The sequence below is a fragment of the Yersinia frederiksenii ATCC 33641 genome, from assembly GCF_000754805.1.
In the GTDB taxonomy this organism is placed as follows: domain Bacteria; phylum Pseudomonadota; class Gammaproteobacteria; order Enterobacterales; family Enterobacteriaceae; genus Yersinia; species Yersinia frederiksenii.
Map to the genome: position 1 here is coordinate 344,078 of NZ_KN150731.1, position 57,671 is coordinate 401,748.

The following is a 57,671-nucleotide window of genomic DNA, read 5'->3' on the forward strand; positions in this document are numbered from 1 at the left end:
TTTGTGATTGATGGTTCTGACCTGGTTCTTGACCGCTCAATGACCGCAGGGTTGGCTCAGCACTTCCCAACCACAGATTTGGCTATGATTGGCGACGGCATTACTGATGGTATTGATACCCTCACAGCCGACTTCCCGCTGTCGCATTTTGATGCACTGCGTACCGATTTTTCACTGGCACGACTGAAACACTATACCGGCACCCCGGCAGAACATATTCAGCCCTATATTCTGTTTACCAATTACAGCCGCTATGTTGATGAGTTTGTCAGTTGGGCTTGTGAGCAAATTCTAGACCCAGCCAGCCCTTACAAAGCATTATCCTGCGCCGGAGGAAGCTACATAACGGCCGAGAATGCGGATCCTGAAAAAACCACTTCCGATCTGGCGTGGAAAAAGTATCAGATGCCGGCTTATCATTTAATGGCTGAAAGTGGGCATGGTATTACGCTGGTGAATATTGGTGTCGGCCCATCAAACGCCAAAACTATTTGTGACCATCTGGCTGTGATGCGGCCTCATGCCTGGTTGATGATTGGGCACTGTGGCGGTTTACGTGAGAGTCAGGCTATTGGCGATTATGTGCTGGCTCATGCTTATTTGCGTGATGACCATGTGCTGGACGCGGTATTGCCACCGGATATCCCGATCCCAAGTATTGCCGAAGTACAGCGCGCACTGTATGACGCCACGAAAGCGGTGAGTGGGATGCCGGGGGTTGAAGTCAAGCAGCGGCTACGTACCGGCACTGTGGTGACCTCGGATGATCGTAACTGGGAGCTGCGTTTTTCTGCTTCTGCACTGCGATTTAGTTTAAGCCGTGCGGTGGCCGTTGATATGGAAAGTGCCACGATTGCCGCGCAAGGTTATCGTTTCCGCGTGCCTTATGGCACCTTACTGTGTGTCTCCGACAAACCCCTGCATGGCGAAATCAAGCTGCCGGGTCAGGCCAATCACTTCTATGAAGGGGCTATTTCTGAGCACCTGCAAATTGGTATCCGGGCGATAGATTTGCTGCGTGCCGAAGGGGATCAACTGCATTCTCGCAAATTGCGCACCTTTAACGAGCCACCGTTCCGTTAATCTCATGGATTCATTGAAGAAACCATAGGCTCGCCGTATATAAAGGTAATCTCAGGCAGGGGCTTAAAATCCCTGCCTAGCGGCGAACCCCGGTACCAATACTGATGCTGGATATGCCACTCGAACCGCCACTCACCCCGACATGACCGGTATTCACACAAGCAATCAGTAACAATGTAATCATCACAATGGTTAATTTTTTCATTCGCTTTCCTGAGTTCACGAGCAGGCTATTGGTGCAGCGGCAGGTCAGAAAGCCGTCATACCCATAATGCTACTTACCTTAATTATATCAAACTATGATTAATGCTGATCGGGTGCCAAAAATGCTTTGAATTGTGGCGTCATCACCGCAGTGAATCCTTGGTCGGTTTTGGTAATGAGATACACCGCTAATCCTTTTTTCTCAGCCAGCTTCAACGCTTTTTCTGTTCCCAGCACCATCAGCCCGGTATCCCAGCCATCAGCTTCCAATGCAGTCGTCGCAATCACGGTGGCGGAGACCAGTTTATGATTGATGGGGCGGCCTGTCGCCGGGTCCAACACATGAGAATAACGCAGGCCTCCTTGCTCAAAATAGTTGCGGTAACTGCCAGCAGTACTGATGCTGTAGCCTTGCAGACCCACCAGTGCCTGTACGGCATTTTCCTGGTCGGTCGGTTTCTGAATAGCGACACGCCATGGCCGCCCTTGACCATTCACACCACGGGAAGAGACCGCGCCACCCACCGAGATTAAATAGTTGGTAATCCCTTTGCGCATCATCATGTTGACTAAGAGATCAACCCCATAGCCTTCTCCCATGGTCGAGAGGTCAACATATAAATCAGGCAAGTCTTTTTGTAGCCATTCACCACGGTTATCACTAATAAGCTTCAAATGCTGCAAGCCAACTTGCTGGCGTGCGCGCTCGATCTGATCTTGGGTCGGTATGTTAATCGGCTGCTTCTCTGGGCCAAATCCCCATAAATTCACCAGCGGGCCGACAGTGATATTCATCGCGCCATCAGTATCACGACCGATACGCTGAGCCTGCAAAATAATATCAGCCATACCTTGCGCAATCGGCTGTGGTTCAGTGCCGCGATACTGATTAAAGCGGGAAAGCACCGACGTTTTACGATAGGTAGAAATATCATCATTGGCTTGCTCCAACAGCGCATCTATTTCCTGTTGTAATTGATGTGGGTCGGGTGTGGTGGCGCCACTGACTTTGACACTGTAGAAAGTCCCCATAGTTTTACCTTCAATATCAATTTGTTGTCTGGTTTCAGCGTCATGACAGGCGGTCAGCAGGCTGAATAGTGCGCTCAATAATAATCCTTGGGCAAAACGGGGGGCCATGGGGCGTCCTTACAAGAAAAATAGCGGGTGTGGGATTATATGCTTTTCGTCTGACAGCTGAATAGGTCGTCTTAACGGTCAGATACAGCGCAAATGTAGAGTCACCATAGGCTGATTCAACCAGATTAGTGACAGTATCTGTTTAATAATCAGAGTTATCCTTTCGCCCATCAATCAAGAGAACCCCTATGCACTTTACTCAAGCCATTGCCAGACTCCCTGCTGACACCTGTGGCAGCGGCCAGACCACCTCAAAATTGGGTGCGCCAGATATTGCTGCAACGGGTAACCAGTTCTTGGCTTATGTGGCTACTTTGCTTCGTCTTGGTCTGAAAGTGACGATTTTACCGGCGGCTCCGGCATTTCCTGATGCACACTTTGTGGAAGATACGGCAGTCGTGATGCCCGAACTGGCGGTAATAACACACCCCGGCGCGCCGAGTCGTCAGGGCGAGGTCGACACCATCGAGCCACTGTTTACTGACCGCCCGGTTTTTCGTATGAGTCAGCGCGGCCATCTTGATGGTGGTGATGTTTTGTTGGTGGATAAGCAGTTTTTCATCGGGTTAACGTCGCGTACCGATGAGGCAGGGATCAGCGAATTTTCGGCAGCGGTAGGGCGCTATGGTTATCAAGTCACCACCATCGAAGTGAGTGCTGGTCTGCACCTGAAATCGATTGTGAACTACGTGGGCCACAATACGTTATTACTGACCGAGGATTATCAGCACCATCCGGCATTTGCCAGCTTTAATAGTATAGTGATTCCCGAGGCAGAATCTTACGCGGGTAATACCTTATGGATCAATGATACGTTGATTACACCTCAAGGTTATCCTGATACGTTGGCACAAATTGAAAAGTTAGGGATGCCCATTATACAACTTGATACCAGCGAGTTTAAAAAGATGGATGGCGGCTTAACTTGCCTGTCACTGCGTTTCTAACCCTTTTTATCTCTGACTGTTCGCCATTTTTATGACTTGCCAACACTGGGATGTTAACGATGAAAAAGACATTAGCAGCATTATTGACTGGCCTGATACTTTCCGCCCCTGTTGCGGCCCAAACGATTGATACCATCAGTTTCGGGGTTGATGGGGGATATCCTCCTTTTGACGTGCTGGCGCCTAGCGGCGAGATAACCGGTTTTGATATCGATATCGCCAATGCCCTGTGTGACAATCTGCATGCCAAATGTGTGTTCGTCAAACAGCCATTTGAGAGCATGATTGCAGCCCTCAATGCCCGTAAGTTCGATGCCATTATTGCGTCCCTCAGTATTACTGAAGAGCGTAAAAAAGAAGTCGATTTTACCGATCGCTATTACCGCAGTGCCGCACAGTTAGTCGCGCGTAAGGGCAGCACCTTGTCACCTGATGTGGCCACGTTGAAAGGTAAAACTGTTGGGGTGCAAACCGGCTCTATCCATGAGGCCTTTGCGAAAAAACATTGGGCTGGGCAGGGCATAAAAATTGTTTCTTATGCTAACCAGGATAATGTGTATCTGGACCTGATGTCCGGGCGCATCAATGCTTCACTACAAGACAATATTCAGGCCGCCAGTAGCTTTATTGATACACCTCGCGGGCAGAAATTTGCCTTTGCCGGCCCGGTGATTCAAGACGAAACCATCTCCACAGATGTCGGTATCGCGGTGGGTAAAGATAACCCGGCACTGCGTGATGCGCTAAATGGCGCGATTAAGGCTATCCGCGCAGACGGTACCTATGACGCGATTGTGAAGAAGTATTTCAGTTTCGATATTTACGGGAACTGATTTTTTGCTCCGACCGGGCGGCTTGCTGAAACGTCCGGTTGCCGTTTTTCAGCATGGGGAGGCCGATAATGGTAACAGACTATTTGCCGTTACTGGCACAAGGGGCGGGGTTATCGCTGTGTGTGATGCTGCTTTCATTGGCGGTGGCGCTGATTCTTGGGCTGATTAATGCGGTTATCAAACTGTTTGGCCCGCGCTGGCTACGTTGGATATCAACCGGATACACCACGTTGGTGCGCGGCATCCCTGAGCTGGTCATTATGCTATTGCTGTTTTTTGGCGGCGAAATGTTGGTTAACGGCTTCCTGAGTTTATTGGGGTTGGGGCCCGTTCGCTTTAACACCTTTATTTCCGGAGTGCTGGCGATTGGCATCGTGTTTGGTGCTTATTATACCGAAACCTTCCGTGGTGCTTTTCAAACCGTTGATCGCGGCCAGCTAGAGGCTGCGGTGGCTTACGGTATGCGGCCCGGTCAAGTATTCCGCCGCATTATGTTGCCGCAAATGCTCAGCTTTGCTATTCCCGGTATTAATAATAACTGGTTGGGTTTGATGAAAGCCTCGGCATTAATCTCTATTTTGGGCTTAGAAGATATGGTGTGGCTGGCTGAACAGGCCGGGCGGGCGACCCAAAAACCTTTCTTGTTTTATTTCCTGGTGGCACTGATTTATATGGTGATTACCGCGCTTTCTAGCTGGGGCTTTAGCCTGCTGGCCCGGCGCTATGCACTATCGACCTCAACGGCGAGGGCGCGCTAATGAATCTGCAAACCGTGCTGGAAGCCATCCCTACATTTCTGTATAGCGACGGTTCAGACACCACCGGGCTGGCGATGACCGCCAAACTGTTTTTACTGTCGGTATTCCCCGGCCTGCTATTGGCGCTGTTAATGGCCATCGGGCAAGCATTTGGCCCGCGACCACTCGCCTGGCTCATCCGCAGCGTGACCTACTTCTTTCGCAGCACGCCGCTTTATCTGCAATTAATGCTGATTTACTACGGCCTGTCGCAGTTTGATATTGTGCAGTTGGGCTGGCAGGATGACCAACCATTTTGGTTGCTGTTCCGCGATGCCACCTTCTGCGCCGTGCTGGCCTTGGTGCTCAATACCAGTGCTTATGTTGCCGAACTATTGGCTGGCATGATGGTGACCTTTCCCCGTCAGGAGTGGGTGGCTGGCGAGGCGTTTGGTATGACGCAGTGGCAAATTATCCGTCGCTTGGTATTGCCGGCAACCTTACGCCGTGGTATTCCGGCGCTGAATAACGAAATGGTCTTCCTGCTGCATGCGACCTCTCTCGCCAGCACGGTCACCTTGCTGGATATCACCGGTGTCGCCCGTTCTTTCTATGCCGCCACTTACTCACCCTTTATCCCATTTTTGATGGCTGCAGCCCTGTATTTGCTCTGTACTTTTCTATTGATTTTCTTATTTTCGCGCGCGGAACGGCGCTGGTTGGCCTTTGCCCGCCACGACTGAGGTAGCAGGCCCGCCAAAAATTCAGGATCGCTTAATCGCTTGTAGTTCGGTGATAGTGACAATTTTATCGACACGGAATTTTTTACTGGTCAGCCAGGTATCAGCCAGTAATCGGTAGTGTTCCATGTTGCGACAGCCAATACGCAGCAGAAAATCGAAACTGCCGCCAACGAGCCAACAATCCAGCACTTCGGGGGTTTTACGGACCTCTTGTTCAAAGGCGGCTTGGGAATGACCGTGATCGGCCAGCGCAATTTGTGCCTGGATCACAAATGCGTGCTCCGGCTCCGGTAACTCAATAATCGCGCTGTAGCCACGAATAATACCGGCTCGCTCCAGTAACCGAACACGCTCCAGACAGGGGCGGGCGGTCAGATTGACCTGTTCAGACAGCTTCTGATAAGAGATACGACCATCCTGGCTCAGGATTTCAAGGATTTTTTTGTCAATTCGGTCAAGCCGGGCTTTCTTTTCCACAGATAGGACGTCCAATGAAAATCAATCACCATAAGTTACCTGAACATGCCCTGAGTGGGCAGCGTCAATTAACCAGTTTTCACTTTGGCCAGCCGGGATTGGGCGAGAAAATCTACCTTCAGGCTGGCCTGCATGCCGATGAACTGCCCGGTATGCTGGTATTACATTATCTTAAAAGATTACTGAGTCAGGCGGAACGGCGCGCCGAAATTCAGAGTGAAATAATTATTGTGCCAATCGCTAACCCGGCCGGTATGGCACAAGTGCTGCTAAACAGTGGAATCGGCCGTTTTGATTTAGTCAGCGGGCGTAACTTTAATCGCGACTTCCCTGATTTGGCCAGATTGGTGCAACAGCGCTTGTCTACATTCAGTCAAGAGAGCCATCAGGTACAGCACCAGATTCGCCGCGCAATGGTTGATGCCTTACAAAATTTACCGCTTCGCAGCGAAGTCGATGCTTTGCGTCAACATCTGCTGATGTTGGCTTGTGATGCTGATTTGGTGCTGGATCTGCATTGCGATGACAGTGCCATTTTGCATCTATATGCCGATCCCGCCTGGCGCGAGTCGGTCGATACGCTCGCGCGTTTTTTGCATATTGATACCGTGCTGCTGTCACAAGATAGCGGCGGAGGCTCCTTTGATGAAGCTTGCGGCCTGCCGTGGCACCGGCTGGCGGCGCAGCATCCAGACTTAAGTGCGCTGGCACCGGCTTGTATGGCGGTCACCGTGGAGCTGCGAGGGCAGCAAGATGTCAACCACGCGCTAGCCAGTGCGGATGCCGAACGTATTTACCACTATCTGCAATATCGAGGAGCCATTGCCGGAGACACGCCAAATATCCCACAGCGCGAGGTGGTGATGTTGCCATTTTCCGCCGGAGAAATTGTCACCGCACCTGCCAGTGGCCTGTTGCTGCTGTTGCGCCAACCGGGTGATTGGGTGGGTAAAGATGACGTAGTTGCTGAAATCATTGACCCGATCACCGATACGGTGCAAGCGGTACGAGCGAAAGCCGGGGGCATCATCTATGCCAGTCGGCGCGCACCTTTTGTTACCTTGGGGGCTGAAATCATGAAAATTGCCGGGAAAACATCCTATGCCGGAGGCGGGGGATTGGCGTCCTAGCCAATTGAGTGACCACGAAAGTTTGCTAGCCACTCTGGAGGATGTCCTTATCCTCCTTCGAGGCTATGTGCTACAGGCCTAGACGGTCAAAATCTGCGGCATCATGGCGCTCAGCTAACTGTTCTTCTGGCTCCCCCCAAGTGCGATTTACAATCCGGCCACGTTGGACCGCCGGTCGCTTCGCGAGAGTTTCCGTCCAGCGAATAAGATGGGTATAGGACTGCACATCGAGGAATTCCCCGGCTTCATATTGCAAGCCCAGCACCAAATTGCCATACCAAGGCCAGATGGCGATATCGGCAATTGAATATTCATCACCCGCAATATATTCGTGGGTTTTAAGCTGAGTATTAAGCAAATCAAGCTGTCGCTTGGCTTCCATGGTGAAACGGTCGATAGCGTATTCAATTTTCACTGGGGCATAATGATAGAAATGACCAAAACCACCGCCCAAATAAGGTGCTGCGCCTTGTAACCAAAACAGCCAATTCAGCGCTTCAGTTCGACCTGCGGGTGATTTAGGTAAGAAGTGGCCAAATTTATCCGCTAAATAAAGCAAAATGGCACCGGACTCAAATACCCTGACGGGTGGCGTCGTCGAGTGATCCATTAGGGCAGGGATCTTTGAATTCGGATTAACGGCAACAAAACCACTTGAGAACTGATCACCTTCACCGATACGAATCAAGTGGGCATCATATTCCGCCCCTTTTTCGCCCAATGCCAATAACTCTTCCAGCAGAATAGTAACCTTCTGACCATTCGGCGTACCCATGGAATAGAGTTGCAACGGGTGCTTGCCAATCGGTAACTCAGCTTCATACCGGGCACCCGCCGTTGGGCGATTGATTTTGGACCACACACCGCCGCTGGCATTGTTTTCCGTCCAGACTTTCGGTGGTTGGTATTCGTTATCTTTCATCATGCATGACCTTATTTGAGAATGAATACGAACGTAGCAATACTCAACGTGAGTATGCACCAATCATAAAGAATAACAGGGATAATAGTGGGGTGGAGGAATTATGATCTCGATTAAACGGGCATTATGAGGCTTCATACAGCACCGTTGATGCTTCTGCGACCTGGCGTTTCAGGATGTTGAGAGTCTTAGATAACAGATTTTCCTGTTCTTTAAACCAGCCATCTTTATCAGGCAGTGACGTGGCCAGCCGCCAGGACTCTTCTTTTTCCAACGCATCCAGCTCATGCAACATTGCGTCAATTTGATTGCTGACTTCATTGATTTTTCTGCGTAATCGCTCAAGATCATCGATAATATCGCTCGCCATTAGCGGCTCAAGACCCTGTTTTAAGCTCTCTAGCAGAGTATGAATGGCGGAAACATCACCTCGCTGGCGAGCTTGATTAAGCTGCACCATCAGCTGATGCGCTTTCTCTTTAAATTCATCCGCGACTAAATCTGGATGACACAACCGGCTGGCTTGTCGCCACAGTCGTTTTAATTGCTGGCGCTGGTCCGTAGAGAGCTTCCGCTCATTATCGTGCCGCTGTTCGGCATCATTTTGCTGCTCCTGATAGCTCTCGTACTTCTCTTTTGCTTCTTCACGAGCTTTACGGGTTGACTCGGTATTGCGGGTGTTAAACCCCTTTTCCAGTTGTTGGATTTCCGCCAGCAGTGCAGTGACCAACTCGGTTTGTTGCTGGATCTGATTTCGTATTTCAACGGTTTCATGGGAAAGGGAAGAGAGCCCTAGCCAGCGCTGTTTTAACAAAGTTAGCTCATCGATGGCTTGAGAAATATACTGCTGACAATGGCGATAATCACGCTCTCGACGGCGGGCTTCCGCTTCTGCTTTACGCAAGGTGCTTTCCGCTAACTGTTTGCGCAGATGGAGTATTTGCTTCGTTAAAGGGCCAAGACGCACCAGATAGAGATCATTGAAATCATCCAGTAACTGAATACGTTCATTACGCTTATCGATGAGCTCGCGTAACTGCTCCTCCAGCGCTTTCAACTCAAGTTTACAGGCGGCCAACTCAAGATCCTGCCACTGGGTTACCGACTGTTTATTGACCAACCACGCAGAAATAGCATCCAGTGCTGCGGTGAATTTTCCTTGTTCAATCGCCACGGCAATAAATGTCAGTTCCGGATCCTGAGCTTCACTTTTAAGGTAAGGAAGTTGGAGGCGGATCATTTCGTCATCTTCAAGCTCAATTGCGCTTTTAATGATCTCTAACCGTTTAATGAGTTTTTTCATAAATATCGGATTTGCTAATGGCGTAGGCAGAATACCTACATACTAAACAACGGTTTCCCATTGTTCCAGATGAATGAGGGATGATTTCATCAGGATAACAAGATAGTTATCCAGGCATGAGCGATAAATCACACTCGGCTCAAGGAGAGATTCGAAATATCAGACTGAGGATGTTGCCAAGGTTAATTTCCCCAAGTGTTCCCCAGCCCGACATCCCGACTCTCAGTCGATAATTTTAGACCTTAAATATACGCCATTCTCTGTATGTTCTCAGCTTGCTCCCCGCACTACGCTTTCTGACATGTTCTACTGTGTTACCCGCGTAAGATTGCCTTTGTATCGACCATAAGGATAAATAGTGATGGCATATAACATTAATAATTGTTCCGAACTGTCCCAGATAGCGAAATACTGTGCAACCGCCGCCAGCAATCAGGCTCTGGATAAAATGACCGGCCCTCAGGGTATTCGGGAGCATATTATTAATTTTTTTACTTTTGCTGCAATCCGTAAGGAGAATGCTAAGCCATATCATGAGTTCGCGAAAGCGATGACGGCGGCACTTCATCAGGCCTCCTTCGACACCCACTCCTGCACAATACCAGACAGGCTGGTCGTTAATTTTGCTGGGTATACCGTCATATTCACCCAACCGGAAATACATCATCACGCGGCTGACTTTGTGACTATTGAGATAAGTCAGGCTGCGGAAACAATCAGAGCAGAGGTTGACAGGGATAAGTTCTTGCTTATCAGCACCGCTCTGCAGTTGCGCCAGCTGGGGGGGCTACCTTCCAGCGCTGTTGTTTTAACCAAAGACAATTGCATGAAATTGCGGAAGGCTAACTTCTGCGACGCTGACCTGCGTCTGGTTGATCTGAGAAAAGCTGACCTGAGTGGGGCCAACCTACGCCAAGCCAACCTGAGCGGGGCCAACCTGAGCGGGGTCAGTCTGAATGGGGTCAATCTGGACTGGGTTAACTTGAGTGGGGCCAACCTGAGCGGGGCCAATCTACGCCAAGCCAACCTGAGCGGGCTCAACCTGAGCGGGGCCAACTTGAGCTGGGCCAACCTATGCTGGACTAACCTGAGCGAGGCCAATCTGAGTGAGGCCAACCTGAGCGGGGCAGACTTGGAAGGGGCCAATCTGTACAAAGCCAACCTGAGTGAGGTCAATTTGAGAGTGGTTAACCTAGGAGAGAACAACCTAGAGGTTGCCCGCCGGAGCAGGGTCAACCTGAGCGAAGCCAACCTGAGCGGGGCTAACTTGAGCGGGTTGGCCTTACTCGGGCTCAACCTGAGCGGGACTAACCTGAATGGGGCTAACTTAAGCAGAGCCAAACTGAACTGGACCGACCTGAGCGGGGCAAACTTAAGTGGGATCAATCTGAGTGGGGCCATCCTGAGTGGAGCCAATCTGAGTGGGGCCAACTTAAGTGGGAGCAAACTTGGCGGGGCCATCCTGAGTGGGATCAATCTGAGCGGGGCCAATCTAAGTGGGGTCAACCTAGGCGGGGCCAACCTGAATAAGGTCAAGTTGTGCGGGGCTAACTTAAGCCGAGCCGACTTGAGCTCAGCCAATCTGAGTGAGGCTAATCTGAGCGGGGCGAACCTGAGTGCGGCTAACTTGAACAGGACCATCCTGAACAAAGCCGACCTAAGCTCGGCCAACCTGAGCAAGGTCAACCTGATCGGGAGTTGGCTGAACGAGGCCAACTTGGACAATATCCTACAGAAAGGTGGTTTTATTATGATGCCCCAGGGACGACCGAAATGGGATAATCGCACGCTGGACTTGTACCTTAACCACATAAACAACACAGAAAGCGGTAGCCTGCTGACAATGATGGACAGCCTCGATGAGCAGTACGCCGCCGTTAAATTACACATGGCGCGTGAGCTAATGGCGACCCTACTTGAGGAACAAGTCAAGCTGTCCAACGTAGCCTTGCCCCTGATGGATATCCTGTCTAAACCGCCATACATCGATGATACTGATATCGCCGCCTGGATGAGTACAGTCTGCGAATCATACCTCAACGACAATGGCACGCGGGTCATGCCCCAGAATACAGGGCTGTTTAATTTGTCTGTCGATTTGTTCGCACGTCGGCCAGAACGGATGCTTTCCCTGAACGGTCCGTTTATTCAAATTGTGGCTCAGGGCATGGCTGAAAACAGCCTGCCGGAGATGAAGCAAAAGGCCGCTGATCTTTACGCGACTTATTTACGGGATGAACGAATAAAGGCCTATTCTGATTGGGAGGATTTTGGCAATGGGGAGGGGCAGCCGGACTGGGATGACAAACATGCCGTCAATTACATTCTTATGTCCGCACAACCTGCAACGGTCAGTGCCATGCTACTGTCACCGCACGATCTGGAGAGCATGCTGAGGCCTCAGCCTGAAACTCAGTGGGATAGATTTTATCTCTACAGCAGCCCCGACAATAGTTTAGCCATGAACGAATAGCTTTTTAATTTTCTGGGTGAGCTAGATCAGAAAACAAGAAAAGTGACGACTGAAATGCATCGCTGTAAAATATCTTACAAAATACAAGAAAGTGATAATAAATATATTCTTGATGCGTACTTTCAATTTGCATGCCCAAATGAAGCGTTGATATTTGAAACGGAAATAAATCATGATGTCTTTCTGTATCCAACTATAAATGGATATTATTGAGGTGACATTATGGTTAAAGATAAATTTATTACTCACAGTTTTCCAGATGTCCTATGTTGGATTGAAAAAAATATTCACCGGGGAATTAAATCCACGGATGTAGTTGCCATTACTGGATACTCGCGATCGTATTTTTTACGTGAATTTCAACTCTTCATTGGCGTGAGTCTCTCTCAATACATTCGAGAGAAAAGGCTAATAATTTCAGCCAGTAAGTTAACGTGGACTAATTTAAAAATCCGTGAAATCAGTGACGAAATGGGCTTCCCGAGTCAGAGTACATTTTGTCAGACTTTTAAAACTTACTTCAATATATCTCCAACTGAATATCGTTATAACTCAAAAAATCTATAAAAGTAAAATGCAGAGGGTGGGAACCACAGAATATATCTGAATACTATTCTTATGCCTTGGAATCTGGTTAATAAAATGAAAAGACAATTTAAAGAGAAAACAGTGTTATCGGCCTTTCCTGAAATAAGGGAATGGATATCAAATAAGATAGAAAATGGGAATAGGGTGGTAACATCAGACGTCGTCTCTATATCTGGTTATTCACGTTCTTATTTTTTAAGAGAGTTTGATTATCATCACCAAATATCGGTTTCAAAATATATTAAACGCGAACGACTTTATCATGCACTCAATAAGGTTCTGGAATTAAAAAACAGCAATACGACATTAAAAGAAATTAGTATAACGCTGGGCTTCCCAAGCCAAAGTTCATTCTCAAGAGCATTCAAATCTTACTTTGGCGTCTCACCATCAAAATATGTACTTATCAATGCACTTATGGATTATTGAATTAATGGTTAAGGAGAAAATAAACAATGAGCTCAATTTGCGTTGATTCAGAATTAAAACAAGATCATTGGTATCGAATTTCAGCAGAAATGTTAGGCCAGGCAGGAATTGCAATAAACGGAACAAAACCACAAGATATTAGAGTTAATAATACGAAGTTTTTTCAACGAGTTCTACAAGAGGGCTCTCTGGGGTTAGGTGAAAGTTATATGGATGGTTGGTGGGAGTGTGACCGGCTAGATATTTTTTTCCAGTGTATTTTAACCTCTGAACTTGATACTCAACGCCCTAAACGCTTTAGTGATGTTGCCCGAATTGCCTCCGCTCGTATCTTTAATTATCAAACACGTAAACGTGCCTGGATCGTAGGTAAAGAGCACTATGATTTAGGCAATGACTTATTTAGCCGTATGCTCGATTCTTATATGCAATATTCTTGTGCATATTGGAAAGAGGCCGAAACATTAGAACAGGCACAGCAGGCCAAATTGCGGATGATCTGCGAAAAATTACAGCTAAAATCTGGCATGAAGTTGCTGGATATTGGCTGTGGTTGGGGAGGGTTATCAGCATTTGCGGCTAAAGAGTATGGTGTGTCGGTAAAGGGAGTCACGATTTCAGTTGAACAACAAGTCATGGCACAGGAGCGCTGTAAAGGTTTAGACGTACAAATTCAGTTGCAAGATTACCGTGACCTCAATGAGCGATTTGATCGTATTGTCTCGGTTGGTATGTTCGAGCATGTCGGCCCAAAGAACTATCGTACGTATTTTGAGGTGGTCTCACGCAACCTTAAACCAGACGGCTTATTCTTGTTACATACGATTGGTTCTAACCAAACTGATCTTAATGTCGACCCGTGGATTAATAAATATATTTTCCCTAATGGATGCCTGCCGTCGGTGACACAAATTGCCTCCACCAGTGAAGATTTGTTTGTACTGGAAGATTGGCACAATTTTGGTTGTGACTATGACCGTACTCTGATGGCTTGGTTCGATGCCTTTCAGCAGAACTGGCCGCAGATTAAAGAGAATTACAACGACCGTTTTTATCGTATGTTTACTTATTATCTTAATGCTTGTGCCGGCGCTTTTCGCGCCAGAAATATCCAGCTTTGGCAGGTATTGTTGAGCCCTAAAGGTGTTGATGGTGGTATTCGAGTATATCGTTAATATGAGAGGAATCGAGAGTGGTATTCAGCTTGCATAAATGATGCGTTTTAGATGCGGCTACGTGAATTCTGGCGTACTAAGTTACTGCCAAAAATACAGAATTCACGTAGCACACGCAAAGTTGGATTCACGGATCGAAGAGGACGTTGAAATAAAACGCTGAAGTCTGACCGGTGATAATCCCATGGTGAGATGGAAACAGAGATAAATGGGGGAGGTCATGGATATCTTGCAGGCTGATGGGCGGATACTGTGTAGTGACTAGAGCAAGACTATCTCAATATCAATATTCAATTTAACATAATATACATTATGCGCACCAAGGTAAGGATAAGCGGGATCTGGCGTTTTGGGCTTTGCTCTGGGCATTCATTGATTTGAGTTTTGCTGCCTAACTAACCCTAAAAAATCCTTGCTGACCCTAACTCTATCCAGCTAATAACCCTCTCATTGGCGTGTAACCAGGCCAAATACATAAGGCTGACTGGATAAAACCGATTATAGGAACAATACTTAGTACGGTTCCATATGGTTCTTAGTATCTTTACGAGAGGAATATTATGAAATTCTTGAAAACAATAACAATGTTAGCTGTTCTCGGTGCATTCTCTTCCGGTGCAATATCCGCTGAGCTGTTAACTAAAGAAGATCTCAACAAAAATCCTGGTCAGTATGAGAAAGTCGGTAATATTGTTACTTCCAATGAAATGGCACCAATGGATGCTCGAGAAGAACTGTCAAAAAAAGCAGATGAACTGGGTGGCGATTATTATGTCGTTACGTCAGCAAATACTGATAATAAGATTCATGCCACTGCTGATGTGTATAAGAAAAAGTAGCCACTTTTTAGTGGATCTTATTGAATAACCTCGCTACAGGCCCCCGCGGTATCCTCATCGGGGGCCTGAAAGTATTTCGTGATTGTTCTGATTATTTGTGACAGCGTCACTCAATTAACCCCCTTTTTTATCTTATCCGAATCCGGTATGCTCAAAATATGTTATAGGATTACCTGGATTTGAAACGTGATTTCAGTGTTCGCTCTATTCTATTTATCTCCATTTAAATCAATTGATTACCATGATATTCAGAGGCCTATATTATGAGCCAGTCTGCACTGCGCAGTTCTGCTCTGCCCTTATTGGTCGCTGGTGCGTTCTTTATGGAAAACCTCGACGGGACAGTGATTGTCACCGCCATGCCGCAAATGGCGGCTGCCTTTGCGGTGCATCCCATCGATATGAATATCGGTATTTCTGCTTATATTCTGACCTTGACGGTATTTATTCCCGCCAGTGGCTGGATTGCCAATCGATTCGGCGCACGTAATATCTTTGCCGCAGCAATGGTTATTTTTACATTAGCTTCAGTGCTTTGTGCTGTAAGTACCAATCTGATTGAGTTTACCGCCGCCCGTATATTGCAAGGCTTTGGTGGCGCGATGATGGTGCCCGTTGGTCGATTGATTGTGTTACGTAATACCGCCAAAGCTGACCTGATTAAAGCGATCGCGACGATTACCTGGCCGGGGTTAGTTGCCCCTATTCTTGGGCCACCTGTCGGCGGTTTTATTACGACCTATGCTTCCTGGCATTGGATTTTTATTTTAAATGTTCCATTAGGTATCATTGGGTTATGGCTGGCCTGGCGGCTTATTCCGCAAGAATCGCCACAGAAAGAGACCCCCTTCGACGGATTGGGCTTTTTATTAACGGGTACCGCTTGTTTCGGCCTAATGTTTGGTTTAGAACTCTTTAATCACCAAAGTTTCTCACGTTTAGTTCCCCTCTCTTGCATTGCTGGCAGCCTGATCTTAGGTGGGCTGGCCGTCTATCATGCCAAACGTCAGGCTTTCCCCTTGATTGATTTGTGGGCATTACGTATAAAAAGTTACAGCGTCACTGTTTGGGGCGGAGGTTTATTCCGCATGGCGATTGGTGCAGTGCCATTCTTGCTGCCATTACTGTTCCAGATTGGTTTTGGCTTGAGTGCCTTTAGTGCCGGTTTGCTGGTGTTGGCTGTGTTTGCCGGTAATCTGGTAATGAAGCCTTTCACTTCAGCGATCCTCTACCGTTTTCGCTTCCGTCCGACACTGCTGGTCAATGGCTTGCTGAATGCCGCCACTATTTTTGCTTGTGCATTAATCACAACAGAAACGCCTAATTCACTGATTATATTGTTGCTTTTTATCAGTGGATTAACCCGGTCGATGCAGTTTACCGCACTTAATACCTTGGCTTTCTCTGAAGTCCCGGCAGCAAAAATGGCGGGCGCTAACACTCTGTCGAATATGGCTCAACAACTGGCAATTGGCTTAGGGATTGCCATTGGGGCATTAGCGCTGCGCATTGCCGAGTGGTTCCATCCCTATCGCGCGGGAATGATCCCACTGGAAAATTTCCAGATAGCATTTGTGGTTATTGGTGTGGTCGCATTACTATCGGTAGTAGACACATTGGCGCTTAGCCGGGATGCCGGCGATGAAGTGCGTAAGAAGCCAGTCAGACGTGGAAAGGCAAAATAGTGATGTCGGCATGGCTTCCCTCCAGACTCAAGAGTATGTTAATCATATCAATTATATTATCGGCAACGAAAAATAAGGAATGCATATGATCGTTTTCGTCACTGGCGCAACCTCAGGTTTTGGTGAGGCTATTGCCCGCAAATTTATCAGCCACGGTCATCAGGTTATCGCCACAGGTCGTCGTCAGGAACGGCTGGCAGAGTTAAAAGCTGAGTTGGGTGAACAACTGCATATCGTGCGCTTAGATGTGCGAAATCGTGCGGCTATTCAGCAAGTTATCGATGAACTCCCCGCTGAGCTGAAAAATATCGACGTGCTGGTGAATAATGCCGGTTTGGCATTAGGATTGGAACCGGCTCACAAGGCCAATGTGGAAGACTGGGATACCATGATTGACACCAATACTAAGGGTTTGGTGAATATGACTCGGGCTTTATTACCCGAAATGGTGGCACGTAATGTGGGTCATATTATCAATATTGGTTCTACCGCGGCTAACTGGCCTTACGCCGGTGGCAATGTGTACGGTGCCACCAAAGCCTTTGTTAAACAATTCAGCTTAGGCCTGCGTGCTGACCTGCATGGCACCCATATTCGCGTGACTGACATTGAACCAGGTATGGTCGGTGGGACTGAATTCTCTGCCGTGCGCTTTAAAGGCGATGGTGAGCGTGTGAATAAAACCTATGATGGCGCCAACCCGCTGACACCTGAAGATGTCGCCGAAGCCGTTTATTGGGTCGCCACTCTACCTGCTCGCGTTAATATTAACTCACTGGAAATGATGCCAGTCAGCCAATCCTTTGCTGGATTAAGTATTCACCGCGAAGGTTAATCCAACGCATAAAGTCACTGGGGCATAGCTCATTTATCTTCATGGGCTGTGCTACCAGCTTACCCGAACGCCTACTGTACCGCCGATGGCATAATTATCATTAACATTGCGGGTTGCAGTGATTAGATTCACATTGCCATAGACTCCATAGCGCCCGTTCTGCCATTCATAAGTTCCCCCGGCACCGACCCCCACCGATTGCCGTTCATCTCGGGTAGTAAAATCAATGCCGGATACTCTAGTTTTAGTGCCATTCAGGAACTCATTATAAACATCAAGATTACTGTAGAGGTGTGAGCGGCTGGTTGTGCCATTTTCTGCAATCCACACATTCTCTTTGTCCAGAGATACTCCCGCCCTTCCTCGCAAGCTATCTCCATCCTGAAGTGAAACTTCGCTACCATATGGATCGCGGAACGTATCAAAATCTACCCGCGAATAGGTCAGTTGCAGTTGGGGTGTCAATGAGAAACCATTGCCTAGTTGATAATGTTTACCCGTTTCAACCGAGGAAGCATACCCCCTGCCCGAATTGCCATTAGCAACTGGGTGCCCTTCTGTTGTGGAGTTCAAGTCACTGTCAAACCACATGGTTTGTAATTGGCCGTCGATATACACGCCATCAGCACTGTACCAAGTGAGCGTTGTACCTACGCCATAACCATTGGTATCAATATTGCCGTAACCAAAGTAAGAGCTAATATCGGCTTTTGCTTTACCGTAGGAGAAATTCACCCCGCCGGTTAGCAATGAGCCGTCTTGGCCTTGATGCAATGGCACATCAATACCGGTTTGTAATTTCCACACAGCGATATCGCGATTTGAGCTGCTGGTAGAGTTGGCAGGATCGACTACTTGATGGCTGCCTTCGATACGCCCCCATGCCCATTGATTATCATTCGAATTGTTTGAGTCGAGTTCAGTTTGTGTCTGAGACCAGTAACGATTACCGACACGCTGTTGCAAGGTCGGCAATGTGTTCAGTGCGGCTAACACCTGCGGATACTGTTCATATAATGGCACGCCAGGCTGGTAGCGCGGGCTACCAGGTTTAACATCTGGCCCAAAGTCTGGCCCAGGACCCGGCTCGGTTGATAGTAGTTCAGATGAAAGAGACCAATTGCGCCCAGCAACCGCCGCATTTCCGCTAGCCTGTAAGGTGTAAGCATAGGCCCCGGCAATGACGGCCTGCTGACCGGCCCCTGTTATATAATCGCCAGCTAGCAAGAAAGTCCCATCAGGCGCCAAGCCGCCGACATCAATAATATTAATACCGTTAATTGTGGTATCACCAAGGCCGCCTAAATTGCTCACCCGAACGGTAGTCGTACCGCTCGCATTACCTGATATCAGTAATTTATCGGTGGCAGAGCTGTCATTGCCAAGCACCGATTCAATTTGCAGTGCACCATTATTCCCCACATAGTTGCCATCGACCGTCAGGGCTCCGATGGAATTCCCGGGAGAAATAATACCTGCGTTAGTCGTGTTACCGACGATGCCATTACCTTCCAGCTGGCCGCCAGCGAGGATCATCGCCGTGGAGCTAGAGAGATTGCCGTTAATCTGTAGAATACCCTGATCATTGGCCTGCAATGTACCCGTAAAATCGCCTTGGTTGCTGTTGAATATGGTCCGGCCTGCAACGGCGTCAATCAGCCCGGAACCCACTAAACCTGTTGCGGAACCTGTCGCATTGTTAGCTCCACCATTCAGAGTGGCATCAAACACATAATTAGATGAGGTGTGATTGAGGATGATGCGCCCATCGCCAGCGCCAAACAGGATACTTGATGTAGTAAGGGTACCAACCTCCGCTGGTGCTGTACCAAGCAACCCACCGATCGTCAGTGTGCCGCTGCTACCCGCGTTATTGGCAATCGTGACATTGGATGCAGAAACATAGCCCTGATTGGCTATTTCTATTGAAGCATTACCAGCAGTACCGACAGACAGCGCACCAGTGTTATTCCATTGTGATCCGGTACCGCTAACTGCCACGGTGCCACTGCTGCCAGCCAGCTCGCCCACCGAACCAGAGGTACTCGATACAACACCGCTATCGGTGATATTTAACATACCACTGCCAGCAGTGCCGACAGACAGCGCGCCTAGATTGTGCCATAACGACCCTAATCCGTTTACAGTCACCGTGCCAACACTACCCGCTCGCAGGCCAATCATGCCTGATGCACTCTCTACAAGGCCACTGTTGGTGATCTCCAGTGTACCGTTACCACCAGAACCCACGCTAAGATAGTCTGAATTTAGCCATGTAGAACCCACGCCACTGACCGTGACCTTGCCTATACCGGTGGTAAGGTTGGACGCTATATTGGCATTGGTATTTGATACCAGGCCCCCGTTGATGATGTCCATAGAAGCAGTGCCGCCTGCCCCCATCCCAAAGATGTCAGCAATAATCCATTGTGAGCCAGCACCACTCACTGTTGTTGCACCTATACTGCCGACTTGGTTGCCAATGATGCCCTGAAAACTTGATGCAGAGCCCCCGTCAAAGATATCCAGTGTGCCTGTACCCACATAACCGACATACAAGACATCAGAAGTATTCCACTGTGCTCCCGTACCACTAATAGTCACAACACCAATACTGTTTAGTGCCGCAATACTGCCTTTGACACTTGACACAATGCCACCACTGGTAATGTGTAATGTACCGTCAGTAGAAACGCCCACAAATAAATCCTGGCCAACATTCCAAGGTGAGGCTTGCGTCCCCGGTACGGTAAAGGTCTGCCCGTTTTGAATATAAAACACAGCAAATGCATTAAGTGGGCAAGTCAGCATAGCGAGAATCGAAATACAGGATAAAGCACAACAAAAACGTTTCGAGCTACCCATACCGATACACCTATATTAATGATCGCAAATGAAAATAATGCTGTCGGGTGATGAGTCATAGATTGAAATCATGGGTATGAGCCACTGGAAGATGTTATGTATTTTTTATATTGACTTATGAGCTGTAAACTGCCCAAAAAATGCACAAATCATCTATAAGTTATATAGTCTATATTCAGAAAAACTTCACCAGTCATGGTTTCAATAAGCGAAATAATGTCACTATCTTTACTTAGCATCCGATAGCTGAGGCTGGCATGGCACATGCGTACCGTCGCCAATATATTTAATATCAATTAGATTGCTGTGCACATAGGAAAAAATGTAATGTTCTGTAGGGAATTTCCTGAAAGATTGAGGATTACACTGGCTCGCCCTTAATTTACCCGCCAACCGGCGACGATAATTAGCATACCGGCCAAAGCGACCCCGGCCCCCACCCAATCAAATGCAGAAAGTTTTACGCCATCGACCACCCGTAGCCAAATCAATGCTGTCACCACATAAACTCCACCGTATGCGGCATAAACTCGCCCACTGGCCGCAGGATGCAGTGTCAGTAACCAAACAAACAGAGCCAAACTGGCTGCCGCTGGGAGCAATAACCAAATGCTTCCCCCTTTACGTAACCATAAATAAGGCAAGAAACAGCCAATAATCTCCGCTAATGCGGTGACAAAAAACAGTAACGATGTCTTTAACACGTGCAGGTCTCTTGGTTTTTACTGGCCTGAAGGCCGTGGCAAAGAATATCCGGTTACTCTACCTATTCTAAACAAGACTGTCGCTAGCTAGTGTATAGGCTATGAGCAATGATATAATTTTTGTATCCGCTGATAGCGTGCCATTAATTACATGATGATTTTAGATCACCGACTGATAAAGGACTTAAGACGATGAAGATAAATAGCTTGCCACGCCTGATCCGCGCATTTCTACCGGTCGCCGTGCTGGCCTTGCCGCTGACCTGGCAAACCCCAGCGTTAGCGCAGTCGGCAACCTGCACTCAGGGCAGCACCTGTGTTTCTGTCGGTGGGAACAATGACCCAATGTCCAAAGAGCAAGCCCGTCAAAGCCAGCAACAATGGGATGATACCCATCGTCTGCGCAATAAGGTGAATAACCGGGTAGAAAAGAATTTTGATAAATATGATCGTGCTGAAGATGCTAAAGATAACTGCGATCGTAGCGAAAATCTGAACGCTTATTGGGAACCTAACACCGAACGCTGTCTGGACCGTTTGTCCGGTCGCCAGATTAATCCGTAATGGGTCGCGATGTCTCAGATTGACTTGAGGTTACGGGAGTCTGGGCTATCCTTTAGGTACCATTTAAGAATCAATACGTTAGGCAAGCTATTCATCCACATAAGGATTTTATGATGAAAAAAACGCTTATTATCAGCACATTGCTACTTTCTCTGGCCCCACTGGCTGCTTTGGCATCTTGCGAAGCTGTCAAGGCCGATATTGCACAAAAAATCATCAATAATGGTGTCCCGGAAACCGGTTTTAAACTGGATATCGTCCCTAATGATCAAGTTCAGCAAGCGGGCGGACAGGTTGTTGGTCATTGTGAAAATGATACTCAGAAAATAGTGTATACCCGTATCACTGACGGCGAGTAATGTCTCAATGCTGTTGCAGGGCGTACCTTTGGGTGCGCCCTTTTGTTTTATAAATCATATTCGAGCTAACTAATATGCCAGCCGGCTGCTTTATATGAAACGACCTGCCCATCTTTATTATTACCGCGCCATGCTGCGCCGACTTCTGATCGCTATCATGCTGGGCATGATGTCGGCATTGATTGTGTGGTTGTTCCATCAGGCAATGTTAGGGTTGGAGTGGCTATTATTCGCCCGCACAGATGGCAGTCTGGTGGCAGCGGCTTCTTCTATTACCGGCTGGCGACGAGCATTAACCCCAGCACTGGGGGGCTTGGCTGCCGGTTCGCTATTGTGGGCATATCAGCGTTACCAACATCGGAAACCCAGTGCGCCAACTGATTATATGGAAGCCATTGAAATTGGTGATGGTCGGCTAGATATTTCCGCCAGTTTGGTCAAGTCGCTGGCCTCTTTACTGGTGGTTTCCAGTGGCAGTGCCATTGGCCGTGAAGGCGCGATGGTTCTCTTGGCCGCTTTATTTGCCTCCGTCTTTGCGCAACGTTATGCCAAGCCAAAAGAGTGGAAACTTTGGGTGGCCTGTGGTGCCGCGGCCGGTATGGCCAGTGCTTATCATGCACCGCTGGCGGGCAGTCTGTTTATTGCCGAGATTCTGTTTGGCACATTAATGTTAGCTTCTCTTGGGCCGGTGGTGATTGCCGCGGTTAGTGCATTGCTGACCACTAATTTGTTACACGGCGGTCAGGAAACCCTGTATCAAGTGCAGGCGCTACCTTCACCCTGGCCGATACAGTATCTGTTGATGGCATTACTAGGATTACTCGCCGGTTTTTGTGGGCCACTGTTCCTCAGAGGTATGGCGGCCAGTGGGCATGCATTCCGCTCGTTGAACTTATCGCCGCCGCTGCAATTGGCGCTTGGCGGGATCATTGTTGGACTATTATCGTTGATTTTCCCTGAGGTCTGGGGGAATGGCTACAGTGTGGTGCAATCATTTTTGACCGCGCCACCTGGGGTGCTATTAATTGGCGGCATACTCATCTGCAAATTAATGGCAGTATTGGCGAGTAGCGGTTCAGGCGCACCGGGCGGGGTATTTACCCCGACACTGTTTGTCGGGGCAGCATTGGGCCTGTTATGCGGGCAGATGTTTGCATGGTGGCCCATGTTTGGGGATAACATTGCGGTGCTTATGGCATTGACCGGTATGGCCACATTACTGGCAGCAACCACTCACGCGCCAATTATGGCCGCGCTAATGGTCTGCGAAATGACCGGGGAATACACCCTACTCCCTGGGTTACTCCTCTCTTGTGTTATGGCAACCACAATAGCCCGTTGGTTACGCCCTAACTCTGTATATCATTCGCGCTAAAATAGATTGAAAATAGTTAAAATGACAGAAATTATTAATTTAGCTAAGAGTTATCCTCTGCAATATTTATATTATCGACTCATAGTCGTTAGATCTAAATATTTTTCCAGAGGCTTCTGTTCTGGATGAGGTAGATAAGGTAATTGACCTAACTGCGGAGCCGGTAAACGTTCGCGTAACATTGCGATGGTTTCAGCATAATGTGCCAGCCCTGGATTAATACGATTCGCGACCCAGCCCAATAAAGGTAATCCATCATTGATAATTGCTTGTGCCGTTAATAAGGCATGATTAATACAGCCTACTTTAATTCCGACCACTAAAATAACCGGCAATTGTTCTTGCACTACCCAGTCAGAATAAAAACGTTGGTCATTCATCATGACTTTCCAACCACCACATCCTTCGACTACTACCGTATCTGCTTTCGCCGATAATTGCTGCAACCCTTCAGTCATCTTGTTGTAGTTAATCAGAGTGTCTGTGCAAGCATGGATAACATCACCGACCAACGGATATGGGTTAACTTCATGATAATCAACTTCAATTGATGATGAAGCTTGTAAAATCAGAGCATCCTGATTACGAAATCCATCAGGAGTTTCTTTGCTCTCGATCGCGACTGGCTTATAACCTACCGCTGTTCTGCCATTTTGGCTTAAGGCCTGAAGTAAGGCCCGTGACACAACGGTTTTACCAACAGCAGTGTCGGTTCCCGTCACAAATATACGCGTTAACATAGCAATACTCCGCAATCTGGCCACTTCGACTCACGTTTTTCCGCATAACATTAGCGAAATTGGCAACATGGTTAAAAGTCTAGGCGATGCTAGAGATGGACAGCTTGCGTTAGCGCAATGTTTTGCCGAACTGAGAGAGGTTTTTAACGGATAGCGCCAAATAATAGGAGGAATACTCTGAGCATACCCACTAATAATTAACTCTTAATTATTAGTGAATACTTTATCCTTGCAGTAATTTAACCAGTAACGAGCCGTTATATAACGCTTCTTTTACTAATGCTGCACCGGGCATTGTTCCCTGATTAAAAAATGCCGTGGGTTCAACCAGAATATCCTCGCTATAAGCAGGCAACGCTTGTTGCCGAATACAGGATGCTATCGCCGGATGTAGAATAGCAGCCGCTTTATTTAGCGGTGATCCCACCAGGATTTTTTCCGGATTAAATAAATTAACCATAATGGCAATAATTCGCCCCACACTGTGGCCGACACCCAAAATAATATCTTTCGCTAATTGGTCACCCGCCAAGGCGGCATCACAAAGCGACTCAACACTTAATGGCGAACCGTGTAATAACGAACTCATTGAACCATTTAAACGTTGTTGGGCCAGCTCCAACATGTTTTCAATACTGGCCACCGTCTCAAGGCAGCCATGATTACCGCAGTAACAGCGCTTGCCATAAGGATCGACTTGGGTATGACCAATTTCTATCACACTGCGGCTACCCGCATGTAATACCCGGCCTGCGGTAATCACTCCGGCACCCACATTATGGTCAATCACCACCTGAATGACATTTTGACAACCTCGTGAGGCACCATACAGTGCTTCTGCCATGGTCCAGGCACAAATATCATGTTGCAGATAGACCGGCAGTCCGGTTCGCTGCTCCAACGCCGGCCCCAGCAGCATTTCATCCACATCATAGAATGGCATTTTATGCACAATGCCTGCCGGAGCATCAATAATGCCCGGCATGGTGATAGCAATGGCCGTTAGCCTTTCAAGCTTTTCCTGATGGCGGATAAAGAATTGATCAACTTCGTTGAGAATGCGATTAAGCAGTGGTTCTGGGTGGCTATCCGGTAGTGGAATTTGATCTTCGACCACCAATTTACTGCTGAGATCACGCAGTGCGAGTGTGATAGAGCCTCGGCTGATACGCCCAGAGACATAATGCCAGGCTTCGGTGTCGAGAACTAAGCCAATTGCTGGCCGCCCACGGCTACCAACATCTTGATATTCAGTCTCTTTTACCAGATGAGCTTCAACCAATTCACGTACAATTTTTGTGATGCTGGCGGGGGCCAGTTGCGCCCTCTTAGACAGTTCAATGCGGGATATCGGGCCGAACAAATCAATCAGCCGATAAACGGCCCCTGCATTGGTCTGCTTGATTTGATCAATATGCCCAGGCTGTCCATCCGTTATCACTAAACCGGCTCCTTCTCTGCCACCGAGTATTTTTCGCGCTTCTAAATAAAGATTATCGGCTATGTTGGGGCTTTTAGCATATGGCGTCAACTATTTGATTAGTTATGTGATTTACTGCACATAATCACCGATTTTATTGCACCAGGTGGTTACTATTCATACGAAGCAAGGCTGGGGAGATCGGCAACCATCAAGCGAATCAATGCTTCTGCTGGGGCGGTCACTGGCCGATGTTTATGATTGACCAGCCAGACCTCTGTGGTGGCACTGGCTTCAGCCAAGGGTAAATATTTCACCCCATCCACTTTTACCCGAGTAAACGACGCCGGTAAAATAGACACGCCTAAGCCGGAAGAGACCAAGCCGACAATCGTCATCGCCTCGCCAACTTCTTGCGTGATATAGGGCGTGATACCAGCGCGGGCGAGCAGCGTGAGAATTTCATCGTACAGGGCGGTGCCCACTTCGCGAGCAAAGAAAACAAAGGGTTGCTCGGCCAGTGAACTGTATTTGATGCTCGGTAGCGCCGCTAATGGGTGCTCTTCATGCACCACAGCCACCAATGGCTCCCGTAGCAACAGGCGGTATTGCAAGGCATCCGGCAAACGAGTATTGCGCATCACCCCCAGATCAAGCCGCCCATCGAGTAATGGTTCGATTTGCTGCTTGGTATTAACCTCCTGCATTTTAATATGCACTTGCGGATGTAATTGACGAAAAGCCCGCAAATTTTTCGACACTGCACTAATAAAAGGGGCTGATGAGGTGAAGCCGATAGTGAGTTCGCCAGATTCACCGCGATGCAGGCGTGCCGCCTTCTCTGATGCCGAGTTTACCTGCGCTAAAATTTGGTAAGACTCTTTTAAAAACAGTGTGCCAGCTTGGGTCAGGCTGACATTACGGTTATTGCGAGCCAATAGCCGGGCCCCGATTTGCTGTTCCAAGATTTGAATCTGCTGGCTCAATGGTGGTTGAGAAATCCGCAAACGCTCCGCCGCCCGTCCGAAATGTAGCTCTTCCGCGACCGCAATAAAATAACGTAAGTGCCTGAGTTCTATGCTCATCTAACCCCATTGAGACTTTAAACATCTTATTGTGAATAATTAATATATTAGACAAAAAACTCTACTATTTCTATGATCTTGCTATTGCAGCAGATTGTTTTGATTTTTTTGATTGAAGGAAATACCGTGACCCGCTTTTTTCGCCCTACAGATACTGTAGCGCCGACTCCCGCAGCAAATGATGATGCCCGCGCGTTAGTGGCAGAATCGAAAGTGACTCGTTTAGCTAAACGCCCCTATATTCAACGCGGTACGCCAGAATTCATCCGCGTCACACTGGCCTTTTTTTCCGCCGGGCTTGCAACCTTTGCCCTCCTTTATTGTGTCCAACCTATTTTGCCACTGCTGTCGCAGGATTTTAATATTTCCCCTGCGGGGAGCAGTTTGTCGCTCTCGGCAGCGACTGGCATGCTGGCGTTTGGGCTAATGTTTACCGGCCCTCTTTCCGATGCTGTTGGGCGAAAGTCGGTTATGGTTGTCGCACTGATGCTAGCCGCAATTTGCACCATAATTTGTGCCTTTATGACCAGTTGGCATGGGATTTTACTGATGCGGGCGCTGATTGGTTTGTCCCTCAGTGGAGTGGCCGCCGTGGCGATGACTTACCTCAGTGAAGAGATCCATCCAAGCTTTGTTGCACTCTCCATGGGGCTGTATATCAGTGGTAATTCCATTGGTGGCATGAGTGGCCGTTTGGTTACTGGGGTACTGAGTGATTTCTTTTCATGGCGAATTGCACTGGCCGTCATTGGTGTATTTGCTTTAGCGGCAGCTTGCATGTTCTGGCGTATTCTTCCGGTATCGAAACATTTCCGCCCTACTTCATTACGGCCTCGGACACTGGCCATTAATTTTAAACTGCATTGGCGCGATTCAGGTTTGCCACTGTTGTTTGCCGAAGGTTTTTTGATTATGGGGAGCTTCGTAACCTTATTTAATTACATTGGCTATCGCCTACTGACACAGCCTTATTATCTCAGCCAGGCAGTGGTCGGTTTATTATCGATTGTTTATTTAACCGGGTCTTATAGCTCACCCAAAGCAGGCTCTCTGACCAGTCGCTATGGCCGGGGGCCGATATTAATGGCATCAATAGGCATGATGTTGGTGGGGGTCATAATGACGGGCTTCTCACCGATAATAACGATCTTTATTGGCATGATGGTGTTTACGGCCGGTTTTTTTGCCGCGCATTCTGTTGCCAGCAGTTGGATTGGCCGCCGTGCACGCCGTGCAAAAGCACAAGCTTCGTCGCTGTATTTATTTTGTTATTATGCCGGTTCGAGTGTGGCGGGAACATTAGGCGGTATTTTCTGGCTTAATTTCGGCTGGACTGGCGTCGTGGTATTTATCGCCATCCTATTGCTGCTCGCCTTGTATGTCGGGCAACGGTTACGCCAACTTCCCGAAGCGGCAAGAATTTAATCTCTTTAATCCGCTATCTGACGTCGAACTACAGTTTGACGTCCCCGCATTTATGTACATATTATTAAAGTGAAACTTAATACCACGAGTGACTACGTAACGTATTTAGGGATTTTTTGCGATAAATGTTTTTTTAATTTATTTGATGTTAGGAGAACGTATGACAGCTCACTTTTTGACGCTTTGGGATATTCTGGCAACTACTTTTTCAATTTTCTTCTTTATAGCGTACTTACTGATCCTGTTTCAGGTCATTTCTGATCTTTTCAGGGACCACGAATTAAGCGGTGTTTATAAAGCGATATGGATTCTGTTTTTACTCTTTATTCCATTACTCACCTCTTTGGTATACCTCATTACTCGAGGCAAAGGCATGGCGCAGCGCTATCGCGCATCAGTGCAGAAGTCTGTTGCTGATACGAATGACTATATTCGTCATGTCGCGGGCAAATCACCCGCTGAACAGATTGCTGATGCTAAGAAATTATTGGATGAAGGCACCATCACTGAAAGCGAGTACCAGCAGTTAAAAGCTAAAGCTTTGGCCTGATTTATCACGCTATCCAGTAGATTTAACCGGCTGTGAAAGGCTAAATGTCAGCATCCCTGTCATTTAGCCTTTGTTGTTATTTCACCCTCTAAATAAAAAGCAAATTTCTGCTTTACCACTATCCCCCCTATAATGCTCCTTTCACTACTCATCTATCCATCTATCTAATTGCGAGATTCAGGAATGAAACATTCACCGTTGCGGCGTTCGCTATTATTAGCGGGAATTACCCTCCCTTTAGTCAATTTCTCCTTACCCGCGTGGGCGGTACCCACATCTGATTTATTAGGTAATCAATTGGCTGAACTAGAGCGGAACTCAAATGGCCGCTTAGGGGTCACGATGATTAACACCGCCAATGGCAGGAAAATTCAGTATCGCGGAACTCAGCGTTTCCCCTTCTGTAGCACATTTAAATTTATGTTGGCCGCCGCAGTACTGGGCAAAAGCCAAACTCAGCCGGGGTTGCTCGATAAGCATATAAAATATCATGAGAGCGATTTATTGTCCTATGCGCCCATAACACGCAAAAATTTGGCTCATGGTATGACGGTCTCGCAGTTATGTGCGGCCACCATGCAATACAGTGATAACACCGCCGCAAACTTGTTAATCAAAGAGTTAGGCGGTGTAGCGTCAGTTAATGCGTTTGCCCGCAGCATTGGCGACCAGGTATTCAGATTGGACCGCCTGGAGCCGGATTTAAACACCGCCCTACCAAATGACCCGCGTGACACCACAACCCCTGCGGCCATGGCGGACAGTATGAACAAATTGGTATTGGGTGATGCGCTCCCTGTCGCGCAGCGAGAACAACTCACCCTATGGCTTAAAGGAAATACCACTGGAGCAAACACTATTCAGGCGGGTGCTCCGGCGGACTGGATTGTGGGGGATAAAACCGGCAGTGGCGATTATGGCACGACCAATGATATTGCCGTGCTCTGGCCAACTCAGGGAGCACCTATAGTGTTAGTTATTTATTTTACCCAACGAGAAAAAGACGCTAAACCGCGTCGTGATGTACTGGCTGCGGCAACGAAAATAGTGCTGTCGCATCTATCCCCCGCACAGTGACGATAATGGCAAGCCGGCGCCCAATTGAGCAGTGATGAGCGCCTTTAAATGACAACGCCGGGCTTTCAGATGTTTCTTTTTACTGATATAAATACTGTATGTTGTAACTAAAATGAGTTTTATTAGAAAAGACAATGAATAAGTATGATTTGATAGACCGACTAAATAACCGGTTCTCTTCTCTGGAGACAGAATTACAGCACCTCCACCAGCAACTGGGAGAGTTACCCTTACTTGCCGCGCGGGTCTTCTCCCTACCGGAAATAGAGAAAGGCACTGAACATCAACCTATTGAACGTATCACGGTGGATACGACGATCGGAAATAAAGCTAGGGACTTGGCTTTGCAACATTATCAACGGCTGTTTATTCATCACCAAGGGCAACATGTCAGTAGCAAGGCGGCACTGCGTCTGCCCGGCGTGCTCTGTTTCTCCGTAACAAATAACCAATTAAGTGCATGCCAGCAGACTATCCAGCAAATTAATCAACTCAAGACTGAACTAGAACACCTGATTACCGTGGAGTCGGGCTTACCCAGTGAACAACGTTTCGAGTTTGTGCATACCCATTTGCATGGCTTGATTACATTAAATACCTATCGCACCATTACTCCGCTCATTAACCCCAGTTCGGTGCGTTTTGGTTGGGCGAATAAAAATATTATTAAAAATGTCACTCGCGAAGAAGTACTGGCGCAGCTCAATAAAAGTCTCAATGCTGGACGTGCAGTTCCTCCTTTCAGTCGCGAACAATGGATGGAATTAATCAGTCTGGAAATTAATGATGTGCAGCGCCTGCCCGAGAATACGCGCTTGAAAATAAAGCGACCGGTAAAAGTACAACCCATTGCACGAGTTTGGTATCAAGAGCAACAAAAGCAAGTTCAGCACCCCTGCCCTATGCCATTGATTGCATTCTGTCAGGTTGAGTCGGAACTGGAGTTACCTAAGTTAGGCGAGTTAACGGACTATGATGCCAACCATATTAAACACAAATATAAACCCAACGCTAAACCATTACGGCTATTAGTTCCGCGGCTTCATTTGTATATTGAGACAGATAAATAATTGTTAATGGCACAATAATAACGCATTGAAATAATGCGTTTTCTGCTCAATGACATCATGCTTATTTCACTCCATGTAATGGACTGACAATATCAATTCCTCGAGAAAGTTTTTCCTTATTGCCCTGATAATCCTCAAGAAGGATGCCGATAAATAGGCTATCCAGCAAGTTAAGCTGAACAATTCTTGCCACAGCATTTTGTCCCAGTAGCGGCCCACTCATCGCCGGACTGAAAATAGATAAATCTGAACACTGCGAAAGTGGGGAGCCATCGTCGTTGGTGATACAGATAATTTTCGCTTTACGTGAACGAGCTGTGTTTACTGCCTCGAGTATTTCCCTGGTGTCACCAGTCTGAGAAATAGCAATCACTACATCATTTTCATCAAGTTGACTTGCTACCATCAGCATCAGATGAAAATCACTGTATGTATGACAAATAATGCCGATACGTAGAAGCTTATGTTCAAAATCCATACTGACTGACGCTGAGCCGCCGACACCAAAAATGATCACTCTTCGGGCCTTAAATATAAACCTGGCAGCCTCTCCTATGGTGGCCGAGTCAGCCACCGAACGGGCCTCTTTTAAAACTTGAATGCTATTTGAAAAGACTTTATCCAGCACTGTATCAAGGTTGTCATGCTCGGTGATCTCTTCCTCCCTTTCATAAGGTAGGGCTTCAAAATAACTGAGAAGTGCACTTCGTAGTTCACGAAATCCCGAAAAACCAATTTTTTTGGCAACCTTAACGAGCAAAGGCTCAGAGACGTCAAGGGCACTTGCGACTTCACGTAAACCCGTTTTCTGACAAATATTCCCTTTGGTTATCAACCATTCAGCAATTCTGCGTTCAGTTGGATTGAGCTGGGAAAGCGACATTTTTATCCGTGCTCCTATCGCCAGTGCACTGTCCACGTCCCTGACTACATCCTGATTATCGGTCATTTTTACACACCCTAGCCGTGCTGAAAGTAAGTGACTCGAAGACTATCACAAGGTCTCAACCTATTGAATATTAAACTTGTGAATAGATTCTTTTTTTTCACAACCAAATAACACTATGTGAAATAAAATAATTTCCGCATATCTAGAGTTAGTTTAGACGCCAATGTTTTAGGCGCTTCAAGCAACAAACCCTTATCTATGCCACTAAATAATTATACACAATTAACTCATTATGTGAAGTTGATCGCCACCAGCTCTTGCTTTTTGATTAACTTCACACCAATAATGATTCTCGTGAAGTTATTGCGCAGGTGACGATAAATAAAAACTCCGTTTATGGCCTACACCTGATTCGAACGTTGTACCTGAAAATAGTAAAGAGAATATTATGAAAACAACATTTTTCGGAATTCTTCAGCGTATAGGGCGCTCATTCATGCTCCCGATAGCTTTACTGCCCGTAGCTGGTTTGTTACTGGGCATCGGCGCTTCATTTACCAACCAGACAACTATTGACTCGTACGGGCTTCAGTCTGTACTGGGCGATGGCACCATACTTCACGCTTTACTAACAGTAATGAAAAGTTCTGGGAGCGTGGTTTTCTCCAACCTCCCCGTGCTGTTTGCTATTGGGGTAGCGATGGGCATGGCTAAAAAAGAAAAAGAAGTCGCTGCTATTTCTGGTGCTATCGGCTTTTTTGTTATGCATGCAACCATTAACGCCATGCTCGAAATTCGTGGCCTTCTCGTCGCTGGGGCACTTCCCGATGGTTCGTTGGGTATGACTCTCGGTATCAATTCCCTTCAGATGGGAGTGTTCGGCGGGGTAATTGCCGGGCTAGGGGTGGCTGCATTACATAATCGCTTTTATCGGATTGAATTGCCCGCAACGTTCTCGTTCTTTGGTGGCACACGATTTATTCCCATCATTTCAGCGATTACCTATGTCGGTGTCGGCATCTTGATGTTCTTCATCTGGCCTAGCATTCAGAATGCAATTTTGCATCTCGGTGCACTGGTCAACAGTGCAGGCTACGCTGGAACCTTCATCTATGGCGTCATTGAACGGGCACTTATCCCGTTTGGTTTGCATCACGTATTCTATATGCCATTCTGGCAAACAGGGCTTGGCGGCACCGCCATCATTGATGGGGTGACCGTATCTGGCGCGCAAAATATATTCTTTGCCGAGTTGGCCAGCCCGAATACGCATGAATTTTCTGTTGAAGCAACCCGCTTTATGGCCGGGAAGTTCCCATTCTATCTGTTCGGTATTCCAGGTGCAGCACTGGCTATCTACCACACTGCCCGACCAGAAAAACGTAAACTGGTTCTTGGTTTATTGCTATCCGCTACATTGACTGCCGTGCTGACAGGGATAACTGAACCGATTGAGTTTTCCTTCCTGTTTGCAGCACCATTGCTGTATGTGCTGCACTGTATTCTGGCCGGTTTATCCTTCATGTTCTGCCACATCTTTAATGTGGGTGTGGGGCAAACGTTTTCAGGTAGTCTGATTGACTTTGTGCTCTTTGGTGTCATGCAGGGCAACGCCAAAAGCCATTGGATCAACGCTATCCTGATAGGCATCCCACTGTTCCCCATTTACTACTTCAGCTTCCGCTATTTGATCACTCGCTTTGACTTTAAGACGCCGGGAAGAGAAGACGACGACACCCAGGAAACAAAGCTTTATACCCGCAAAGATCTAGAAGCCCGGGATAGGCCAGCCACTGCCAACAGCAATATAGCTGGGGACGATAAAGTTTCAGCACTGATTCTGTCTGGTCTAGGTGGCATCGCCAATATTTCTGACCTTGATTGCTGCGCCACCCGCCTTCGAGTCACCGTATTTGATGAAAATCGGGTTGATGACGCGATGCTGAAAAGCTCTGGAGCAAAAGGTGTGATCCGAAAAGGTAAAGGTGTACAGGTCATCTATGGGCCACACGTCACGCTGATTAAATCCAATCTGGAAGACTGCATGGAAGGTTCACATTAAATAATGGGGGCCTCGGCTCCCGGTAATTATCGTTATTGTTTATTAAGAGAATATGAGAGGAAACATGAAAATTGCTATTGGTTGCGATCACGTCGGTATTATTCTCAAACCGGCAATTACAGAACATCTTATTGCACGCGGTATTACTGTAATTGATAAAGGGGCGCATGAAGACACCCGAACTGATTATCCGATCTATGGCAAAGCGGTGGCAGAAGCTGTCGTATCAGGAGAGGCAAATCTGGGAATTGTATTTTGTGGCTCAGGTATTGGTATCTCAATTGCCGCCAATAAAGTAAAGGGTATCCGCGCGGTTGTTTGTAGCGAGCCCTATTCTGCGAAATTATCCCGCGAACACAATAATACTAATGTGCTCTCTTTCGGATCTCGAGTTATTGGTTCAGATCTGGCAAAAATGATTGTGGATGCATGGTTGGATGCGAAATTTGAAGGTGAACGTCACCAAAAAAGAGTGGAAATGATCGCGGCAATTGAGGAGGAACAAGCATGAAAGTGCAATTTTGTCCGTCACTAATGTGCGTGGATTTCGCCCGTCTGAGTGAAGAGCTGATCAATCTGGAGAATGCCGGGGCTGCAATGTTCCATATTGATGTGATGGATGGCCATTTTGTTCCCAATTTTGCACTCGGCCCGGAAGACATCAAAGCGATATCAAAGCTGGCGACCATTCCTTACGATGTTCACCTGATGGTGACAAACCCGGACCCTTATATAGACCGCTTTGCCGATCTGGGATGCAGTATTATTTATGTCCACGCCGAGGCTCCTGTTCATCTACATCGTACTCTGAGTAATATACGTAGCCGGGGCATCAAAGCGGGGGTGGCCATCAATCCAGGAACACCTCTGAGTGTCCTTGACGAAGTATTAGATGTTGTGGACGTTGTCATGGTGATGTCGGTCAATCCGGGTTTTGCTGGTCAGCCTTTTATCACATCCTCCGTCAGTAAAATTCGCCGACTAAAGGCAATGCTGCAACAACATCAGAGTAAAGCTCAAATTGCCATTGATGGGGCTATTTCCCCGGAGATAGTGAAAACGCTGGGTGCAGATGTGGACATGTTTATTCTCGGCACGGCAGGTCTGTTCCGCAAAGATATGTCCTACAAGCAAGCGATTGATGTTCTAAATGAACAAGCTGCCCTTGCCCACAAGACAGCACAACAGATGTCAGCCTAATATTACTCATTGATATAAAAACGCCGAGAATCAATCCCGGCGTTAATCTAACGAGCATGAGATAATTACTTCATACTTCCAACCATATTTTCCGGCTTAACCCATTCATCAAACTGTTCGCTCGTTAGATAGCCTAACTTCAGGGCCGCAGCTTTCAGGGTTAGCCCCTCTTTATGTGCTTTCTTGGCTATCTCGGCAGCTTTGTCATAGCCAATATGTGTATTCAGTGCAGTAACCAGCATCAGTGACTCATTCAGCAATTGTGTAATACGGTCACGATTGGGTTCGATGCCCACCGCACAATGCTCATTAAAGCCACGCATGCCATCGGCGAGTAAACGGATTGATTGCAGGAAGTTATGTATCACCAGCGGACGGAACACGTTTAATTCAAAATTACCGGATGCCCCGCCAATATTAACCGCCACATCGTTACCCATAACCTGCGCGCAGAGCATGGTCATGGCTTCACACTGTGTCGGGTTAACTTTACCTGGCATGATAGAGCTGCCTGGCTCATTCTCTGGAATCGAAATCTCACCAATCCCGCACCGTGGGCCGGACGAGAGCCAACGTACATCATTCGCAATCTTCATCAAAGAAGCCGCCAGCCCTTTCAATGCACCGTGGCTATGAACTAATGCGTCGCAAGTGGCTAATGACTCAAATTTATTTGGCGCAGTGATAAATGGTTGATGAGTTAAGGCGGCAATCTCATTAGCTACACGCACCGCATACTCAGGATGTGTATTCAAGCCAGTTCCGACGGCGGTTCCTCCCAGCGCTAACTCACATAGATGAGGAATCGTTGCCTCGATATGTTTCATACTGTGAGACAGCATCGCTACCCAGCCCGAAATCTCTTGCCCCAGCGTCAACGGGGTGGCGTCTTGCAGATGTGTGCGGCCAATCTTCACAATATCGCGATAGGCGTCGGCTTTCTCCGCTAGCGTGTGCTGCAATATCTGCAATTCTGGTAGCAAATGCTCGCGTAGCCCAATAACTGCGGCGACGTGCATTGCTGTCGGGAATACATCATTTGAACTTTGGCTTTTATTAACATCATCATTAGGGTGAACCAGACGCTGATTGCCTCGCTCTCCCCCTAGCAGCTCGCTGGCGCGGTTGGCCAGCACTTCATTCATATTCATATTGGTCTGAGTACCAGACCCGGTTTGCCAAATAGACAAAGGAAACTCACCGGGATGGCAATCGTCCAACACTTCGTCGGCGGCCCGCATAATCGCCTTCGCCCGCTCGGCAGGGAGCAACCCAAGATCCATATTAACCTGTGCCGCGGCCCGCTTGGTCAGCGCCAGAGCATGAATCAGTGCGGTCGGCATTTTCTCTTGCGAAATCCGAAAATGCTCCAGCGAACGCTGGGTTTGTGCCCCCCATAATTGACTGGCCGGTACATCGATTGGCCCCATAGAGTCTTTTTCACTGCGGGTGGTCGCCATGACGGTCTCCTTAGCATTTAAAACAGTCGGTTGAGGTAAGTCATGCCACTCTTATTGGTGACACGCCAATTTTTATAATGGCATATTTAGCATTATCTTTATGCGATTGATTCGCATTTCTATCATTTAGTGATGCCCGTCAGCGGGACAGGTAGCATTACCACTTGCAACACCTCAGGCCCCATTGTTTACTAAGGGACTATTTTTATTAGGGCGCTGGCCTTGAAAGGCCATGAGTTTGCAGCCGACTTCGGCAGAAACCTCATTATAGCCCGCGACCAATGGCAGAGACTAACCATGCAAAAAATGAAAAATGCGGTACAAAACTATGCCTGGGGCAGTACCAATGCACTCACTGAGCTGTATGGTATTGCTAATCCACAAGGGAAACCTATGGCGGAACTGTGGATGGGCGCGCATCCCAAAAGCAGTTCTGAAGTGCTAGATGCTAACGGCCAATGGCGCTCCCTGCGCGAAGTGATTGAACAACATCCCGATGCCAATTTAGGCCACGACGTTTTCAAACGTTTTGGTGAGTTACCTTTCTTGTTCAAAGTGCTGTGTGCGGCACAGCCACTGTCAATTCAAGTTCATCCAAGCAAAACCGCCGCCGAAATGGGCTTTGCTAAAGAGAATCAGGCGGGTATTCCACTCGATGCGGCCGAAAGAAATTATAAAGATGCCAACCATAAGCCAGAGCTGGTTTATGCCCTGACACCTTTCCAGGCCATGAATGGTTTCCGTACACTGGATGATATCGCCGCATTGCTGCAACCTTTGACGGCAGCGCATCCCGATATCGCTGCATTCCTGCGTGAACCCGATACCGAGCATTTAGCCACACTATTTGCCAGTTTGCTCAGTATGACGGGCGAACCCAAAACGCGCGCGCTGGGTATTCTGAAAGCGGCATTGAATAACCAACTGGGTGAGCCTTGGGATACTATCCGTAGCATCTCGCGTTTCTATCCTGAAGACAGCGGCCTGTTCTCGCCATTACTGCTGAATGTGGTGACGCTGCAACCGGGCGAGGCGATGTTTTTATATGCCGAGACCCCACATGCCTATCTGGACGGTGTGGCGCTGGAAGTAATGGCTAACTCAGATAATGTCTTACGCGCCGGGCTAACCCCTAAGTTTATCGATATTCCGGAGTTAATGGCGAACCTGCAATTTATCCCTAAGCCGGCGAATACTCTGCTCACCACTCCACAGCAACAGGGCAACGAGTTGGTGTTCCCCATCCCGGTTGAAGACTTTGCTTTTTCCCTGCATACCTTAGCGGCCGATCCACAAGTGTTGGCGCAAAATAGCGCCGCTATCGTGTTTTGTGTTGCAGGTCAGGCGGTGCTGAAGAAAGCGCAGCAAGAAATCACACTGCAACCGGGCGAATCTTGTTTTATTCCGGCCAATGAGTCTCCGGTTAGCGTGCAAGGTGTTGGCTCGCTTGCCCGTGTCTACAACGCAGGGTGAACGAAGTACCTCATTTAGTTGTCTATTGCTGGTCTTTTGTTGCCTGAATGGATAGATTTCGGGGTCGCAATAGATATTTGCGCCCCAAAGTCGTTTTTTAGGCTCAGGATCGGACTAAAAGTGATTATTCACCGCAATAATATTTGTGTAAGTTTAATCAAGGCCTATATTATTTTGGGGGGTGCTATTTTTAGCACTCCCTTAGTGTCATACCCAATACTATTGAAAGATGGTGGGTATATTTAACTAGTGACTCATTACCGCGTTCAACGTAGTGAATTTGGTGTATTAGAAAAGGATGAACAGAACAATGAAAAAATCGTTAGTGGCTGTCAGCGTCATTGTGGTACTTGGCGCAGCATGGACTGGAGCCTCGTGGTATACCGGCAAACTGATTGAACAACGTATGGGTGAATTGGTTAATAATGCAAACGGTCAGATCAGAACCTTGCTACCAAAAGCCGGGGTGAAATTTGCCTACACGGACTACCAACGTGGTCTGTTCCGTAGCCAGGTTCGCTATGTGTTACAAGCAGATAGCAGCGTAGCCGGTGAAAAAGCCCTAAAAGACGGTGACGAAGTGGTCTTCATCGAAACTATCGATCACGGCCCGTTCCCGTTAGCCCAGTTAAAAAAATTCAATCTGATCCCAAGCATGGCTTCGGTGCATACCGAGCTTGCCAACACGCCAGCATTGAAAAAACTGTTTGAAGTGACTAAGGGTCAATCACTATTTACTGCGGACTCCCGCATTTCATACAGTGGTGATACCTCTTCTGCCATTACTTTCATTCCTGTTGATTATCAGCAAAATACCACCAGCGTGAAATTCGCTGGTGCCAAGATTGATGCTGATGTTTCCCGCGATATGCGTGATGTGACAATGAGCGGATCTAGCGATAGTCTCGTTGTTGCCACTAAAAATCAGTGGGATCAAGTGGAGCAATTCACTCTGCAAGGCCTGTCAGTGAAAAGTGACAGCAAAACCGGTAAATTTGATCTGGGCATTGGCGAGCAGCAAGTTGGCATCAAGCAAATCGGTTTCAGTCTTGATGGTAAAGAGACTGCTACGCTGGTTGGCTTTAACCTGAACACCCAGTTAGGTGAAACCGATAAAGACTTGAACGGTAAACTGACCTACACACTGGATGCCTTGAAAATTCAAGGTAATGACTTTGGTTCGGGTAAATTGGCCTTTGCTTTTGCTAACCTCGATGGTCAAAGCCTGAAGCAATTCGCCACAGCTTATAATCAGCAAGTGATGAAAGCCGTTCAAGCTGGCGAGAATCTTGATCCTGAAGCTTACCAGCAACAAATTACCGAGATATTGATTGCCAACCTTCCGGGCTTGCTGAAAGGTAATCCGACCGTGAGTGTTGCCCCCCTAAGCTGGAAAAATGCCAAAGGGGAAAGTACCTTTACCCTGAATCTCGCCCTAGCCGACCCAGCACAGGCCAAAGAAAGTGCCGAACCGACGCTAGCACCTCAATCAGTGAAAAAAGTGGATGCAACACTGACCATCCCGCTGCCAATGGCCGTCGAGATGACAACCCAGATTGCACGTCTACAAGGTTACAGCCCGGAAGAAGCACAGAAATTGGCGCAACAGCAAGTTCAAGGTATTGCTGCCATGGGCCAGATGTTTAAACTGACCACCACCAAAGATGATGTTATTAGCAGCAGCTTCCAATATGCTGATAACCAAGTTGATTTGAATGGTCAGAAAATGTCACTGCAAGAGTTCGTTGGCCTATTTGGTATGTTCGGTGGCGCACCTGCTGAAGAAGATGGTGGTTCTGAGCTTGAAGCTGTACCTGCCACGCCAGCACCCGCAGCTCCGGCACAATAAGTCATTTATCTACGGTATAAAACGAAGCGGAGCCTGAGGGCTCCGTTTTTTTTAGGGTGGCAAGGTGTTGATCTGTCGTACTTGCTCTAAAAATGAACGCAGTACGGGTGACTGATTATCCGATAAATAAGCAATACCAATCCCCATGGATAAAGCCGCAAACTCATGATTAAGCGCCCGAAAAACAACGCCTTCTCGCTTTACCTTCTTCAGTGATGATGGGATCAACCCAATACCCTGACCTTCAGCAATCAAGCCCAGCAAGATATGGTGATCCACCGGTTCGGGAACCACCTGAAAAGTAAAACCAACCCGATCAAAAAAAGCCTGACAATAGTCATAGAAACCGGGGTTTAAGCGCCGTTTAAACCAAAAGATAGGCTGGTCTTTGAGGTCACTCAAACCCAGTTTACGTTTATTGGCCAAGTGATGATGTGCGGGCAAAGCCGCAATAAAAGGCTCCTGATAAATCGACTCTATGGCTAAACCGTCCCCGGCGATGGCGGTATTTAATCCGATAAAGGCAACATCCATCACGCCATTCTTGATATCGCGCAGCAGTGGGAGTGAAGTTTTACCTTTCGTCACCAACTGCCAGTCAGGAAATGTCTGACCCAGCTGTTGTTCCACATCAGGAATAACGCTACGGTCAAATACCGTGGTATAGCCAATAACAAATTTTCTGTATTCAGGATCCTGAGCAGCACGTGCCGCAGTAATGGCTTTCTCAGCCTGTAACAACGCCAACTTAGCTTCAGGCAAAAATGCCGCTCCAGCCGCTGTCAATGTGACTCCGGATTGACTCCTGAGAAATAACTGCACACCTAACAACTCTTCCAACTGATGAATTTGCCGGCTTAGTGGTGGCTGAGAGATATGCAACCGCTCAGCCGCTCGCCTGAAGCTGAGTTCTTCGCTAACCGCCACAAAGTAGCGGAATTGTCGTAAATCAATCGCTGTATTCATACCTAAAAAGTATCACCTAAATGGTATTGGATACAATGCCACTGCGCAGCCTAGAGTAATGCTCGGTAAACGATGAGTTCTTTGAAAATCCACCCTATAGATAAGGTTGCGACCAATGAAAACTGGCCTGTATTCCCTAATGTTAGGATGCAATACCCTTTTGCTTCCTCTCGCCTTCCCGTCAATCAGCATAGCGCAGCCAATAGCGGCTGAAAATATTAGCCAATGGCAAGGATTTAATGCACCAACCGGCATCGCCACCGCAAAAGATGGTACGATCTATGTGACTAATTGGGGCGGCAATACCGTGGACAAAATCGCGTCTGATGGCTCCCGTACCGTTTTTCTGACCGGAATATCCTCGCCAGCAGGTATTGTTATTGATAACGATGGAACTATTTTCGTTGCATCCTATTCCGGTGACTATATCGAGGCCATAGCGCCTGACGGGGCCAGAAAACGACTGGTTGAGGGACTTGCCACTCCGACCGGGTTGGCCCTTGCGGCTAATGGTCAACTGCTAGTAGCCAATAGAGCGGCCGGTCAGATCTTGTCGATCAATAAATCAAACAGCCAACAACGTGTCGTCGCCCGCTCGCTATCCCTGCCCGTAGGCGTTGTTGAAATGAAAGATGGCAGTCTGGTTTCGTCACAGTACGGCGGGCGAGTGACTCGAATTAAACCTGATGGAACCACACAAGAGCTGGGAAAAGAGTTTATCCGACCGGGTGTCGGTATTCTGGCTGATGGCGATGATGCCGTTTTTGTCATTGATAATGGGGCTAACGTGGTGCGGCGGGTTTCATTCTCAGGGCAGACACAGACCATCGGCCCGGAAATGACTGGCGGCAGTGCGGTCGCACTGGGTTGGGGCAATAGCAACGAACTACTGGCTGGAGCTTGGGGGAACAATAGGATTTACCGTATCCACCTGACGCGTTAGTCTGAATGGCAGAGACAAAGACGCGGCCAAAAGAGTTCGGCCGCGGTTGCCCGACTAAAGTAACCAACACTGTTGATCGTCGTGATCAAGCCGAGCCACGACGGATCAACACCGGCGGTAATATCACGTTTTGCAGTTGCAAATCTACCCCGGCAATACGTTGGAGTAACCGCAACCCGGCACTGTAACCAATCTCTCTGGCAGAACTGGTGATAAAGGTTAACGGCGGCTCAGTGAGCTCAGCTTCAGGAACATCACCAAAACCAATCAATGCCACTTGTTGATCGAGATAGGTATCCACCCCGGCGCTGCCAATGGTTCTACCCGTGCGTAAAATACCAAAATAAGCCCCCAATGCCACTGACGCCTGATGGCATACAATGGCGCTGACATTGGGATGATGACGCAATAACTCTTCCGCCGCATCTGCAGCAGCTTGTTGATGGCTGTCACATTCAACCACCCATTCTGAGCGAAACGGTAGCCCATATTGCACCAATGTGGCACAAAAGCCCCCTAGCCGCTCAGCACGAGTCAATGAGTGCGAATGACCGCCCAAATAAGCAATTTGCCGATGACCGCGATCAATAAGAAACTCCGTCGCCATTTTAGCCGCTTGCATATTGTCGGGACGCACTACATCCACCCCCTCCAACACGTTGGAACGAGCGGCGCAAATCAGTGGGATATCATGCTCGGCGGCTTTTTCTTGTAATCCCATTTCCCGTTTGGCACCGCCCCCCAGCACCAAGCCATCAACCCCTTGAGCAATCAGTGTGTTAAAACAACGTAATAGCCCTTTACCCTCACGACCGCTTTGGGTCAGGAATAACAGTTTGCCCTCGGCTTCAATTGCCTGGCTCAATCCCGCAGTCATTTCGGCATAAAATGGATCGCCAATATCACGTACGATCAAACCAATGACGCCAGACTCCCCGCCGCGTAATTGGGCCGCCTGACGGTTACGGACATAACCCAATTGTTCTATTGCCTGATTAACCCGGTCGGAAGTGGCCGGAGAAATACGCCCTTTGCCACTGATCGCGAGTGAAACAGTCGCGACCGAGACCCCCGCAAATTTGGCCACATCGGTAATTGTCGTTTTTTTAATAGTCATAACCGCTGATAAGCATTGTTAACTTAGTCTGGTCAATCTTCGTACTTCAGCACGAAGCCCAATACATCCGGGTAAATGTTACACCCGCAGCATCAAATTCATCCGACAAAACACGCTAAGTTAAACGTTTAATCTGATGATTTACTCTAATACAAAAATAGGATCGGTAATTGTGACTTGCCACTCATATTATCTGGGTTAAACGTTTTATCTTATTTTACCTCCAGACAGGGAGACGAAATACCCGCCATGGCACGTCAATAAATATCAGCGAGTGGCGTTTTTAATATCAGCATTTTTAACATCAGGTGTGTTAAGCACAGGAGTCACTATGTCAGCGGTAAAAAAACAAAAAATTACGCTGTGGGAGTTTTTCCAAAGTTTGGGGAAAACTTTCATGCTACCCGTCGCCCTGCTCTCCTTCTGCGGGATCATGTTGGGCATCGGCAGTTCACTCAGCAGTAAAGATGTCATCACTCTGTTGCCGTTTATTGGTCATCCTGCCTTCCAGTTATTATTTACATGGATGAGTAAAGTTGGCTCATTTGCTTTTAGCTTCTTGCCAGTGATGTTCGCCATCGCTATCCCACTGGGTATGGCACGCGAAAACAAAGGTGTGGCGGCGTTCTCCGGTTTTGTCGGTTTTGCGGTCCTGAATCTGGCTACCAACTTTTACCTCACCACCAGCGGGGTGTTGCCAACGACCGATCCCTTGGTACTGAAAACCCATAATATTCAGAATATTTTGGGCATTCAGTCCATTGATACCGGTATTTTGGGTGCAGTCATTGTCGGGGTTATTGTTTACCTGCTACATGAGCGCTTCAACACCATTCGCCTACCTGATGCATTAGCTTTCTTTGGCGGCACCCGCTTTGTCCCGATTGTGACCACTGTGGTCCTCGGACTGGTCGGTTTATTGATCCCGCTGATCTGGCCTTGGTTTGCTGCCGGTATTAATGGCTTGGGCCGATTGATCAATGGTGCCGGGATGTTTGGCCCGATGATCTTCGGTAGCGGCGAGCGCTTATTACTGCCCTTTGGCTTACACCATATCTTGGTGGCACTGATTCGTTTCACTGAAGCGGGCGGCACTATGGATGTCTGTGGTCATAGCGTCAGTGGTGCCTTGACCATCTTCCAGGCGCAATTATCCTGCCCGACTACCACCGGTTTCTCTGAAAGTGCAACGCGCTTCTTGTCTCAGGGTAAAATGCCTGCATTCCTTGGTGGTTTACCGGGTGCAGCACTGGCAATGTACCACTGCGCCAAACCTGAAAACCGTCATAAAATTAAAGGATTACTGATTTCTGGCGTGGTGGCTTGTGTGGTCGGCGGCACCACCGAACCGATTGAATTCCTGTTCTTGTTTGTCGCGCCATTCCTCTATCTGATCCATGCCATCCTGACCGGTTTGGGCTTTACCGTCATGGCCTTACTGGGAGTTACCATCGGCAATACTGACGGTAATATCATTGATTTTGTGGTGTTCGGCATTCTGCATGGCACCGCCACTAAATGGTACTGGGTGCCAGTAGTCGCGGGGATCTGGTTTGTTGCTTACTATATGATCTTCCGTTTTGCTATTCAGCACTTCAATATCAAAACTCCGGGACGTGAGAGTGAAACCACCGCCAGTACCAATGCTGAAAAGGCGGCCAGTGGCGCAGTTACCGGTAAATCCGGCTATAACTCCCCGGCTATCCTAACGGCGCTGGGGGGCGCGGATAATATTGTCTCATTAGATAACTGTATTACTCGCTTACGTATGTCAGTTAAAGATATGAGTCTGGTAGACAAAGAAGCGCTGAAAGCCAACCGGGCCATTGGGGTTATTCAACTCAACGATCACAACCTTCAAGTGGTTATTGGCCCACAAGTGCAATCAGTGAAAGATGAATTAGACTCACTGATAGGCAATCAGCAATTTGCCACGTCCTAACTCGATAATCCGTTGAGCGATGGCTAAAGACCGATTATGTGAACATTAAGACCCGAAGTCCTTGCCGTGGCCGCTAACAACTTAGCGGCTTCAAATACCGAGGGTCTACTTGATAAGTGAGATGCAAATGTTTGATTTCTCCACCCCTGTCGATCGCCACGGCACGTGGTGTACCCAATGGGACTATATTGCAGACCGTTTTGGCGCCGCAGACTTGCTGCCCTTTACTATCTCGGATATGGACTTCCCCACCGCACCGGCTATTCTGCAAGCGCTGAATCAGCGAATCGAACACGGGGTGTTGGGGTACAGCCGCTGGCAGCATGAAGATTTTCTGGGTGCGGTTCGTCATTGGTATCAGCAACGTTTTCATTGCCATATTGATACCTCAATGGCGGTTTATGGCCCATCGGTTATTTATATGGTGGCCCAGCTCATTCGTTGCTGGTCAGCTCCCGGTGATTTCATCGTCACCCACACCCCTGCTTATGATGCTTTTTACAAAGTGATCCTCGGTAATCAACGTCAATTACTGAGCTGTCCACTGCATAAAGTTGACAACCAGTGGCAATGCGACATGGCCCATTTGGAAGCTTTGCTGGCCCGTCCCCAGACTAAAGTTTTATTACTGTGCAGCCCGCACAACCCAACCGGCAAAGTCTGGACACCGCAAGAGCTGGCACACATGGCGGAGTTGTGTGAGCGCCATCAGGTCAAAGTGATCAGTGATGAGATTCACATGGACATGACTTGGGGTGATCAAGTCCATACCCCGTGGAGTCAGGTTGGCCAGACACCTTGGGCTTTACTGACCTCCGGCTCCAAGACCTTTAATATTCCCGCACTAACAGGGGCTTACGGTTTTATCAGTGACACTGAGACTCGCGATATCTATACCCAGATGTTAAAGGGCCGCGATGGTCTATCTTCCCCAGCGGTGCTGGCGATCGTTGCGCATATCGCCGCGTATCGGCAGGCAGAACCTTGGTTGGATGAATTGCGCCATTATCTGCAAGCCAATCTGGCTTATGTTGCTCAGCGATTAAATGAAGCCTTCCCGACATTAAACTGGCAACCCCCCCAGGCAACCTATTTAGCCTGGATAGATTTGCGCCCACTGAATCTTGATGATCATCAATTGCAGAATGTCCTGATCGAGCAACAGAAAGTCGCCATTATGCCCGGTTTTACCTACGGCGAAGAGGGCCGCGGTTTCCTGCGCCTCAATGTCGGCTGCCCACGCAGCAAAGTTGTCGCCGGTATGGATAAGTTGATCAGTGGCATCCAATTTTTGCAGGGGAAATAACGATTGGGTTTGCTGACAAACTGACATTATCAGTTCCGCGTCTATCGGGGCGACTGCACCGATGGGCGCTCCAGTCACATATACCACTTGAGTTACCTTTTTTTGAAAGTCAAAGTGTCGCTCAAAACATATTCAAGACTGGTGTCTCCTGGCCCAAATGCAATCTTAGTCGGCGTACTCATACTCGCCGTCAACTGGATACGAAGGTCATCAGACGTTTGTGTATTTGGTTTTGGCAACGCCGCGCCTAACGCGAGGTCAGTTACCGTTAGATAATATGACATTTGTGGAACATCGAAATAATAGTCGGTATTTGGCATACCTTGGATGACCAACGCGGGTGTTATGCCCATATATAATGCAACACTCATTGTTAATGAATTAGAAACGGTAAAACTGGTGTCGGTCTTGATTTCTAATTTGTTAAAAAGGCTGCTGTTCGTATAGGGTTCCCCCGATAGAAAGGCGCCATTCTTATATTGAATGGGGAGGACATTATCCCCCCCTGCAGTGTTTGGAAAAACAGCGGTTGGGGTTTGTCCTGAGACGAATAGCACACCGACATCAATAGGCCGGTCGCTACTTCCCCACCCTAATCCGAAAGTTGTTTGATCCCAGTTAAACAAGTAATTTCCCCCGTCATTGATCGTCTTCAGAGACCAAACAAGTGAAAACCCGCTGTTGCTTGAACCATCGCTCATAAATATGGCCACATTTTGCGGCGCACCACTGTCATTGGTGACATATACGGAGTAAGTCATGAGTAGAGTTCCCTTTTTAAAAGTGAATATACGTGGCAAGAACTGCGGGAGAATAAGATGGTTCGAATATGGGTTAAAATAATGAAAATCAATTTTCACTGCAGATAAACTAAAAAAATGCTTATGTTTCATATTAGATTTCGAAAAACCAATCTGTCGTCAGCAACAGATTGGCTTCGTTAAACCTGCGGGACAAAATGCCCTATTGGCGTCCAAAGAAGGACACAATATTAGATCGGCACAAATTGTAAGGTTTCATTGAGTTTGAAATTCAACGAAGTGATCCCATCTGCAAAGGCAAACTGGGTTGGACTACTGACAAATGTTCCCGAGACAGCGACTCCCTGTTTTGAATCGGTGGTACAAATCCAATAGGTTGGGTGCGTATCAAACAAGAAATTCCCATTTGGTTTTCCTTGCATCGCAAATGCAGGCAAAGAATTCATGTAAACAGCCAGGCTCATCGCCTGTGATTGCGTAACAGTAAACGTTGAATCGGTTGTGACTAGCATACTGCCGCTAGCTACTTCTGGATTGTTGTAAGCCAGAGGTTTGGTTTGGAACTGACCATTGGTGTAGGTCACCCCCATCGAGTTGTTTCCGCTAGATGCGGTAGGGTTCATGCTCTGGAGCGGCCCACCGGAACTCCATTTAACCCCCGGAGCCAGAGGCTGTTCAGTTGTCCCCCAGTTCAGAGCCCAATCGATTGACCAATTATAAGTATTAGTATTTCCACTGTTTATCGTCTGCAACAGCCATACCAGAGGCAAGCCTGATATGAGGTTAGGGTAAGTTTGATAGATGGCAACATTCGCGGGAGCACCGCTGGCATTTAACACAGAAATGGAATATGAAGACATAAGTTTATTTCCTTTCAGTTTGAATGAGCTACGGGATCGATATATTTGGCATCAATTGACTAGGGTGTTGCGTTCCAGAACAAACTAATTATTGCCAATGTTTTGCATTGTGCAAATATATTTTCCTCGCTTCAAAAATTAGGATTATCGCAATTTAATAGCGAAATAAATATTTATTTTTTATAATTTAACCTGTGGATCGGCACAGATAATTATCACATATTCAATGGGATAATGATTTGTAAAACATTACAAACATTGGTGTATAACATGGGGTTTTAATTAAAATAATTGACATTTCAAACTTATCATTTTAATCATAACATTATGTTTTTATTGACTATAAATATTTTTATCTGTTAATTTTTCTTTTTTTATTTTTAAATGTCATCAATGCTCATTAATTAGCATGGTAATTAATTAGTTTTTTACTGCCGTCCATTCTGTACATGAAAAAATGCACGTTTAATATTCGTAACACCTTAATTTATTATGTTTAAAATAATTAAATTAGAAATTCATATATCAACGCTTTAGATATTCGTAATACAAGTAAAATCTCTTACAGTGTTAATTTCATTAATAACTATTTTTCTGCATAGATAATTTATTTGATTCAAACTATTCCAAAGATACTACAGATATTCCCCTACTCACTTGCGCAACAGCCTTATCGAAGTTATACCAAGTCAGTCGTCGATTTTTTTTTGAGGTTTTTTCACGTTTGCATCCCTGATACGCCACGAACCCGCTGTAATTATTATTCAGAATTGTTAAGCATCGTTAATGAATCTGTACTATAAATTAACTGCAGCACATACCGTCAGGAAGCTAATTATACTTGTCAGTGGCAAAAGCACATAGGCAACGTTCTATTTGTCAGTCACTTACAGAGAATAATATGGTTCCACCCGATTCTCGAGTCACTTCCAAGAAACAATGGAAACTCAGGAGGCAGACCTAGTGAAGACAAACCGAATTTCTCGCTGTTTAGCTGCAGGTATAATTCTGGGCACTTTTGTCGCTCAGTCCGCTCCGGCCCTTGCCGTAGACCTGCCGTTTAGTGCTAATTGTACCCATTATGCCGCTATCAATGTCACGCCACCCGATACCGGTATTACCTTCCGTAAAAATCCGAACAGTGCTGCAACCCGAGCAGCAACTGCAACAATCTTTTCCATTAATGGGTTGGCCAATATAACTATCCCAGCAAATGGGGTGTCGTGCTTTTACACCGTTCAAGGCAATGATAATTATTGTTTCCAAGCCTCCAATGATGCGGCAGCTTTTATGAATATAAACGCCGTTGCTAACACGAATAATGCGGCAGTTCCAGCTTGTCAATAGACGTACTAATGTGCGATAAATACCGGCTCAAAATCCGGTATTTATCGTCTTTTTATTTTTAGTGCCAAATAACTTTTATAAAACTTTGAACCAATGAGTTGAAATAGCTCAATAATTTGGCTGAATGATGGCCGCTATATTCCGGTAACTTGCAAGATAATAGGTATTTTTTAATCAAAGTGAGTGCACAATATGATCGACTCCCGCCTTCCTCTGACCGACATCCATCGCCACCTTGATGGCAATATCCGTGCGCAAACTATTTTGGAACTGGGTCGCCAGTTTAATTTATCATTACCAGCTAATGAGTTAGATGCCCTGCGGCCCCATGTGCAAATCACGAAAACTGAACCTGATTTAATCAGTTTCCTGCAAAAACTAGATTGGGGCGTGGCGGTTCTCGGTTCACTGGATGCTTGCCGTCGAGTGGCATACGAAAACGTCGAAGATGCGGCAAACGCAGGTTTGCATTATGCCGAGCTGCGTTTCTCTCCTTTCTATATGGCCATGAAACACCAGTTGCCAGTTGCCGGTGTGGTCGAGGCGGTGATTGACGGTATCGAGTCCGGCTGCCGTGATTTTGATATTGATATTCGCCTTATTGGTATTCTCAGCCGCACCTTTGGTGAACAGGCCTGCTTGCAAGAGCTTGATGGCTTACTAACCCATCGTGATAGCATTACGGCGTTGGACCTGGCCGGTGACGAGTTGGGTTTCCCCGGTAGCCTGTTCCGCAGCCACTTCAATCGCGCGCGCGATGCGGGTTTACGTATTACTGTTCATGCTGGCGAAGCCGCTGGCCCGGAAAGTATTTGGCAGGCTATCCGTGAGTTAGGGGCTGAACGTATTGGTCACGGGGTGAAAGCGGTAGAAGATATTAAGCTGATGGATTATTTGGCTGAGCATAACATTGGGATTGAAGCCTGTTTGACCTCCAATATCCAGACCAGCACGGTCTCGTCTTTGGCAACCCACCCTTTAACCACCTTCCTGCGGCACGGTGTGATGGCCTCCATTAATACCGATGACCCGGCAGTTCAAGGGATTGAAATTGCCCATGAGTATCAAGTTGCCGCACCCGCTGCGGGCCTAACGCCGCAAGAAATTCGCCGGGCACAAGAAAATGGCCTGGCCATGGCCTTTATTAGCGAGCAAGAAAAACAGGCGCTACGTGACAAAATCTGCGCTTAAACCATCAAGGTTGTGAGATAAAAAACGCCCGTATTTCATTGAAGTACGGGCGTTTTAGTTCTGATAGTGATTGCGCTGATAAATTATTTGGATTCTACGTTATCAGCAGAAATTGGCGCGGTGGCAACTGACGCTTTATCAGCATTTTCTTTGGCGATCCGTTTAGCATAACGCTGCGCCAATACCGCACAGACCATCAATTGAACCTGATGGAATATCATCAGCGGCAAGACCATAACCCCCACCACCGCCGCAGGAAACAGCACATTAGCCATCGGGATACCATTGGCCAGGCTTTTCTTCGAGCCACAAAACACAATGGTAATTTCATCGGCGGTGTTGAAACCAAGCCAGCGCGCCGCATAGGTATTGACGACCAACACAATGGTCAGCAACACCATTGAACATACCAAGATGGCTAACAGTGACCAGCCGTCGATTTGATGCCAAATGCCCTGCACCACCGCTTCGCTGAAAGCCACATACACCACCAATAAAATGGATGACCGGTCAGTGATATTAACTAACTTTTTATGACGTTCGACCCATTTGGCAATCAGTGGACGTGATAAATGACCGACAATAAATGGCACCATCAATTGCATGACGATAGAACCAATAGCATGCAGCGTATCAGTGTCACCGCCCTGGGTTTGCATCAGCATGCCCACCAGAATCGGTGATAAGAAGACCCCAAGGATACTGGAGGCCGATGCACTGCATATTGCTGCCGCCACATTGCCCCCAGCTACCGAGGTATAGGCGATAGCGGATTGAACTGTTGCCGGCAACGCACACAGATAGAGAAAACCCAGGTACAGCGTGGGGGTCAGAACGCCGGGAACCAGCACATTCATGCCCAAGCCCAGCAGGGGGAATAACGCAAAGGTACTGAGGAATACCAGCAAATGTAGCTTCCAATGCCCCATACCGGTGACTATCGCTGCGCGCGAAAGTTTAGCGCCGTGCATAAAGAATAATAAGGCGATGGCCGCCGTCGTCAGGTGTTCAAACCACACTTTGACTGCCCCTTCACAAGGGAAAATCGAGGCAATAATGACCACCAAAATCAAGACTGATAAAAACGTATCTATTTTTAAACGTTGTAACCAAGACATGCCACTATAATCCTTCTCCCCGATGAACTTGACACTGCTGAGTGATTAGCAGTCTAGCGACGACCTCAAGTTCTTTAGGATATCTTTTGAATAAAAAACTGGGTGCATTAATCACACCCAGAGTGGCAACTCAGTGTGCAGATGAAACCGGCAGCGCTTTTTTCTGTTGATCAGAGGCGATACCCAACTCAATCAATTCCATCACTTTAATCGCTTCAGATGCGGGCACCGGATTGGCGGCCGTCCCCAAAATAGCATCGCGAATACCGGCGTAATAAGCCGGATAATTACCCGGTAAAGTCAGTAACGGTTTCTCTGCCAAAACACCATCATGTGACAGTGTCACTACACCATCGCGCATATCATAGCCCCAGTCAGCCTGAGGTAGACGCTCACCTGCCTTCAGCCTATCCTCTTGAGGATCCAAGCCAAATTTAATGTAGCTGCCTTGCATACCATGCACGATATAACGCGCGGTTTCTGCCGCAGCCAATACTGTGCTGTGCAGCACGACACGCTGACCCGGATAGCTGAGAATGGCATGGAAATAATCAACCGATTGCGCACCTGGGCGCAACATCCCCAGATCCACATTTAAGGTGTCAGGTAAGCCAAACAGTTGCACAGCCTGATCCAGCAGATGTGGCCCCAAATCGTACCAAATGCCACTCCCGGCACCGGCTTGTTCACGCCAGCGTTGGCGGATCTCTGGGCGATAGCGGTCAAAATGAGATTCAAAATAGACCACTTTCCCCAGCGCACCTTCTGCCAGCAATGTTTTGAGGGTTAAAAAATCGCTATCCCAACGACGGTTGTGGAACACCGATAGCAGTAAACCAGCGGCATCCGCCTGTTTTTTCAGCTCATTAGCTTGTGACAGTGTCACGGTAAACGGTTTGTCGACCACCACATTTTTACCGGCTGCCAGTGCTTTTTGCGCCAGCGGGAAATGGGTATCATTGGGGGTTGGAATCACGATGAGGTCGATGGAAGGATCATCAAATAACGCTTGTGGGTCAGAAACCACGGCCATTGATGGCCAATCGGCATGAACTTTACTGGCATCACTGCTGGAAACCCCCGCCAGTTCAAGCCCCGGCGTCCCCATAATGAGTGGCGCATGGAACGTTTTACTGGCATAACCATAACCCAGTAAGCCTACTTTTATCTTGTCAGCCATTACTTTCCCCTCACCAAAATACAAAATACTCACGATTAGACCCAAAGTCATTGGAGTTGCAGGTAGGCAGCAATAGAACTCATCCTGATGAGCTTACACCCGTAAGTGATTCGGGTGAATGAATGCGGCGAACACCCCTGCGACTTCAAGTACAAAGGGTATTGATTTGACACCATGATGAATCCCACAACAAGAGGTAATTTTTGGCTTAACGTTTCTGGCGGGATTAAACCCGCACCAATCCCTCTGAATTATCTCGCCATTCTGGCTGACGCAAGCTTCGTTGCGGGTAGTTGGTTTCAATACTGCGACGCCTGAAATCACTGGGGCTAACCCCTACACGCTTGCGGAAAACCCGTGAGAAATAGAGCTGGTCATCATAGCCCACCACGCGGCCGATAGTGGCAATAGGCTCTTGGGTGGTTTGCAGTAATAATTTAGCCCGGATAACCCGCTGGTCTTCGCGCCAACGCAGGATATTGATCCCCACTTGCTCACGAAATAGGTGCGCTAAGCGCGATGGCGACAGGCAGACATGGCGGGCGACCTCATCAATGCGCAGTTCACCCGCCAAATTGCCGGTAATAAACTGGCACGCCTCGATAACTCGCGGATCCATAATACGTTGCGGACTAAGCGGATCTTCTTCCATGGCTCGCAGCAGCAGCCGCTCCAGTAAATTCATCCCCAACTCTTCACCAAAGCGACGACCCGATTTTTGCGTCTGCTCAATGTTGGCGAACAGCCGGTCAAACTCTAATAGCAAATTATTGTTAGGTAACGACAAACGCCCTACTTCATGCGTTTTACTGTGCCACTCTAACCAGTCGGCCCAGTAGGCCCGTGGTCGGAAATAGACCCAGCGGTGATACCAGCAGTCACTGTTTGGTGAGCGGCCATAGTAATGCGATGCTTTCGGGGGGAATAACAGTAAGTCACCGGGGTTGCTGTAAAACGTATTTTCACCGTCAAAAATCTTGCCCTGACCCTTAATCGTCAGGTTCAAAATATAGCCTTTCATGCCACCTGGCCGGTCGATAAAAAAATCGAGTGGTCCGTCTGCCAGAATCGGGGTTAATCCGGCGACCAGATAGGCGTTAAAGGTGTAGCCTGGTAGCAAAGGATTGGGTTGCGGTTCCTGAACCATTCGATGGTACATTTAGCCTCCTTGGAGTCTTTCTCTGTTATGCATTTAAACCCACATGTTTAATTCAGTTTATCGGGCAGATTTAACGCTGCCCGATAGTGATAACAGAATTGTGAGCCAGATAGGCTTTTTATGGACTTTTCTGTCACTGTGGTATTTATACCGTCCGTTTAGCCAGCTGTTTGTAGCGGTCGAAGATCACCGCCGCCAGCAGGATCAGACCACGTACAACGTATTGTGAGAACGGCGAAATGTTCAGTAGGTTCATGGCATTTTCCACTGTCCCCAGAATCAAGATCCCGGCAATTACATAGGAAATCTTGCCAATCCCGCCTTTGAGTGAAACCCCACCCAACACACAAGCAGAAATAACAATTAACTCGTAACCAATCGAGGTCATAGGCTGACCACTGGTCATGCGCGAAGCCAGAATGATCCCCGCTGCCGCCGAAACCAGACCAGATAATACGAAGATAATAATTTTGGTGCGCACCACCGGCACCCCGGCCAAGCGGGCAGCATCTTCATTCCCGCCAATGGCTAACGTATTGCGGCCAAAGGTGGTTTTATTCAATAAGAAACCGAATAAGGCCAGACAAGCAATGGTGATCCAGATAGGTGCCGGTAAGCCAAACCAGTTGGTATACCCCAGGGCAAAGAAGCGCTCATCCTCGATACCCACCGCTTTACCATCAGAAATAATATACGCCAGACCACGGACTATCTGCATGGTGGCCAAGGTGGTGATCAAGGCATTGATTTTCAGTCGGGCAATGACAAAACCATTAATTAGCCCACACAACGCGCCCAGCAGCAAGCCGGCAGCCACACCAATCCACAGGCTTTCGGTCATATTAATCACCACTGCGGTGGTGACACCCGCACAGGCGATAACCGAAGCAACCGATAAGTCAAAATCACCGGACGCCAGACAAAACAGCATGCCGCACGCTACCATGCCCGACATCGAAATGGCCAGCCCCAGCCCTTTCATATTGATAAATGAGCCAAAATTAGGCACAAAAATAATGCAGCCGATAAATACCACAGCAAACACCACCAGCATGCCGTAACTGTCCCAAATGCGGGATAGCCCAAAGCCTCCTTTAGCCGGAGCCTCTTGCGGTGGCGGCGACTGAGGTGAGGTCGGGGTCTTCTTATCTGAATTCAAAGTAACGCTGGACATAGTTAACTCCTTCACAATCAGGCAACCGCAGGCGCGGCATCAGTAGCAATATTCGGGGTACGTAGCATCGCCAGACTTAGCGCCTGCTCTTCAGTGGCATGACCGTGATCTAACTCGCCGGAAATAGCCCCTTCACGCATCACCACAATCCTGTCCGCCAGCCCAAGAACTTCGGGCAAATCACTGGAGGCAAACAGCACGGCAATGCCCTGTTTCGCCAAGGCATAAATCACGTTATAGATTTCGTGCTTAGCGCCGACGTCAATACCGCGCGTCGGTTCATCGAGCAGGATCACTTTCATATCCTCGGATAACCAGCGGCCTAGAATGGCTTTCTGCTGATTACCGCCGGATAAATTCATAATCAACTGTTGGGGGCCCGGTGTTTTGATATTCAATGATTGAATGCGTAATGCGGCATTCTCCTGTTCCCAGCGATTATTAATGAGGCAGCCGGCCGTCAGCGTCTTGCGCCGGGCACTGATATTGATGTTGTCTTGCACCGAATGCACCGGAATGATGCCATCGGCTTTGCGATCTTCTGGGCACAGCATAATCCCGGCGGTGATCGCATCAATGGGTGAACGAATGGTCAGTGATTTTCCATCGAGCAAGACCTGCCCGCTAGTCAGTTTAGTGCCGCCAAATAACCCTTTCAGTAATTCACTGCGTCCCGCGCCGACTAAACCAAACAGGCCGACAATTTCGCCTTGATGCACCGTCAGACTGATCGGCGATTTCACACCAATGGCTTTCACCTCTTGCAGTGTGAGACGCTCAGGACCGATATCACGTGGCTGATAGCCATAAATATCCCCCAGATTGCGCCCCACCATGGCTTGCACCAGAGAATCATTATTCACCTGCTGCATATCATCAAAGGTGCGCACATAGCGGCCATCTTTAAACACAGTGATGGCATCACTCAGTGCAAAAATCTCTTCCATACGATGAGAGACATACAAAATTACCCGCCCTTCGGCGCGCAATTCACGGATAACCCGGAACAGTTGTTCAATTTCTCTGGCAGAAAGTGAGCTGGTGGGCTCATCAAAGGCAATGATTTTGGCATTGCGGGCCAAAGCTTTGGCAATTTCCACCATCTGCCATTGGCCGATGGAAAGGTATTTCAGCGGGGTGTCGGGATCAATATCCAGCCCTAAATGTGAGAGCTGCAAACTGGACTCATAGCGCAGTAATTTGCGGTCAACCATGCCCATCTTGGTAGGCAATTGGCCTAAATAGATATTTTCTGCCACGGTCATTTCTGGCACCAAATGCAGCTCCTGATAAATGATCGCTACCCCAGCATCGAGCGCCTCGGTGGTATTGGTAAAATTAACCACTTTGCCTTTAATGTGGATTTCACCCTGCGTCGGCTGATAATTGCCACTAAGAATTTTCAGCAGAGTTGATTTTCCTGCGCCATTCTCCCCCATCAGGGCGTGGATTTGGCCGGCCTGGCAGGTAAAACTGATGTCATCCAGCGCTTGAACACCGGGGAAACTTTTGCCGATGCCACAAAAAGCCAGATAAGGTGACTGATCGGCTTCCAGCTCGGCTTGTAACGCAGAATGGAGTGCTGACATGATGGCTTCCTTATAAAGTTTGGGTTGCACTGCGCCACGTGACGGCAAGATAGATAACGGTGTGGTCAGGTGGGGCAAGCCGTAGCCTGCCCCCAGTGCGTGATAGCCTGTATCTCCATAAGATATGGCAGGATTACATCAAGCCTTTTTTCTCTAATTCGACTTTGAAGTTGTCCCGAGTGATCAGCACCACATCCGTGACTTCAGTAAACTTGGCCGGTTCAACATCTTTGGTGACCCAGTCATGCAGCATCTGAATACTCTTGTAGCCATGAATATCCGGGCTTGGTAACAAAGAGCCATAGAAGCCGGTAGCCTGGCCTTTCGACAGTTCGCTTACTGCATCCACGCCATTAATCCCAATTCCAATGACATTCGGTGCCTTGAAGCCTTGGCCTTCAGTGGCTCGCACGCCACCCAATACGGTGTTGTCATTCATCCCGACAATCAGCCAGTTTTTCACTTCAGGGTGTTGCACTAACATGGAGTTAGCCGCATCAAATGCCCCTGGAATATCATTGGATTTTGTCGGTACTTTATAGATTTGTTTTTCTGGGAAGCCCGCGGCTTTCAGCGCGTCCATTGAACCACTGGTACGGCGGCGTGCCGTGTCAAGTTCGTCAGAAGTGATCGCCATAACCGCGGTTTCGCCCGCTTGCCAGCCGCGTTTATTCATTTCTTTCCACAGCTCTTGCCCTTGGCGTTCACCAATTTTGGTTGCCGCCATCATCACCAATGGCACACTTTCCATCGGTTTACCTTTGGCATTGACGAATTGGTCGTCAACCGCAATCACTTTTAGGTTATAACTGCGCGCCTTCGCCTCAATGGCCGGCCCCAGTTTCGGATCCGGGGTACAAATAACAAAACCTTTCGCTCCACTGGCCGCCAGGCTATCAATAGCATTTAGCGTTTTTTCACCATCGGGCACAGCAATTTTTATCACTTCGAAACCTAAATCTTTTCCGGCTTTATCGGCGAACTTCCATTCGGTCTGGAACCAGGGTTCTTCAGGTTGCTTGACCAGAAAGCCGAGTTTCATGCTTTCTGCTATAGCTGAATGTGACATAACTGCCGCTAACCCAACCACTGCCAGCGCCTTAGTTAATTTATGCATAGTGTTCTCCGGACTGTTTTTGTAGGAAGAGATGTTTTTTGTTTATTTAATCGTCAACCACACCAATCAACCGATTTTTTGTGGAAACGTTATCAATACTATTTTTCAGCTTCAGTGTGGTTGTATGCTCTATTAAAAGCCAGTTAACCTCACCATACCCGGTAAGACGGTAACAGTTTTAACGTTAATTT

52 protein-coding genes and 2 pseudogenes (1 of these 54 cut by a window edge) are annotated in these 57,671 nt (G+C 47.8%); 31 read left to right on the forward strand and 23 right to left on the reverse strand.

Annotated features, from left to right (window positions below):
• A protein-coding gene (locus DJ58_RS19760) for an AMP nucleosidase (protein ID WP_004712602.1) crosses the window boundary here: on the forward strand, nt 1-1,083 show its 3' portion. Its footprint begins 378 nt before the window's first position; the window shows 1,083 of its 1,461 coding nt (coding positions 379-1,461); the start codon falls outside the window, past its left edge; its stop codon occupies nt 1,081-1,083.
• Nucleotides 1,084-1,159: 76 nt separating this feature from the next.
• Here the strand turns inward: DJ58_RS19760 and DJ58_RS23980 are convergent, their stop codons facing one another.
• The gene (locus DJ58_RS23980; protein WP_004712604.1) at nt 1,160-1,288 is read right to left on the reverse strand and encodes a hypothetical protein; all 129 of its coding nucleotides are present in this window, start codon (nt 1,286-1,288) and stop codon (nt 1,160-1,162) included.
• Nucleotides 1,289-1,386: 98 nt separating this feature from the next.
• A complete protein-coding gene (apbE, locus tag DJ58_RS19755; protein WP_004712605.1) occupies nt 1,387-2,427 on the reverse strand; it encodes an FAD:protein FMN transferase ApbE in 1,041 nt (346 codons plus the stop codon).
• 188 nt (nt 2,428-2,615) lie between these two features.
• Between apbE and DJ58_RS19750 the strand changes: the two genes are divergently transcribed.
• The 4 genes from DJ58_RS19750 (at nt 2,616) to DJ58_RS19735 (ending at nt 5,687) form a co-directional block, all read left to right on the forward strand.
• Nucleotides 2,616-3,374 (forward strand): dimethylarginine dimethylaminohydrolase family protein, encoded by a 759-nt coding sequence (locus tag DJ58_RS19750; RefSeq protein WP_004712606.1) that lies wholly within the window; start codon nt 2,616-2,618, stop codon nt 3,372-3,374.
• A gap of 59 nt (nt 3,375-3,433) precedes the next feature.
• On the forward strand, nt 3,434-4,207 hold the full coding sequence (locus tag DJ58_RS19745) for an ABC transporter substrate-binding protein (RefSeq protein ID WP_032912195.1): 774 nt from the start codon (nt 3,434-3,436) through the stop codon (nt 4,205-4,207).
• 68 nt (nt 4,208-4,275) lie between these two features.
• The gene (locus tag DJ58_RS19740) at nt 4,276-4,965 is read left to right on the forward strand and encodes an ABC transporter permease (protein WP_032912197.1); all 690 of its coding nucleotides are present in this window, start codon (nt 4,276-4,278) and stop codon (nt 4,963-4,965) included.
• Nucleotides 4,965-5,687 (forward strand): ABC transporter permease, encoded by a 723-nt coding sequence (locus DJ58_RS19735; RefSeq protein WP_004712608.1) that lies wholly within the window; start codon nt 4,965-4,967, stop codon nt 5,685-5,687. Before DJ58_RS19740 ends, DJ58_RS19735 begins: the two co-directional genes overlap by 1 nt.
• A 21-nt stretch (nt 5,688-5,708) precedes the next feature.
• Here DJ58_RS19735 and DJ58_RS19730 read toward each other — a convergent pair whose 3' ends face one another.
• Complete coding sequence (locus DJ58_RS19730; protein WP_032913178.1) at nt 5,709-6,164, reverse strand: Lrp/AsnC family transcriptional regulator; 456 nt, start codon at nt 6,162-6,164, stop codon at nt 5,709-5,711.
• A gap of 14 nt (nt 6,165-6,178) precedes the next feature.
• Here DJ58_RS19730 and DJ58_RS19725 point away from each other — a divergent pair, with 14 nt between their 5' ends.
• Entirely contained in the window at nt 6,179-7,294 is a 1,116-nt protein-coding gene (locus DJ58_RS19725; RefSeq protein ID WP_004712611.1) for a succinylglutamate desuccinylase/aspartoacylase family protein, read from the forward strand.
• Nucleotides 7,295-7,364: 70 nt separating this feature from the next.
• Here DJ58_RS19725 and yghU read toward each other — a convergent pair whose 3' ends face one another.
• Together yghU and DJ58_RS19715 are read right to left on the reverse strand one after the other, a co-directional pair.
• Complete coding sequence (gene yghU, locus DJ58_RS19720) at nt 7,365-8,216, reverse strand: glutathione-dependent disulfide-bond oxidoreductase (RefSeq protein ID WP_032912199.1); 852 nt, start codon at nt 8,214-8,216, stop codon at nt 7,365-7,367.
• Between the two features lie 124 nt (nt 8,217-8,340).
• Nucleotides 8,341-9,519 carry a coiled-coil domain-containing protein gene (locus DJ58_RS19715; protein ID WP_004712613.1) on the reverse strand — a complete coding sequence of 393 codons (1,179 nt, stop codon included), beginning with the start codon at nt 9,517-9,519 and terminating at the stop codon, nt 8,341-8,343.
• Nucleotides 9,520-9,880: 361 nt separating this feature from the next.
• Here DJ58_RS19715 and DJ58_RS22115 point away from each other — a divergent pair, with 361 nt between their 5' ends.
• The 8 genes from DJ58_RS22115 to ydfG all read left to right on the forward strand — a co-directional run bounded on the left by DJ58_RS22115 (nt 9,881) and on the right by ydfG (nt 17,543).
• On the forward strand, nt 9,881-11,992 hold the full coding sequence (locus tag DJ58_RS22115) for a pentapeptide repeat-containing protein (RefSeq protein WP_050413930.1): 2,112 nt from the start codon (nt 9,881-9,883) through the stop codon (nt 11,990-11,992).
• A gap of 12 nt (nt 11,993-12,004) precedes the next feature.
• Entirely contained in the window at nt 12,005-12,205 is a 201-nt protein-coding gene (locus DJ58_RS24065) for a DUF406 family protein (RefSeq protein WP_226977668.1), read from the forward strand.
• Nucleotides 12,206-12,214: 9 nt separating this feature from the next.
• Nucleotides 12,215-12,559 (forward strand): helix-turn-helix transcriptional regulator, encoded by a 345-nt coding sequence (locus tag DJ58_RS19710; protein ID WP_032911723.1) that lies wholly within the window; start codon nt 12,215-12,217, stop codon nt 12,557-12,559.
• 75 nt (nt 12,560-12,634) lie between these two features.
• The gene (locus tag DJ58_RS19705) at nt 12,635-13,009 is read left to right on the forward strand and encodes a helix-turn-helix transcriptional regulator (protein ID WP_032913289.1); all 375 of its coding nucleotides are present in this window, start codon (nt 12,635-12,637) and stop codon (nt 13,007-13,009) included.
• A 26-nt stretch (nt 13,010-13,035) separates the two neighbouring features.
• On the forward strand, nt 13,036-14,184 hold the full coding sequence (gene cfa / locus DJ58_RS19700) for a cyclopropane fatty acyl phospholipid synthase (RefSeq protein ID WP_004711689.1): 1,149 nt from the start codon (nt 13,036-13,038) through the stop codon (nt 14,182-14,184).
• Nucleotides 14,185-14,744: 560 nt separating this feature from the next.
• Nucleotides 14,745-15,023 (forward strand): DUF1471 family periplasmic protein YahO, encoded by a 279-nt coding sequence (yahO, locus tag DJ58_RS19695; protein WP_032911724.1) that lies wholly within the window; start codon nt 14,745-14,747, stop codon nt 15,021-15,023.
• A 263-nt stretch (nt 15,024-15,286) separates the two neighbouring features.
• Nucleotides 15,287-16,708, forward strand: a complete 1,422-nt coding sequence (locus DJ58_RS19690) for an MFS transporter (protein ID WP_004711693.1) — start codon at nt 15,287-15,289, stop codon at nt 16,706-16,708.
• 85 nt (nt 16,709-16,793) lie between these two features.
• A complete protein-coding gene (gene ydfG / locus DJ58_RS19685; protein ID WP_004711695.1) occupies nt 16,794-17,543 on the forward strand; it encodes a bifunctional NADP-dependent 3-hydroxy acid dehydrogenase/3-hydroxypropionate dehydrogenase YdfG in 750 nt (249 codons plus the stop codon).
• 51 nt (nt 17,544-17,594) lie between these two features.
• Here the strand turns inward: ydfG and DJ58_RS23790 are convergent.
• The 3 genes and pseudogenes from DJ58_RS23790 to DJ58_RS19680 form a co-directional block, all read right to left on the reverse strand.
• Nucleotides 17,595-19,409, reverse strand: a pseudogene (locus tag DJ58_RS23790) (autotransporter family protein); the annotation flags it as partial.
• 39 nt (nt 19,410-19,448) lie between these two features.
• A pseudogene (locus DJ58_RS23795) lies at nt 19,449-20,408 on the reverse strand (hypothetical protein); the annotation flags it as partial.
• 377 nt (nt 20,409-20,785) lie between these two features.
• Nucleotides 20,786-21,112, reverse strand: coding sequence for a YnfA family protein (locus tag DJ58_RS19680; RefSeq protein ID WP_004711697.1), 327 nt, complete (start codon nt 21,110-21,112; stop codon nt 20,786-20,788).
• Nucleotides 21,113-21,304: 192 nt separating this feature from the next.
• Between DJ58_RS19680 and DJ58_RS19675 the strand changes: the two genes are divergently transcribed.
• From DJ58_RS19675 to clcB, 3 genes are all read left to right on the forward strand, one after another.
• The gene (locus DJ58_RS19675) at nt 21,305-21,676 is read left to right on the forward strand and encodes a DUF1283 family protein (RefSeq protein WP_004711698.1); all 372 of its coding nucleotides are present in this window, start codon (nt 21,305-21,307) and stop codon (nt 21,674-21,676) included.
• A gap of 113 nt (nt 21,677-21,789) precedes the next feature.
• Nucleotides 21,790-22,035, forward strand: coding sequence for a DUF1161 domain-containing protein (locus DJ58_RS19670; protein ID WP_032911725.1), 246 nt, complete (start codon nt 21,790-21,792; stop codon nt 22,033-22,035).
• A gap of 94 nt (nt 22,036-22,129) precedes the next feature.
• Complete coding sequence (gene clcB / locus DJ58_RS19665; protein WP_004711700.1) at nt 22,130-23,410, forward strand: voltage-gated ClC-type chloride channel ClcB; 1,281 nt, start codon at nt 22,130-22,132, stop codon at nt 23,408-23,410.
• A gap of 71 nt (nt 23,411-23,481) precedes the next feature.
• Here the strand turns inward: clcB and bioD are convergent, their stop codons facing one another.
• The 3 genes from bioD to DJ58_RS19650 form a co-directional block, all read right to left on the reverse strand.
• Entirely contained in the window at nt 23,482-24,150 is a 669-nt protein-coding gene (bioD, locus tag DJ58_RS19660; RefSeq protein ID WP_004711701.1) for a dethiobiotin synthase, read from the reverse strand.
• 223 nt (nt 24,151-24,373) lie between these two features.
• On the reverse strand, nt 24,374-25,591 hold the full coding sequence (gene mlc / locus DJ58_RS19655; RefSeq protein WP_032911726.1) for a sugar metabolism global transcriptional regulator Mlc: 1,218 nt from the start codon (nt 25,589-25,591) through the stop codon (nt 24,374-24,376).
• A gap of 152 nt (nt 25,592-25,743) precedes the next feature.
• On the reverse strand, nt 25,744-26,655 hold the full coding sequence (locus tag DJ58_RS19650; protein WP_004711705.1) for a LysR family transcriptional regulator: 912 nt from the start codon (nt 26,653-26,655) through the stop codon (nt 25,744-25,746).
• A 126-nt stretch (nt 26,656-26,781) separates the two neighbouring features.
• Between DJ58_RS19650 and DJ58_RS19645 the strand changes: the two genes are divergently transcribed.
• The 4 genes from DJ58_RS19645 (at nt 26,782) to tus (ending at nt 30,777) form a co-directional block, all read left to right on the forward strand.
• Nucleotides 26,782-28,080, forward strand: coding sequence for an MFS transporter (locus DJ58_RS19645; RefSeq protein ID WP_032911740.1), 1,299 nt, complete (start codon nt 26,782-26,784; stop codon nt 28,078-28,080).
• Between the two features lie 160 nt (nt 28,081-28,240).
• The gene (locus tag DJ58_RS19640; protein WP_032911727.1) at nt 28,241-28,630 is read left to right on the forward strand and encodes an SHOCT domain-containing protein; all 390 of its coding nucleotides are present in this window, start codon (nt 28,241-28,243) and stop codon (nt 28,628-28,630) included.
• Nucleotides 28,631-28,813: 183 nt separating this feature from the next.
• Complete coding sequence (gene bla, locus DJ58_RS19635; protein WP_004711710.1) at nt 28,814-29,707, forward strand: class A beta-lactamase; 894 nt, start codon at nt 28,814-28,816, stop codon at nt 29,705-29,707.
• A 134-nt stretch (nt 29,708-29,841) separates the two neighbouring features.
• Complete coding sequence (tus, locus tag DJ58_RS19630) at nt 29,842-30,777, forward strand: DNA replication terminus site-binding protein (protein ID WP_004711712.1); 936 nt, start codon at nt 29,842-29,844, stop codon at nt 30,775-30,777.
• Nucleotides 30,778-30,838: 61 nt separating this feature from the next.
• Here tus and DJ58_RS19625 read toward each other — a convergent pair whose 3' ends face one another.
• The gene (locus tag DJ58_RS19625; protein WP_004711714.1) at nt 30,839-31,726 is read right to left on the reverse strand and encodes an SIS domain-containing protein; all 888 of its coding nucleotides are present in this window, start codon (nt 31,724-31,726) and stop codon (nt 30,839-30,841) included.
• 388 nt (nt 31,727-32,114) lie between these two features.
• On the opposite strand from DJ58_RS19625, the gene DJ58_RS19620 reads away from it, so the two are divergent.
• The 3 genes from DJ58_RS19620 (at nt 32,115) to rpe (ending at nt 34,928) form a co-directional block, all read left to right on the forward strand.
• Nucleotides 32,115-33,728: a PTS transporter subunit EIIC gene (locus tag DJ58_RS19620; protein WP_032911728.1), complete on the forward strand. Its 1,614-nt coding sequence runs from the start codon at nt 32,115-32,117 to the stop codon at nt 33,726-33,728.
• Nucleotides 33,729-33,792: 64 nt separating this feature from the next.
• On the forward strand, nt 33,793-34,239 hold the full coding sequence (gene rpiB / locus DJ58_RS19615) for a ribose 5-phosphate isomerase B (RefSeq protein WP_004711718.1): 447 nt from the start codon (nt 33,793-33,795) through the stop codon (nt 34,237-34,239).
• Nucleotides 34,236-34,928: a ribulose-phosphate 3-epimerase gene (gene rpe / locus DJ58_RS19610; RefSeq protein ID WP_032911729.1), complete on the forward strand. Its 693-nt coding sequence runs from the start codon at nt 34,236-34,238 to the stop codon at nt 34,926-34,928. The genes rpiB and rpe overlap by 4 nt, the downstream gene beginning before the upstream one ends.
• Nucleotides 34,929-34,993: 65 nt before the next feature.
• Here the strand turns inward: rpe and fumC are convergent, their stop codons facing one another.
• Nucleotides 34,994-36,388: a class II fumarate hydratase gene (gene fumC, locus DJ58_RS19605; protein ID WP_004711721.1), complete on the reverse strand. Its 1,395-nt coding sequence runs from the start codon at nt 36,386-36,388 to the stop codon at nt 34,994-34,996.
• A gap of 297 nt (nt 36,389-36,685) precedes the next feature.
• Between fumC and manA the strand changes: the two genes are divergently transcribed.
• The gene (manA, locus tag DJ58_RS19600) at nt 36,686-37,861 is read left to right on the forward strand and encodes a mannose-6-phosphate isomerase (RefSeq protein ID WP_004711723.1); all 1,176 of its coding nucleotides are present in this window, start codon (nt 36,686-36,688) and stop codon (nt 37,859-37,861) included.
• A gap of 310 nt (nt 37,862-38,171) precedes the next feature.
• Entirely contained in the window at nt 38,172-39,710 is a 1,539-nt protein-coding gene (locus DJ58_RS19595) for a YdgA family protein (RefSeq protein WP_004711724.1), read from the forward strand.
• A gap of 51 nt (nt 39,711-39,761) precedes the next feature.
• Here the strand turns inward: DJ58_RS19595 and DJ58_RS19590 are convergent, their stop codons facing one another.
• A complete protein-coding gene (locus DJ58_RS19590) occupies nt 39,762-40,676 on the reverse strand; it encodes a LysR family transcriptional regulator (protein ID WP_004711727.1) in 915 nt (304 codons plus the stop codon).
• Between the two features lie 115 nt (nt 40,677-40,791).
• Here DJ58_RS19590 and DJ58_RS19585 point away from each other — a divergent pair, with 115 nt between their 5' ends.
• Nucleotides 40,792-41,619: a virginiamycin B lyase family protein gene (locus tag DJ58_RS19585; protein WP_115155705.1), complete on the forward strand. Its 828-nt coding sequence runs from the start codon at nt 40,792-40,794 to the stop codon at nt 41,617-41,619.
• 85 nt (nt 41,620-41,704) lie between these two features.
• Here DJ58_RS19585 and DJ58_RS19580 read toward each other — a convergent pair whose 3' ends face one another.
• On the reverse strand, nt 41,705-42,736 hold the full coding sequence (locus tag DJ58_RS19580) for a Mal regulon transcriptional regulator MalI (RefSeq protein ID WP_004711733.1): 1,032 nt from the start codon (nt 42,734-42,736) through the stop codon (nt 41,705-41,707).
• A 331-nt stretch (nt 42,737-43,067) separates the two neighbouring features.
• Here DJ58_RS19580 and malX point away from each other — a divergent pair, with 331 nt between their 5' ends.
• Nucleotides 43,068-44,678: a maltose/glucose-specific PTS transporter subunit IIBC gene (gene malX, locus DJ58_RS19575; protein WP_004711735.1), complete on the forward strand. Its 1,611-nt coding sequence runs from the start codon at nt 43,068-43,070 to the stop codon at nt 44,676-44,678.
• A gap of 127 nt (nt 44,679-44,805) precedes the next feature.
• Nucleotides 44,806-45,984 (forward strand): MalY/PatB family protein, encoded by a 1,179-nt coding sequence (locus DJ58_RS19570; protein WP_032911742.1) that lies wholly within the window; start codon nt 44,806-44,808, stop codon nt 45,982-45,984.
• Nucleotides 45,985-46,076: 92 nt separating this feature from the next.
• On the opposite strand, the gene DJ58_RS19565 is transcribed toward DJ58_RS19570, so the two are convergent.
• Both DJ58_RS19565 and DJ58_RS19560 read right to left on the reverse strand, forming a co-directional pair.
• Nucleotides 46,077-46,877, reverse strand: coding sequence for a hypothetical protein (locus tag DJ58_RS19565; RefSeq protein ID WP_004711739.1), 801 nt, complete (start codon nt 46,875-46,877; stop codon nt 46,077-46,079).
• A gap of 98 nt (nt 46,878-46,975) precedes the next feature.
• The gene (locus DJ58_RS19560; protein ID WP_004711740.1) at nt 46,976-47,605 is read right to left on the reverse strand and encodes a hypothetical protein; all 630 of its coding nucleotides are present in this window, start codon (nt 47,603-47,605) and stop codon (nt 46,976-46,978) included.
• Between the two features lie 963 nt (nt 47,606-48,568).
• Between DJ58_RS19560 and DJ58_RS19555 the strand changes: the two genes are divergently transcribed.
• Both DJ58_RS19555 and add read left to right on the forward strand, forming a co-directional pair.
• Nucleotides 48,569-48,952, forward strand: coding sequence for a hypothetical protein (locus DJ58_RS19555; protein ID WP_004711742.1), 384 nt, complete (start codon nt 48,569-48,571; stop codon nt 48,950-48,952).
• Nucleotides 48,953-49,144: 192 nt separating this feature from the next.
• Entirely contained in the window at nt 49,145-50,143 is a 999-nt protein-coding gene (add, locus tag DJ58_RS19550) for an adenosine deaminase (protein WP_004711743.1), read from the forward strand.
• 83 nt (nt 50,144-50,226) lie between these two features.
• On the opposite strand, the gene DJ58_RS19545 is transcribed toward add, so the two are convergent.
• The 6 genes from DJ58_RS19545 to DJ58_RS19520 all read right to left on the reverse strand — a co-directional run bounded on the left by DJ58_RS19545 (nt 50,227) and on the right by DJ58_RS19520 (nt 57,480).
• Complete coding sequence (locus DJ58_RS19545; protein WP_004711745.1) at nt 50,227-51,261, reverse strand: bile acid:sodium symporter family protein; 1,035 nt, start codon at nt 51,259-51,261, stop codon at nt 50,227-50,229.
• Nucleotides 51,262-51,391: 130 nt separating this feature from the next.
• Complete coding sequence (locus DJ58_RS19540; RefSeq protein ID WP_032911731.1) at nt 51,392-52,441, reverse strand: oxidoreductase; 1,050 nt, start codon at nt 52,439-52,441, stop codon at nt 51,392-51,394.
• Between the two features lie 226 nt (nt 52,442-52,667).
• Nucleotides 52,668-53,600, reverse strand: a complete 933-nt coding sequence (gene araC / locus DJ58_RS19535; RefSeq protein WP_032911732.1) for an arabinose operon transcriptional regulator AraC — start codon at nt 53,598-53,600, stop codon at nt 52,668-52,670.
• Nucleotides 53,601-53,745: 145 nt separating this feature from the next.
• Nucleotides 53,746-54,774 carry an L-arabinose ABC transporter permease AraH gene (gene araH, locus DJ58_RS19530; RefSeq protein ID WP_032911733.1) on the reverse strand — a complete coding sequence of 343 codons (1,029 nt, stop codon included), beginning with the start codon at nt 54,772-54,774 and terminating at the stop codon, nt 53,746-53,748.
• 17 nt (nt 54,775-54,791) lie between these two features.
• A complete protein-coding gene (gene araG, locus DJ58_RS19525) occupies nt 54,792-56,363 on the reverse strand; it encodes an L-arabinose ABC transporter ATP-binding protein AraG (RefSeq protein WP_032911734.1) in 1,572 nt (523 codons plus the stop codon).
• A 133-nt stretch (nt 56,364-56,496) separates the two neighbouring features.
• Nucleotides 56,497-57,480, reverse strand: a complete 984-nt coding sequence (locus DJ58_RS19520) for an arabinose ABC transporter substrate-binding protein (protein ID WP_004711752.1) — start codon at nt 57,478-57,480, stop codon at nt 56,497-56,499.
• Between the last annotated feature and the right edge of the window lie 191 nt (nt 57,481-57,671).

What these genes read in the sequence shown, in the direction of transcription:
- DJ58_RS23980 (WP_004712604.1), bottom strand. Translation starts at nt 1,288, where the DNA reads ATGAAAAAATTAACCATTGTGATGATTACATTGTTACTGATTGCTTGT.
- apbE (WP_004712605.1), bottom strand. Translation starts at nt 2,427, where the DNA reads ATGGCCCCCCGTTTTGCCCAAGGATTATTATTGAGCGCACTATTCAGC.
- DJ58_RS19750 (WP_004712606.1), top strand. Translation starts at nt 2,616, where the DNA reads ATGCACTTTACTCAAGCCATTGCCAGACTCCCTGCTGACACCTGTGGC.
- DJ58_RS19745 (WP_032912195.1), top strand. Translation starts at nt 3,434, where the DNA reads ATGAAAAAGACATTAGCAGCATTATTGACTGGCCTGATACTTTCCGCC.
- DJ58_RS19740 (WP_032912197.1), top strand. Translation starts at nt 4,276, where the DNA reads ATGGTAACAGACTATTTGCCGTTACTGGCACAAGGGGCGGGGTTATCG.
- DJ58_RS19735 (WP_004712608.1), top strand. Translation starts at nt 4,965, where the DNA reads ATGAATCTGCAAACCGTGCTGGAAGCCATCCCTACATTTCTGTATAGC.
- DJ58_RS19725 (WP_004712611.1), top strand. Translation starts at nt 6,179, where the DNA reads ATGAAAATCAATCACCATAAGTTACCTGAACATGCCCTGAGTGGGCAG.
- yghU (WP_032912199.1), bottom strand. Translation starts at nt 8,216, where the DNA reads ATGAAAGATAACGAATACCAACCACCGAAAGTCTGGACGGAAAACAAT.
- DJ58_RS19715 (WP_004712613.1), bottom strand. Translation starts at nt 9,519, where the DNA reads ATGAAAAAACTCATTAAACGGTTAGAGATCATTAAAAGCGCAATTGAG.
- DJ58_RS22115 (WP_050413930.1), top strand. Translation starts at nt 9,881, where the DNA reads ATGGCATATAACATTAATAATTGTTCCGAACTGTCCCAGATAGCGAAA.
- DJ58_RS19710 (WP_032911723.1), top strand. Translation starts at nt 12,215, where the DNA reads ATGGTTAAAGATAAATTTATTACTCACAGTTTTCCAGATGTCCTATGT.
- DJ58_RS19705 (WP_032913289.1), top strand. Translation starts at nt 12,635, where the DNA reads ATGAAAAGACAATTTAAAGAGAAAACAGTGTTATCGGCCTTTCCTGAA.
- cfa (WP_004711689.1), top strand. Translation starts at nt 13,036, where the DNA reads ATGAGCTCAATTTGCGTTGATTCAGAATTAAAACAAGATCATTGGTAT.
- yahO (WP_032911724.1), top strand. Translation starts at nt 14,745, where the DNA reads ATGAAATTCTTGAAAACAATAACAATGTTAGCTGTTCTCGGTGCATTC.
- DJ58_RS19690 (WP_004711693.1), top strand. Translation starts at nt 15,287, where the DNA reads ATGAGCCAGTCTGCACTGCGCAGTTCTGCTCTGCCCTTATTGGTCGCT.
- ydfG (WP_004711695.1), top strand. Translation starts at nt 16,794, where the DNA reads ATGATCGTTTTCGTCACTGGCGCAACCTCAGGTTTTGGTGAGGCTATT.
- DJ58_RS19675 (WP_004711698.1), top strand. Translation starts at nt 21,305, where the DNA reads ATGAAGATAAATAGCTTGCCACGCCTGATCCGCGCATTTCTACCGGTC.
- DJ58_RS19670 (WP_032911725.1), top strand. Translation starts at nt 21,790, where the DNA reads ATGAAAAAAACGCTTATTATCAGCACATTGCTACTTTCTCTGGCCCCA.
- clcB (WP_004711700.1), top strand. Translation starts at nt 22,130, where the DNA reads ATGAAACGACCTGCCCATCTTTATTATTACCGCGCCATGCTGCGCCGA.
- bioD (WP_004711701.1), bottom strand. Translation starts at nt 24,150, where the DNA reads ATGTTAACGCGTATATTTGTGACGGGAACCGACACTGCTGTTGGTAAA.
- DJ58_RS19650 (WP_004711705.1), bottom strand. Translation starts at nt 26,655, where the DNA reads ATGAGCATAGAACTCAGGCACTTACGTTATTTTATTGCGGTCGCGGAA.
- DJ58_RS19640 (WP_032911727.1), top strand. Translation starts at nt 28,241, where the DNA reads ATGACAGCTCACTTTTTGACGCTTTGGGATATTCTGGCAACTACTTTT.
- bla (WP_004711710.1), top strand. Translation starts at nt 28,814, where the DNA reads ATGAAACATTCACCGTTGCGGCGTTCGCTATTATTAGCGGGAATTACC.
- tus (WP_004711712.1), top strand. Translation starts at nt 29,842, where the DNA reads ATGAATAAGTATGATTTGATAGACCGACTAAATAACCGGTTCTCTTCT.
- DJ58_RS19625 (WP_004711714.1), bottom strand. Translation starts at nt 31,726, where the DNA reads ATGACCGATAATCAGGATGTAGTCAGGGACGTGGACAGTGCACTGGCG.
- DJ58_RS19620 (WP_032911728.1), top strand. Translation starts at nt 32,115, where the DNA reads ATGAAAACAACATTTTTCGGAATTCTTCAGCGTATAGGGCGCTCATTC.
- rpiB (WP_004711718.1), top strand. Translation starts at nt 33,793, where the DNA reads ATGAAAATTGCTATTGGTTGCGATCACGTCGGTATTATTCTCAAACCG.
- rpe (WP_032911729.1), top strand. Translation starts at nt 34,236, where the DNA reads ATGAAAGTGCAATTTTGTCCGTCACTAATGTGCGTGGATTTCGCCCGT.
- fumC (WP_004711721.1), bottom strand. Translation starts at nt 36,388, where the DNA reads ATGGCGACCACCCGCAGTGAAAAAGACTCTATGGGGCCAATCGATGTA.
- manA (WP_004711723.1), top strand. Translation starts at nt 36,686, where the DNA reads ATGCAAAAAATGAAAAATGCGGTACAAAACTATGCCTGGGGCAGTACC.
- DJ58_RS19595 (WP_004711724.1), top strand. Translation starts at nt 38,172, where the DNA reads ATGAAAAAATCGTTAGTGGCTGTCAGCGTCATTGTGGTACTTGGCGCA.
- DJ58_RS19590 (WP_004711727.1), bottom strand. Translation starts at nt 40,676, where the DNA reads ATGAATACAGCGATTGATTTACGACAATTCCGCTACTTTGTGGCGGTT.
- DJ58_RS19585 (WP_115155705.1), top strand. Translation starts at nt 40,792, where the DNA reads ATGAAAACTGGCCTGTATTCCCTAATGTTAGGATGCAATACCCTTTTG.
- DJ58_RS19580 (WP_004711733.1), bottom strand. Translation starts at nt 42,736, where the DNA reads ATGACTATTAAAAAAACGACAATTACCGATGTGGCCAAATTTGCGGGG.
- malX (WP_004711735.1), top strand. Translation starts at nt 43,068, where the DNA reads ATGTCAGCGGTAAAAAAACAAAAAATTACGCTGTGGGAGTTTTTCCAA.
- DJ58_RS19570 (WP_032911742.1), top strand. Translation starts at nt 44,806, where the DNA reads ATGTTTGATTTCTCCACCCCTGTCGATCGCCACGGCACGTGGTGTACC.
- DJ58_RS19565 (WP_004711739.1), bottom strand. Translation starts at nt 46,877, where the DNA reads ATGAAACATAAGCATTTTTTTAGTTTATCTGCAGTGAAAATTGATTTT.
- DJ58_RS19560 (WP_004711740.1), bottom strand. Translation starts at nt 47,605, where the DNA reads ATGTCTTCATATTCCATTTCTGTGTTAAATGCCAGCGGTGCTCCCGCG.
- add (WP_004711743.1), top strand. Translation starts at nt 49,145, where the DNA reads ATGATCGACTCCCGCCTTCCTCTGACCGACATCCATCGCCACCTTGAT.
- DJ58_RS19545 (WP_004711745.1), bottom strand. Translation starts at nt 51,261, where the DNA reads ATGTCTTGGTTACAACGTTTAAAAATAGATACGTTTTTATCAGTCTTG.
- DJ58_RS19540 (WP_032911731.1), bottom strand. Translation starts at nt 52,441, where the DNA reads ATGGCTGACAAGATAAAAGTAGGCTTACTGGGTTATGGTTATGCCAGT.
- araC (WP_032911732.1), bottom strand. Translation starts at nt 53,600, where the DNA reads ATGTACCATCGAATGGTTCAGGAACCGCAACCCAATCCTTTGCTACCA.
- araH (WP_032911733.1), bottom strand. Translation starts at nt 54,774, where the DNA reads ATGTCCAGCGTTACTTTGAATTCAGATAAGAAGACCCCGACCTCACCT.
- araG (WP_032911734.1), bottom strand. Translation starts at nt 56,363, where the DNA reads ATGTCAGCACTCCATTCTGCGTTACAAGCCGAGCTGGAAGCCGATCAG.
- DJ58_RS19520 (WP_004711752.1), bottom strand. Translation starts at nt 57,480, where the DNA reads ATGCATAAATTAACTAAGGCGCTGGCAGTGGTTGGGTTAGCGGCAGTT.